This is a genomic window from Bacillus cereus group sp. BcHK124 (assembly GCF_027712065.1).
Classification (GTDB): Bacteria; Bacillota; Bacilli; order Bacillales; family Bacillaceae_G; genus Bacillus_A; species Bacillus_A pacificus.
The window spans coordinates 115343-173013 of record NZ_JAQFPJ010000003.1 but is presented as its reverse complement, the minus strand read 5'-3'; the positions used below and the strand labels follow the sequence as shown (position 1 = coordinate 173013).

Genomic DNA, 57671 nt, shown 5'->3' with positions numbered 1-57671 from the left:
GCACCTGTTACGATTACATTAAATGCTTCACCGTTTTTAACTACAGATGCAACATCAGCTTTTGGTAATGTAACTGTATTACCTTTAGGGTTAACTACGAATTTTGTACCGTTAATAACAACAGTAACTTTTTCGTTTTCATTTAGTTTTTCACTAAATACTACTTTAACATCTCCATCTGGAGTAGAAACTGTGGATACAGTTGGAGCTACTTCGTCGTTAAAGAAGATAACTTCTAATGCTTTTGGAATTTCTTTACCGTCAGCAGTTTTTAAGCCTTCAGCAGTTACAACATAAGCATTGTTCTTTTTAAGCTTGTTAGCATCTTCTAAAGTTAAGATTACAGATTTTTTGTCTTCACCAATTTTTGCTGCAACTTTTACTGGATTTTCGCCTTGAGAAATTGTGAATGTCGCTTTCTCCACATCTCCTTCTTTCACTGTAGCGCCAAGTTTAACTTCGATTTCTTTAGCATTGATTGCTTTAATAGACTCAACTTTAGCTTCTTCTTTTTGCCCACCGAACTGCTTGTCAGTTTTAGCAATAAATTGAGCTGCTTCTGCTTTCGTTACAGATTTATTTGGTTCCCATTTGTCGCCAGTACCAACAGAGATTCCTAATTTAACTAGGATGTTAGCTTTATCTTTACCCCAGCTATCTTTTAAATCATCGAATTTAGTTTCTAAAGGACCGTTTACTTTAGTATCTAATTTGTAAGCTTCTACAAGAAGAGATGCCATAGAAACGCGGTCGATTTTTCCGTCTGGATCGAATGTGCCGTCGCCTTTACCTTTAACAACGCCAGCTTTTTCAACTGCTGCGATGATTGCAGAAGCCCAGTGGTTTTGAGAATCAGCGTAAGATGGTTTAGCACCTTTTTCGATTGGTAAGTTTAAAATTTTAGCCATCATTGTAGCTGCTTCTGCACGAGTGATTTCACGATCAGGAGCGAATGTACCATCGTCGTTACCTGCGATAGCGCCTTTTTCTACTAGGTAGTAAACTGATTCTTTAGACCAGTGACCATCTACGTCTGGGAATGTTTTACCTGCTGCTGCTACTGGAGATACAACACCTGCTACCATTGCTGCTGTCATTGTACCTGCGATTACTTTTTTGTAAGAGTTAGTCTTTGCCATTTTATATATTTCCTCCTTAGGAATGTAATACTAGTTCCATACTGTTTTAAATAGATATTCTACTTATTTTTGAAACTAGTAGATATAAATGTGGTTAAAGTATTCATTATACAGAATAATAGGATATCCAGTATTACAGAATCACAAAGAAATCGTACACCCTTTCCATCCAATTTAAAACCTTAAATTCGACAAAAAAGTTAATTTTCACAATTCTAAACGATTATTTTTCGACTTTCATTTTAAAGGATCTAGATCAAAAAATCAAAATATTTCAAATGAATAGAAAAACGCGTCAGAATTACATTTATAACAAACTTCTTATAACCATTTACAACTATAACAGAAAAAGCTTTCTGATTACAATATCTAACTATAGAGATATTACGACATTAATCGACAGCTTACTTTTCTATGATTCGACATTTTTATTACCATCAGATTTTTCAAAATTACCATACCTATTTTCTTATCATTTACTAAATAAAACGTTAAATCCTAACATTCATTATATATTAATGTTAGGATTTTTAAACATACATCTTATCTCTCAAACTTCTTTTTTTATGAGTATAAATTTGCAATCACTTACGTAATTCGACATTTTTCTACAAATTTATTTTTTCTTTCGACATTTTATTTTTTTCAAAAAATAAAAAAGAGGATGTCCTCTTAAATTAAGATCCCATTCCTCTTTTTTTGCACTCTTTGGAATTCAAGTCACTTATGATGTATCGAGACGCTGTTGAAATTTGCTCTCGTAATTCTACTACTCTTTGTTCCAATGTTTCTTGTACATATTCTTTTTGTTCTAGTTGCTTCGTTGCGACATTATACAAAGTTTCAGACGTCCAATCACCATCTACGTTTCCGATAATCGGCTGATTTATTTGTTGTAAAAATGAATCGATCTTTGGATCATATGAAATACCGACCATAGGAATATTAGCAACCGCAGATAGTATGAGCGCATGAAGTCTCATACCGATTAGAAGCGAACATTCCGACAAAATTGAAATTTTCTCATGAATATCGAGCTTATACGGAAGCATATGAGCTTCTTCTCCCATTAAATTAATAATATCGCGTGATGCATTTTGATCAAATGGTCCATGCATTGGTACGAATAAAATATGGTATCCATCACGCTTAAATTTTTTCAGCGTATCTGCTAGCTTCTTCATATAATCTTCTTTCGCGTCCCAATACCTCACACTAACTGCAATTACTTTCCCTTGAATCGCATGTTTTTGCAACCACTCCGACTTCATTCCTTCTGGTTGACATGCCAATACTGGATCTGGAACTAGTTCGATATCCTTCTTAATACCAATTTCTTTTAAATACAAAAATGAATCTTCATCACGAACTGATATATATTCCGCTTTTGATACTTGCCATTTCACTAATAAACGATTTTGTCTTTTCGTAATTGGACCAATTCCTTGCGCATAAATATAATACGGCTTCTTCAAAAAACGAGCAATTCGCATAATACCCGTATAGTACAAAATACTTTTAATACTCGTTTTATCTTGAAGGAGGCTTCCTCCTCCGCTAATTAAGCCATTACTTCTCTTTATTTCCTTATAAATTGCTCTTATATCCCAGCGATTTACTGCCTCTACACCGTACATTTTTCTTGTATAGTCGGGGTCATTCGAAAGTACAACAAGCTCAAGAGTAGGATCCTCTTCATATAGCGCTTTAATAATTGATTGCAAAATTGCTTCGTCCCCAACATTATAAAAACCATAATATCCTGATAAAACTAACCGCACTCTTAATCTCCTCCAACATTTCGCAATCAACTTTTTGTCATTCAACAAATCGCTATCAACTCTTTAATAAGAAAAGTTGGATAACTTCAAATTGATTTCTTTCACAAACATATAAATAGCCATACTCATTTATGGACTCATTTACTTACGTAAAAATGGGATTTGCTTTTTGGATATCCAGTTCAGCTTTAATGCGCATATGCCATATATGAACAAGGCCACACAAAACGCTACACCACTATATATTATTGCAATAAGTCTAGAATCTACCACATTTATGAAAGTAGATGTGAAATATAATCCTATACCTACTATACTAGATACCCCAATTACAGCAAAAAATCTCCCCATGTGAATCGAATAAGCCAATTCTTTTCGAATGTATATATAGTTTACGATACAAATCATGATATATATGATAAGTGTGCTATAAGCCGCACCAGTTATGCCAAATTGACTTACAAGTACTATATTTAATATGACTTTTACAAAACTCGCTCCAACAACTATCCACGCCGCTTGCTTAGAACGGTTAATTCCTTGCAAAATTCCTATTGATAATACCATAAGTGACGTAAAATACGAACTACCAATTAAAATAGCTAACATTCCGCTCCCTTTCGCATCTGTAAACAATCCAACATTTAACGGGATTGTAAGTGCCATGAGCCAGATTGTTATCGGCGTTGTTAAAACATGAGCAAGCTCATTTGTCCGTTCAATTGTTTGTTTTGCTAACGCTCTATCTTTCTTTGTTAATGCAGCAGTTAACAACGGGATTAACGGAAATACCATCGCACTTGCAAACACGACAATTAATTGTGTAAACGCGAATCCACGACTATATATACCAAATTGTTCTTGAATCGTTGTAGTGGATTCATGCAACATATGTGGAATCGTTACAGAATCAACTAAATTTAACACCGGCATCGATAATGCTCCAACTGCAATTGGAATCGAAACCTGAAGTATCTTTTTTGCATTATCTTTAAAATCTTGTAGTGAATATGTATTACTTTTATAACGATATATACTTTTTACATACTTCATTCTCAAATAGATAAGTGACGTAATTACTCCAAGGCAAGAACCAATCATTGCGCCGCCTGTTACAACATCACTCTCTTTATTCCAATATACAAATAAAAATGCAATTGCTAACATAAAGAAAACACGAATGAACTGCTCAATTACTTGTGACACCCCGGTAGGAATCATATCTCCAAAACCTTGGAAATATCCTCGATATACCGCCATATATGGTGCGATTAATAACGCAAACGAAGTTACGATTAATGGAAGTCTTGTATCTTGTCCACCAAGCATATTTGCAAACATACTTGATCCAATCATAATAACTGAAAATCCAAGCACTCCAAATATTACTCCAATAATAGATGCTGAAGTAAATAGTTTGGCAATTCCGTTCTGGTCATTCTTCTCATGAAGTTCAGCGATTAATTTTGATATAGCTAGCGGTACTCCCGCTACTGATAAAGTTAAAGCTATCATATACACAGGAAAAACAAGGCGAAAAATCCCCAGTACTTCATCTCCTGCTATATTTTGTAATGGGATTTGAAAAAAACTTCCCAACACTTTCGATAGAAACGTTGTAATCGTTAAAATCGCAGCGCCTTTCACAAACTTATTATTCATCTTCTAGCTCTTTTCTTTCAATATATAATTTCCATACATATTACAACATAAAACGAGATAGCTATATTCTTCTCTTTTTTGAAAAATTTCACTTTATCTCATTTAGCTATCATACCAAATTTCTTATACATTGAATACTCTCTTTCTTTCTATGTTTTAAATATAGTATGTACAATAACACCTTATTTATATCCAGTTATTTCTTCAATTTACTACTTCTACTTATTCGGGATAAACATGTGCTATAATGTAGCTATTGTCAGTAAGAGGAGTGTTTACAACATGCTGAATTCGGTAAAAAAGCTGTTAGGAGATTCTCAAAAGAGAAAACTAAAAAAATATGAACAACTTGTTCAAGAAATTAATAATCTGGAAGAAAAAATATCTGATTTATCTGATGAAGAATTGCGTCATAAAACGATCACATTTAAAAACATGCTTCGTGACGGAAAAACAGTGGATGATATTAAAGTTGAAGCGTTCGCTGTTGTACGTGAAGCAGCAAAACGTGTACTTGGATTACGTCACTACGATGTGCAGTTAATTGGTGGCCTTGTACTATTAGAAGGTAATATTGCAGAGATGCCAACTGGTGAAGGAAAAACATTAGTTTCTTCTCTTCCAACATACGTACGTGCTCTTGAAGGAAAAGGCGTTCACGTTATTACTGTAAACGACTATTTAGCAAAACGAGATAAAGAATTAATTGGCCAAGTTCATGAATTTCTAGGTTTAAAGGTTGGATTAAATATTCCTCAAATCGATCCTGCCGAAAAGAAACTTGCTTACGAAGCTGATATTACATACGGTATTGGAACAGAATTTGGCTTTGACTATCTACGTGATAATATGGCCTCTTCAAAAAATGAACAGGTACAACGTCCTTATCATTTTGCTATTATCGATGAGATTGATAGCGTTTTAATTGACGAAGCAAAGACACCTCTTATTATCGCTGGTAAGAAATCAAGCAGCTCCGATTTACACTATTTATGTGCAAAAGTTATTAAATCATTCCAGGATACTCTTCATTACACATACGATGCAGAATCGAAATCTGCTAGTTTTACAGAAGACGGTATTACAAAAATAGAAGATTTATTTGATATCGATAACCTATATGATTTAGAACATCAAACTTTATATCATTATATGATTCAAGCATTACGAGCTCATGTCGCTTTCCAATGTGATGTTGACTATATTGTACACGATGAAAAAATTCTACTTGTAGATATTTTCACGGGTCGTGTTATGGATGGTCGCTCTTTAAGTGACGGTTTACACCAAGCTCTTGAAGCAAAAGAAGGCTTAGAAATCACTGAAGAAAATCAAACACAAGCGTCCATTACAATTCAAAACTTCTTCCGTATGTATCCAGCACTATCTGGTATGACAGGTACAGCAAAAACGGAAGAAAAAGAATTTAACCGTGTATATAACATGGAAGTTATGCCGATTCCGACAAACCGTCCGATCATTCGTGAAGACAAAAAGGACGTCGTATACGCAACAGCCGATGCTAAATATAAAGCTGTACGTGAAGATGTTCTAAAACACAATAAACAAGGACGCCCGATTTTAATTGGGACAATGTCTATTTTACAATCAGAAACCGTTGCTCGTTACTTAGATGAAGCAAATATTACATATCAATTATTAAATGCAAAAAGCGCAGAACAAGAAGCTGATTTAATCGCAACTGCTGGACAAAAAGGACAAATTACAATTGCGACGAATATGGCCGGACGAGGTACTGATATTTTACTAGGTGAGGGTGTTCACGAACTTGGTGGATTACATGTAATCGGGACAGAACGCCATGAATCGCGACGCGTTGACAATCAGCTAAAAGGTCGTGCTGGTCGCCAAGGTGACCCAGGTAGCTCTCAATTCTTCCTTTCTTTAGAAGATGAAATGCTAAAACGTTTCGCACAAGAAGAAGTCGAGAAATTAATGAAATCACTGAAAACAGATGAAACGGGACTTATTCTAACTTCTAAAGTCCATGATTTTGTGAACCGTACACAATTAATTTGTGAAGGTAGCCATTTCTCAATGCGTGAGTACAATTTAAAGTTAGACGATGTAATAAATGACCAACGTAACGTTATTTATAAATTACGTAATAACTTATTACAAGAAGATACAAATATGATTGAAATTATTATTCCAATGATTGATCATGCTGTAGAAGCCATTTCTAAGCAATATCTTGTAGAAGGTATGCTTCCAGAAGAATGGGATTTTGCTAGTTTAACAGCAAGTCTAAACGAAATTTTATCAGTAGAAAACATGCCATCACTATCAGCGAATAATGTACATTCACCGGAAGATTTACAATCCGTTTTAAAAGAAACATTATCTCTTTATAAAGAGCGCGTAAATGAGCTAGATAGCCATACTGATTTACAACAGTCGCTACGATATGTTGCCCTTCATTTCCTAGATCAGAACTGGGTCAATCACTTAGATGCAATGACCCACTTAAAAGAAGGCATCGGGCTAAGACAATATCAACAAGAAGACCCTACTCGTCTTTATCAAAAAGAAGCTTTAGATATCTTTTTATACACATATGGTAATTTCGAAAAAGAAATGTGCCGCTATGTTGCAAGACATTTAGGTGTTCCTGAAAACGTACAATAACGAGGTGAAAGATTATGTTATCATTCCTAAAAAAAGCTAAGAAAAACGGAAAAGATACGACTGTCTCTAGTAATCAACTATTCGGACAAGAAAGCACAAATACTGAAAATAAAACTGTAAAACCAACGCTTTACTTCCACCCTAGCTGGGGTGCAGTAGGACAAGAACAAAAATACATTTATCAATTTTTACATAAAGAACTACCACGTTTAGAAGAATATCAAATTTCTTTATCTGGAATTGAGATTGAAAAGCGTGATAGCGGTTATGACGTAGCTGTATTTATTCGCAGCACTGTTCCGAAACCAATTTCTTTCGAAGAAGTTACATTAATTCTTCTAAATAAAGAGAAAAAATTATGCGCGCGAAAAACATTTAACCTTTCTGCATTAGGAGATATTCCTGCAAATGTAAATATGCCGTTTATCTTTACATTTGAGCAAGAAACAATTACAGATGCTGAATTATCGCAAACGGATTGGGAATTAGCGTTCGAACTTGAAAGTAAGCATGTATTAGATTTAGATCCATCTTGGGAAGCTCAGTTACCTGAAGCAAGCAAAGAAGCTTTACGTAATTTCGTAGACAATTTAACACCTCCAAATGATGGTGAAATTAACTTCCTAGGTCTGCAAGCTGCACGAAAAGAAAACGGCGATTTACATACAACGCTTCTTATTCGTAACGGTTGTAAAGACAACATTCAACTAGAGCAACTTCCTCTTCATATTGAAGATGCCACAGGTGCAGTTGTTGTTAAAGGTGCTTTCACATTACCGAACCTTGAAATTAAAGCGAACACTACAAAACCGTGGTCATTTGTCTTCCCTGCTTCATCTATATTAAAAGAAGATATGGACCTATCTTCTTGGAAAGCACTTGTACCACAAGACTAATCATAGAGAGGCTCGCCTCTCTTACTTTTTTTCATACAAAAAGCCTGCTCAAAAAAGATGGTCATCACACCTCTTTGGACAGGCTTTTTCTTTATGTAAAATTTATTTCGTTACGAATAAACGTTCAATATGATATTCAGCTTCTAGTTTGCACATTTCATCTGCATGCTTTACTTTATTTCTTTTTAATTGCTCCACTTGTTCTTCGCTCGGTTTTTCATTAATAAGCTCGTTAATTTTTTCATTTACTTTCATTGCTAACGCTTGATGGAAATCTGGATGTCCTTTCAACTCGTCATCTACTTTATTGATCCAAGTTGATTTTGTGTATAAATACTGTTTCCACTGTTCAACAAATTGTTGCATATCAAACTTTTCTTCGTTCCATTCAATTTCTTTCATATACTTCTCAAAAGAAACAACAATTGAGCGTGTAATACCAATCTTCACTCCGTGTGGTAACTGTTTGTACATCAATTATTCCCTCCAGCTTAAAGCTCTTCCTTCTGACAAAAAAGGAATCTCAAAATTCATATACATTACTATAATATCACATACCTAATCTAGAATGTTACTATACTGCTAAGATGAATAAATGTCAACAGACGTATAACATCTTGATATTCAGATGTTAAAAACAAAAAAACACCCTTATATAAGGGTGTCTCTTCATATAGTTTCCGTTTTTACAAATAGTAATTTATCTTTCTGCTCATTACTCGCCATCGCTACTAATGTCTTTTTAATATGAGCAGGCACTTGCTCTAGCGTTACACTCAATCCTGACTTATCCGACTGCTCAATGAAATTCAATAACGCCATAGCTCCTGATACATCCATATAGCGTGCATCTTTCATACGTAAAACAACCGGAGATTTTACGTCTTGTAAAGCATAAAAAACACGATCCACTGTTAAAAACGAAAGTGGGCCTTTAATTTTATATGTCGCTTCTTTTTCTTTTACAATAGAAGATTTACGTTCTTTACATTTCACCATGTATATAATAAACGAAAGAATAATACCGAACGCAACAGCGATCATTAAATCAAACTTCACTGTGACAATCATCGTTACGAGCATAACAACGACATCACCTTTTGGCGCTACATGCATTTTCTTCATGCTCTCCCAATCAAACATGCCAATACCAGTTAAAATTAAAATACCTGATAATACAGCAAGTGGAATGTATTGTACGACTGATCCAAGTCCCATAATGAAAATAAATAATATAACACTATGCATACTTGCTGAAAGCGCCGTTTTACCGCCACTTCTTATATTAACGATAGATCGTACAGTCGCACCTGCCCCTGCTAATCCGCCAAACAATCCGCTCATCACATTACCTATACCTTGTCCGACCAGTTCTTTATTACTTTTATGACGTGTCCCCGTCACGTTATCCATTACAACCGATGTTAACAACGAGTCAATCGATCCTAATAAAGCAATACTAAGCGCTGGTAAAATAAGTTCTGCTATACCTGTTCCACTTAAAGATGGAATATGAAGCGTTGGCATCGCTTCTGGAATCGTCCCAATCTTTTCAATTACCTTATTTAATGACAAATTTCCGATAACCGGTAACTTCACTGTAAGCCCTTCTAACGCAGAAGAAAATAAAGGAAGCATAGCTGTCACACCTACTAATGCGACTAAACTAGATGGAATAGCCTTAATCCACTTTCCAGAAACAATCATGACAATAATCGTTAATACGACGAGTAGAAAACTATTTTGCACATGCTTCATTTCACCTAAAATAATAATTAATGCGATACCGTTCATAAATCCTGATACGACAGGATAGGGAATGTACCGCACGTAAGATCCAAGCTTACATACACCGAATAAAATTTGAAACAGTCCCGCCATCATAAATGCTATAAAACTCGCCTCTAATCCGTGCGTCGCAATAATCCCTGTTGCAATAACCGTAATCGGTCCAGTTGGTCCCGTAACCTGCCCAGGTGTACCACCAAATAACGCCGCAAATAAGCCTGCAAAAATTGCACCATACAATCCGACTAGTGCTCCCTCAGACGTTCCCGTTGCAGCAATACCAAATGCAATGGCAAGTGGCAATGCAACAATCGCAACAGTAAAACCTGCTAAACATTCCTTTGCTATTTTTTGAAACATATAATAACCACCTTTGTATAAAGTCCATTTTCCATTGTACACCTAAAAGGATACATTCGTTAGTCCACTTTTTACAGTATCGTGACGTAAACGCATTCAATTGTAAGCTCCTATCGCATCTTTGGAAACTATTATAACTATGATATAATGGATAAATTAAATCTTTTATTATATATTTGGAGGCACTATGCTAACTTTTGAAGAAAAATTATCGATCATTGAATCTTTCCCAGAATTAGAAAGAAAAAACGTATCATTAAAACGTGTGAACTTTCACTTTGAAGAAAGTCGTTTAGATAAAAAGAACGTTGTATATCATTTACATCCAAATGGAAACGGATTTGTATATGCAAGTGGGATTAAAGGTTACAAAACGGATGATAAAGGTATGGTTAACATCCGTGAGTTTTCAGCAGATGAGTTACGCTCAGTAATTGAGCAATCAATTGAACTATTATCACAAGAAGAAATCGTAGTTCCTGCAGAACCTGCAAAAGAAGAAGAATGGCAGAACGAAGACGGTCATATCCTTACTCTTATCTCAGAGGACGATATGTGGAACGTGTACGCTGGTGTAAATTTAGACGGTACATTCAACTCTTATCCAGAAGCTGCGGAATACCTTGATGAAGAAGGATTTTCACGTAAATAAAAATAGAAAGTGGGTATCCCAACATGAGCATCAAACAATGTTGCGAACCCCATTTCATTCAACGATTTTTTATAACAATAAAAACCCTCAAGCATTCATATACTTGAGGGTTTTTCAATTAAAAAGTAGAACTGCTGAAAGTTCTTACATTAAGAACAAAGTGGAATTATTCCTAAACCAATTAATAGAGCTGCAGCTGCTGCTGGAATTGGTACAGGAATTTGAATACCTTCTACAAATAAGAAGTATTGACCACTTACTATTTTAAAACAAACTAATTGCATGGCTATTCCTCCCTTCTGTTAGGTTAATACATTAAATTAATCTTATTATCGATATAATTAAATGATTTTTTCAAAAAATTTACTATTTTACAATCTCTTCACCTTTCTTTTTGACTATATAAACTCCTTCCTCACACTATCTCTATTAATTTTCATAAAATGATTTAGAGGAGGATTAAAAATGAATACAACTGCTAGATTAGTAAATTGGAAAGAACATGGAGATATGATTATTTTGGAATGTGAATCAAATGGAAAACGCTTCGAGATATCAACGTATAAACAAAGAATATATAATGCCCACCTTTTGTCAGATGACGTGTATGTTCGTTTAGATTCATCTGATAATATAATTGGAATAAATATTTATAAAAAATAAGAAAAGCCCCCTATTTTTAGGCGGGCTTTACCTTTATTACAAAATAACAAAGTATACTCCCTTTTTCTTATGAAGTTTATGTAATTATACATATTCACAAAAAATAAACTAAATGAATATTACATGTAGTAAAATACAACTTGTGGACACGTTCTATAAAGCAGATTCTTTTAAAAGGCGTAACATATCAATCATTATAGGGGATGTGGCGTTACTCCAATACTAAGTTTAAATCTCTTGTATTTTTTAAACTAACAATTAGTGTATATAGACGATTCTGTTTTATAGTATGTGTTTACACTTATAACAAAGGGGTAATACGGATAGATTCGTATGAAATGAAAATGGTTCAAGTCGGAAAGAGGCACCTTAGGGTGTCTTTTTTTGTACATTACATCACTTTAGTTCTTTCACATTGTTTCAAATGCACGAATTACTCTTCTTTACAAAGAAACGAGAATTAAGTGAAGACCAATTGATCTTCACTTAATTCTCTACCTCTACAAAAGAACAAAGATATTGCTTCGTCTATTTAAAAATAGGCGAAAATCACATAGGTATAGTGCATCCGACACTTTCTATTTTTTTGCGCCTTTCAAAGACTCCCTAAGCACAAACTTCTGTAATTTTCCACTTGCATTACGAGGAAGTTCATCCACAAATAAATAATGACGTGGACGTTTATAATCTGCTAATTCATCACTTTCTTTACAATACGTTTCTAAATCAGCCTCTGTAATATGTTCATCTTTCTTTACAACGACTGCCACAACACGTTCTCCCCATAATTCATCGGGCTCACCAAGCACGGCAACATCTAATATACCAGGATGACTATGGAGGAAATCTTCAATTTCACGTGGATAAATATTAACGCCGCCACTAATTACCATATCATCTACTCGATCTGCAACGAATAAATAGCCATCTTTATCGAAATAACCTAAATCACCCGAGTGATACCACCCTTTATACATCGATTTTGCATTTGCCTCTTCTCGGTTATGATAACCAGCCATCATAGTTGGACCGCGCAAAATAATCTCCCCTACTTCATAAGGAGGCAATACATCATTTGGTTCTGCCGGTGCATCTTCACTTGGTTTCACAATTCGAATTTCATGACTAAAGCACGGTGTTCCTGCTGAACCTGCTTTCGTAATTTGGTCCTCTTCTACGAGAAACGCAACAACAGGTCCCATTTCTGTCATTCCATAAATTTGTACAAGATCAATATAAAGACGTTCTTTACATTCCTTCACTAACGCTGGAGCCATCGCTGCTCCGCCGTATATACCAATCTTCATCGAAGTTAAATCGTACTTCGTTAAATCTTTTTGCAACAGCATATTCCACATCGTCGGCGCTGCAAAAAACGTCGTAATCTTCTCTTCTTGAATTGTATGTAATACTGTTTCTGTGTCAAAATGATGTAAAATAACATTCTTTCCACCAACTTGAATGCGCGGTATAATTCCAGCATTCAACTCACCGCAATGATATAACGGCGCTACAACAAGCCCAATACTATCTCGATTATATTTTAGGAAATACGTACAAATCATACTATGCTCAGCCATTTCGCGATGACGATGTAATACACCTTTCGGATGACCTGTCGTACCGCTCGTATACAGCATAGAACAATAATCCATTTCACCTATTTCAATATCTATTTTTTCAGAAGATGCCGCATTTACTTTTTCATGGTAGGAACTAGCATAAGAAGGTGTATCGTCTTCTACATACCAAAAAGACGAATTCGGAAAATCTCGTTCAACGATAGCCACGGTTGGCTCAACTGCTTTTTCAAAAACAACTACTTTCGAGGATGCGTCCTGGAGAATATAAGATACTTCTTTTGCTTTTAAGCGGAAATTGATCGGGTTAAAGATTGCACCAATTTTCGCACAGGCTAAGTAAACGTTTACAAATTCACGGCAATTATATAAGTAAACAGATACAGTATCTCCCTTTCTTACCCCTTCTTCTAATAGAGCATGCGCCGTTTTATTTATTTGCTCATCCCACTCTTTATACGTCCAACGAATATTTTTTTCTGGTTCCACTAATGCCTCTTTAGTCGGATACTTACCAACAGATAAATCAAATATTCTCCCTATCGTCATGTACATGCCAACAATTTCCCCCTTTTCTCTTTCATAAATCTATCATTTCGTCCATAAGTAGACATTGTCCTTTAATGATTTGACTAATTTTTCTGATTATTATCGACATAGTTTTACAAATGAAATTGTTTTTGATCCACTTCTCGGTAAATGAAATTATATCGGCGATTTTCCAGATATATCGACCGTAACTTGAAATATATCGGCGATTTTTCAAATATATCGACCGCAACTCAATTTATATCAGCGATTTTTCGAATATATCGACTTACCGACAAAAACTGACAATATAAAAAAGAAGCTGTCCCGATTTGGAACAGCCCCTTCTTCTTATGCAAATAGCTCTTCTAAAATTTTCAGTTTATCTTCTGTATATTTTACGAAGCCATCGTTATATGATTTTGGATCTTTCGGATTCGCAAAGTGCGTAATTGCTCCCGTTTTCGGATGAACAAATTTACTTGATGCACCACAACCAAGTCCGATAATTGATTGTACTTCTTCCATAATGACAATGTTGTAAATACTTTCTTGCGTCGGCATTGCATAACCAACGTTCTCTAAATTACCTAAAATATTCTTTTGACGATATAGGTAATATGGTACGTAATTATGCTTTTGCGTCCACTCTTCTGCTTCGTGCATCATCGCTGTAATTTCTTCGCGACCTGCTACTTTATATTTACGTTTGTTTTGCGTCATTTCAGAAGCACGTTTAAATGATAACGTATGAACTGTTAATGATTCTGGCATTAACTTTTCTGTTTCATCTAACGTGTGCTTGAAGATATCTAACCCTTCACCAGGAAGACCAATAATTAAATCCATATTAATATTATTCATTCCCATTTCACGAGCTAAATGATACTTCTCAATTGTTTCTTCTACAGTATGATGACGTCCAATTGCTTTTAATGTTTCTTGATGGTATGACTGCGGATTGATACTAATACGGTCAATATTCCATTTATTTAACACTTCTAGCTTCGCTGGCGTAATTGTATCTGGGCGACCTGCCTCAACTGTTACTTCACGCACATTTTTCACATCTGGGAACGCTTCATACATTTCTTCATACAGCATATCCATCTCTTCTGCTGTAATACTTGTCGGTGTACCGCCGCCGTAATAAATCGTCGTAACTTTTACACCTTTTTCTTTTAAAAACTTACCAATTTCACGAACTTCATAATGTAAACCACCTAAGAATGAATCAACAGAACCTTGACGTCCGTTAATTGCATACGCCGGGAATGTACAATATGCACATTTTGTTGGGCAGAATGGAATACCGATATAAATACTTACTTCCTCTTTCAAACGATATAAATCCGGAACTACCGCTAATTGGCAGTCAACAATACGTTGAAGAAGTTCAATTTTCTCTTCATGAATTAAATAACTTTCACGAAGTTCTTGGTGTGCTTCTTCTTTTGACATACCGTTTTGAAGCATTTTATGAAGAAGTTTCGTTGGACGAACTCCAGTTAAAATACCCCAGCTTTGTTCAATGCCAGTTAACTGCTGAAGAACAGAAAGATATACATAAGAAACAACGTGCTTCACTTGCTTCATACGCTCTTTTTCATCTGTAAAAGCAGATAAATCTTTTGCGAATGTTTCTTCATACACATTTCCAGTCGCAACATCTGTTAAACGAGCTGATGCTTTCACATTCTCTTCAATGTGTATATCAACGATAAGATTTGCTTCCTCTTGTTCAAATCCAATCGTACTATCTTCAAAAAATAAGCCGCTAATATTTTGCAGCGGACGTAAAAAACGATCATCTTGTAACGTTTTAATTGAAATTAACAACATTATCACCTTTTCATTTGCAAACTCTCTTTAGTTTACTTGAAGGGCGTTTGCAGGTCAATACAGAAGGTTTTACCTTATTTTCATATCCTATTTAAAACAAACTGAATATTAATTTTTAACGAACTTTCCCTAGTTGTATAGACATTAGAATATACTCTTGTTACAATCTAGAACGTATTAGTACTTGCTACTAATTTAAATACATATAAAGGAGGACTCTTAACACGACATAAAGACTATCACGTGTTAAAACAACTATGAAAAAAAAGTTTTACAATATTTTAGCACTATCTTTAGCATTACAAACATTTGTAGCACCTATCCATTCATTCGCGGAAAGCATAGAGAAAACTGCGGAATTGTCTACGGATGAGCAAGCTTTAAAAAGCATTGAAGAACATGCAAAACAGCATAGACATGACGAAGAAAACGACCTTGAAATCTCAGGTGAATATCTTCTCCACTTATCAACAAAACTTCCACTATACGATTCAAATGACTTAAAAACGAAAACAAATATTGAAATTACTGAACCAGTAGTAAAGGCAACAAAGAAAAAAAACAATGCCTATTACGTACAAACTACATCTGGTGCTGGCTGGGTTAATAAGGGAAATAATAGTTTAGAAGTACAAGAGATTCATAAACTCTCAAATCAAAAACTAATTGTAACAGAAGAAGCATCATTATATTCCTTCCCTTTCCAATCGTTTAAAGAAGAAACGAAATTACAGCCACAAACAGTAACTCCTACTGAACAAGCTGGGAATTGGTTTAACATTCAAATGAACGGAACTGAGAAATGGATTTATGCTCCTTCAGCTACATTCGACGGTACGAAAGCATCATTATTTGAAAAAACAAGTGCTGTCGAAAAGAGAAGCGCAACTTTCTTCAAAACACCATCTCATTTACCTACAAATAACGTTTATGGTGTTACATTTAAAGAAATGATTGTTCCAAAAGGGAATGAAAATATTCGTCCTGGCTACGCAATGGAACCGAAATACATTACAATTCATGAAACTGCTAATACAAGTAAAGGTGCGAACGCTTTAAACCATGCGAAGTACTTAGATAATCAAGCTCGCGGAAATACTGATCGTTCAGCGTCTTGGCATTTTACAGTAGATGACAAAGAAATTTATCAACATCTTCCGCTAAATGAAGTTGGGTGGCATGCCGGAAATAAAACTGGAAACTATGAATCTATCGGAATTGAAATTGCTGTGAATAGTGATGGAAATTATACGAAAGCGGTAGAAAATGCGCGCAAGTTAGCTGCTTTTTTAATGAATGAATTAAACATATCTCTAGATCACGTTCAAAAGCATCAATTTTGGAGCGGAAAAAACTGCCCTGCATTTATGATTCAGCGCGGACAATGGGATGCTTTCTTAAAGGGCACGAACGCTTACTATAATGAACATCGTAAAGATGTTATGCCGCCGCCAGAAGTCCCTCATGAAAAAGACGACATTACAGGTGGTTGGTATGAACAAGACATTCGTCAATTAGCTGCTAGAAAAATCATGTTCGGTGACGGCAATGGTTCTTACTGGCCAAACCGCCTCGTGACACGAGCTGAGTTTGCAAATTTAATGTCGCGAGCTTTAAATTTACCTGCTGGAAACGCTAAATTTACAGACTTAAACGAAGCCCACCCATCTTTAGTAGACGGAATTAACCGTGCTGCTAGCGCAGGTATCATTAGTGGCCGTGGGAATAATAAATTTGATCCAACCGCTACAATAAAGCGTGATGAAGCTGTTATTATGATTGACCGTGCATTAGAATATAACTGGATTTATAGAAAAGAAGTGAAATTACCATTCACTGACCAAGATTTAGCATACGATAAAAAGGCATTACAAAATGTTTACGCATACGGAATCGTAAAAGGTAACGAACGAAATGAATTCGTACCAAAAGGCACAGCAACACGTGCTGAAGCAGCCGCATTTTTAAATCGAATGCTTAAGGTTATTGAAGCTTAAACAACAAAACTAAAAGGCATAAGAGAAATGTTATCTCTTATGCCTTTTATAAAACTATTAACTATTTTTAATCATAAATCTAAGACGTATTCCTAATAAAACAAGAGCAAAACCAATGAATGGTAGATAATTCATATCATGTCCTGTAGCTGGAAGTTGTGCATGAGACGCACCTTGTCCTTTTTCTGGTAAGGTAGGTTTTTCTTTATCTACGTTTTCCATTCCTTCACTTGGTGTTCCTGTCTCTCCACCTGGCTTCTCTGTTTCTTCACCTGATGTTCCTGTCTCTTCACCTGGCTTCTCTGTTTCTTCACCTGATGTTCCTGTCTCTTCACCTGGTTTCTCTATTTCTTCACCCGGTTTTCCTGTCTCTTCACCTGGTTTCTCTGTTTCTTCACCCGGTTTTCCTGTCTCTTCGCCTGGCTTTTCTGTTTCCTCACCTGGCTTTTCTGTTTCTTCACCTGGTTTCTCTATTTCTTCGCCTGGTGTTTCTGTTTCTCCACCTGGTGTTTCTGTTTCTCCACCTGGTGTTTCTGTTTCTCCACCTGGATTCTCTGGACCTTTGCTTGTTTCTTTTTCATTTGTAATTTGAAGTTTTACTACTTCAATTTTTTGATTAGAAATCGTAAATTCAATTTCCTTATCAGATAACTCATAACCTTCTGGCGCTTGAACTTCTTTTAAAATATAATCTCCTGGCTCTAGTTCTTTCGAAGTTGCTTTACCATTTTTATCTGTTGTTAATGTGTCTATTTTTGTTCCATCTTTCAAAATTTCAAACACTGCGCCTGCTAATTTTTTATTTGTATCAGTAGCATCTACCTTTGTAATTTCTACTTGACCTTTAATTTTTTCTTTCACTTTTTCATTTAATACTTCTTGCTTTATTACTGTATTTGCAACAACATTTACTTCTACCGTCACTTCTAACGCTTTATAACCTTCCGGTGCTTTCGTTTCTTCTAACGTATACTTTCCTGGCACTAAGTTTTCGAATTTCACAACACCGTCTTTATTCGTTGTTTTCGTTTCTCCAACTACTTGACCAGTTTCATTTTTCAGCTTAAATTCTGCACCCTCTAGAACTTTTCCGCTCTCTGCATCCTTTTTGATTACTTGTAAGCTTCCTAGTTCTTTTGCATTTTCTACTTGTACTTGCACTACTTTGTTTGCTTCCACAACGACTTCAATTTCTTCTTTCAGCAATTTATACCCTTGTGGTGCTTTCGTTTCTTTTAATGTGTATGTTCCTGGTTCTAATTTCTGAGAGATTACTTTACCTGTTTTATCTGTTCGTAATGTCTCTACTTTTTTACCATCTTTATACACTTCGAATTCTGCGTCTGATAATACTTTCGCTTTATCTTCTGCATCTACTTTTACGATTTCGAATTGACCAAGACTCTTACTATTCGTTACTTTTACATCAACAATTTTTTCACCGTCAACTGTTACATGAATTACTTGTTTTGTTAACTCATAACCTTCTGGCGCTTTTGTTTCTTCTAACGTATATTCACCAGGCACTAGTCCATCTACTTTAACAATTCCAGACTTATCTGTTGTAATTCCTTCTTTTACAACATTCCCTTGCGCATCTTTCAATGTGAATTCTGCGCCCGATAAACGTTTCGCTTGATCTTTATCATCCGTCTTAATAATTTGTAGAGAACCTAAGATTCTTTCGTTTTCCGCCTCTACTTTTACTACTTCTTTCTCGTTTTGTATTGTTACTTTCCATTCTTTATTTGAAAGCTTGTAACCTTCTGGTGCTTTCGTTTCTTTCACTGTATATTCACCTAATGGTAATTTTGGTGACATCACTTTTCCACTCTCATCTGTTTTCAGTTCCGCTACCTTTTTACCATCTTTATATACTGTAAATTCTGCATCTGATAATACTTTCGCTTTATCATTCGCATCTACTTTTATAATCTCAAATTGACCTGTTACTTTTTCATTCATAACTTCTTGTTTTACTACTTCATTTGCTACTACGTTTACTTCGACTGTTACTTCTACTGCTTTATAACCTTCTGGCGCTTTCGTTTCTTCTAACGTATACTTTCCTGGCACTAAGTTTTCGAATTTCACAACACCGTCTTTATTCGTTGTTTTCGTTTCTCCAACTACTTGACCAGTTTCATTTTTTAGCTTAAATTCTGCACCTTCTAGAACCTTTCCACTCTCTGCATCCTTTTTGATTACTTGTAAGCTTCCTAGTTCTTTTGCGTTTTCTACTTGTACTTCTACTACTTTGTTTGCTTCCACAACGACTTCAATTTCTTCTTTTAACAACTTATATCCTTGCGGTGCTTTCGTTTCTTTTAATGTGTATGTTCCTGGTTCTAATTTCTGAGAGATTACTTTACCAGTTTTATCTGTTCGTAACGTCTCTACTTTTTTACCATCTTTGTACACTTCAAATTCTGCATCTGATAATACTTTCGCTTTATCTTCTGCATCTACTTTTACGATTTCAAATTGACCTGTTAACTTTTCGTTCATAACTTCTTGTTTTACTACTTCATTCGCTACTACGTTTACTTCGACTGTTACTTCGACTGCTTTGTAGCCTTCTGGCGCTTTCGTTTCTTCTAACGTATATTTTCCTGGCACTAAGTTTTCGAATTTCACAACGCCGTCTTTATTCGTTGTTTTCGTTTCCCCAACTACTTGACCATTTTCGTTCTTTAGTCTAAATTCTGCGTCTGATAGAACTTTTCCACTCTCTGCATCCTTTTTGATTACTTGTAAGCTTCCTAGTTCTTTTGCATTTTCTACTTGTACTTGCACTACTTTGTTTGCTTCCACAACGACTTCAATTTCTTCTTTTAACAACTTATATCCTTGTGGTGCTTTCGTTTCTTTTAATGTGTACTTTCCTGGCTCTAATTTCTGAGAGATTACTTTACCTGTTTTATCTGTTCGTAATGTCTCTACTTTTTTGCCATCTTTGTACACTTCAAATTCTGCATCTGATAATACTTTCGCTTTATCTTCTGCATCCACTTTTACGATTTCAAATTGACCTGTAGCTTTTTCAACAATCTTTTTATTCAACACATCTACAGTCACTGTTTTATTTGCATCTACATCAACATGAACTAAGCTAGATGATAGTTCGTAACCTTTTGGTGCTTCAACTTCTTTTAATGTATATGTTCCAACTGGAAGTTGTTTTGATAAAGCTTCACCTTTACCATCTGTAATAATTGTTTCGACAACGTTCCCATCTTTATCTATAACATCAAATTTTGCACCTGGTAAAAGTTGACCAGATTCACTATCTTTTTTCAATAATTTAAATTGACCATTTTCTACTTTTTTCGTATTCTTCATAACAAATTCAATTATGTTTGTATTATCAATTGTTACTTTTTTTGGTGTATCAACTTTTATATATCCTTCTGGTGCACTAATTTCTTTTACAAAATAATCACCAAATGGTAAATCTTTAACTTCCGCAATACCCTTTTCGTTTGTTGTAACAGTAGCCACAACATTATTATCTTTGTCTATAACATCAAATTTTGCGTCTTTTAAAACAATGTTTTCATCGTTTTCATCAACTTTTTTAATCTGTAAATTTCCTTTTTCAGCTGCCGGCTTTTTCCACTTTGGCCAGTTAAATTTAAAATTATGAACCTCAAATCCATCTCTTTGGTGTAATCCACCAACAAAGGCTTGTCCGTTAATAGATCCACCCTTTGTCTCTACAACTGCATTAGGCGCAAATACACTTCCTACTACACCATATCCTTTAGTTGTTATCTTTTTAGCATTAGGGAACACCCAAATGACTTTACTAGCTAACTCAGTAAAAAAGGAATTAGGGTCATATGCTTGAGATGTATTAACTAATGTGAACCCGCCCTTATCTGTTGTATCATACAAGATTGCGCCGCCACCAAAATTCACTTCTTCTGCATCTGAATAAATAACAATAAAATCTTTGTTACTTACATTTGGAAGATAAACATCCTTTACATTGAATGGTTCTTGTTCTTCTAATCCTGAAGAAACGTAAATATTAGGATTATTTACATCTTCACCGATTCCAAAGGTCATACCCGACTTTGGTTTATCAGTATGTAATTGGCCCGCATCCTCAATTACACCATCAACGTCTTTTCTAAATTCTTTAAACTTAGCATCAATCTCTGCTTGCTCTTTATAAGAGATACGGTCATATGATGATTTCATTGCACCTTCTGGGTCACCATCTTTTGTCATAGCCACTGTTCCATCTTGGATAATTACTTGTCCTGTCCCCGCCTTCGTAAATTGACCACCTAGTAATAATGACGGATATCCTTCATCTACCCATGTCGCTCCAGCTAAATTATTCGCTCCCGTTGCAGCCGCTACGACTGTATAACTTGATGCATTCATATTTTTTTGAACAGCCATCGCACCCTCAATATCCGCACTCGTTGCACTATGATCTCCAAAAATGATTGCATTGTAATAAGATACATCACCTAAACCGTTTAATTCTGTTGTAGCTGCCTCTGCTTTATATGGTAAATGGATTAAAAAATTCATACATACTAGTAACACAACTATAAAACTACTACTTAATTTTTTTATTTTTTGATTAAATGATTTCCTCAAGAAATTCATTCCCCCTTTTAAACTTCCTAAAACCAAACAAAAAGCATCTTTCATATGTACCAAGGCTTACTCACAATAACTTAAAATCATCCATTTAAATAAAAACAAGAAACTCTACAACTGATCAATAAAATTACTACAATTCATTTTTGAGATAATACGTGAACGAAACTATCATGCGGAAGTATTTTTGCATATGGAGCTCAACAAAATTAACCTGGAGAATATTTCACATGGTGTAACTATTTTGGCAACATCATTCACTCTACAATAGTTTTACAGAGTATTCAAGTGAATTGTATAGATTTCATACACAATTCACAATCTAAAACGTTTTCATTCCTTTTAATACGTTCAACAAAAAAACGTAGCCAAAAGCTACGTTTTTCCTTTATCGTTTCGGCGTATTTTTATGATTCTTCAAAAACGGAAGCGGGAATTGCTTACGGAAATGCTCTTTAATCATATACTCTACGCCGTTCTCACTATTTGAACGTGTAATCCAGTCGGCCGCTTGTTTTACCTCTACAGGCGCGTTCCCCATCGCTACCCCGAGACCCACATTTTCAATAACCTCTAAATCTTCCATGCTATCTCCAATGGCAACCATTTCGTTTAGCGAAATATTTAAATGCTCTCCAAGCAATTGTAATCCACGTAATTTTGATACATTTTGTGGCAAAATTTCTATTCGTTTTGAATCACACTCAACATACTCTACATCTTGAAACGCTTTTCTTAATGTATTCAGTCCTCTTTCTTTTTCACCTTTCGTTTGGAAAAGAACATCAATTTTTGGCGCCGCGACTGGATGATCACGAAGCGCATCACCTAACGAATCTACAAATTGAACTGGATAAAATAACGGATCAGCACTTGATAACACAGTACGCGCAATTAAGTTTGGTGTATTTCTCTCACGATTTCCGATTGAAAACCGTTCATGAGAAATGCGGACGTTACAATCAAAGTGCTCTAACACTTGCACAATGTTAAACGTCTTCTCTTCTGATAATCTTCTTTGAACGTACGGTTTATCTAACGTTGCTGAAACGAAAGCACCGCCATGTGTCACTAATATAGAATCTAATTTTAACGCCTTTGCTACTTTATGAGCGGACTGAAAATTCCGGCTCGTAAATAATGTAACGTATACGTCTTTTCTTTTCACAAAGTCAATTGTTTCTCGTAGCCCTTTTGCAATTTTTCCGTTGTTGTATAGTAGTGTCCCATCTATGTTAAGAGCTAGTAAGCGATAAATCATGTCGCACTCCCCCTCTTCGCTGTTGTACTCTATCCATAATTTATGAAATAAATGTAGCAAATAGAACGAGTTAGAATTTCTACTGAAAATTTGGTTTACTATATACATATACACTCAGTAAAGGAGATAGTACAATGCAGGCACCTCCTTCCTTTTATGAAGGCGATACGTTAGAAGTCGCAAAAAAATTACTCGGACAGAAACTTGTTCATATTGTAGACGGAATAAAGCGAAGTGGAATCATTGTTGAAGTAGAAGCATACAAAGGTCCCGATGATAAAGCAGCACATAGTTACGGAGGTAGACGAACGGACCGTACAGAAGTCATGTTTGGTGCACCGGGACATGCTTACGTATATTTGATTTATGGTATGTATCATTGTTTTAACGTCATTACAGCGCCAGTTGGTACCCCACAAGGAGTGCTCATTCGAGCCCTGGAACCGGTAGACGGGATTGAAGAAATAAAACTAGCGCGCTACAACAAAACCGACATTACAAAGGCGCAGTATAAAAATTTAACGAACGGACCTGGCAAACTATGCCGTGCACTCGGAATTACTTTAGAAGAACGAGGCGTCTCATTACAAAGTGACACATTACATATTGAACTCGTCCGAGAAGAAGAACACATATCATCACAATATAAAATAACAGCAGGTCCTCGTATTAATATCGACTATGCAGAAGAAGCTGTACATTATCCGTGGCGTTTTTATTATGAGGGACATCGGTTTGTTTCAAAGAAATAAACATATGTAAAGGGAGAGACTATGAGGGGTAAACCTGAACTAAAAATAGAATTAGAAAAAGTATATAAAACGAAGAAAAATCCAAATGGAATGTTTGTAGCAAGAATACTACAAATTCCAAAAGAAGAAGATAAACTAGACTTTGTTCTTATTTTGCAAAATAGAAAAACGAAAAATATTATTTATAACAAAATTTTAGTAACAACAGACAACGATTATTATTCTTTCCGACTAGCTCGTGGGAATATTAAATGGCCCTCCTTATATACTGTTACCGTATGGGATGGACTTGGGCATCAATTAGTAGAAGTATCAGCCTTAACTGGTAAAGAGAACTATTCTATTTCTGATGAGCATTGTTCCACATATCGGGAGTAACCCAAAATAAAAGAGAAGCCGAATCGGCTTCTCTTTTTACTCCGCACCTTCCGCAGTCGCAATATTATCCTCTAAGTTTTCTCTTGATAATTCAGCCGCCATAAAGTCAGCTGTTTCTGGAAGTGCTAAATGCATATGAGCTTTTTGACAAATTTGGATTGTACAGTTTTCAACAACATAGTCGAAAACATGTCCGCCTCCGCTTCTTTCATCATCAATGTAATGTAAATGGAATCCAGCTACACCAATACCTTGCGCATAATCTGGCGTCCAAAATCCAGCTAGCGTACCTTCTGTATTTTTAAATGAGAAGATTGGTTGTGATTTCGTCACTTCAACGAGCGGTGTATACGGTTTTTCTTGTTTTGGAACAGTTCTCGTTCTTACTTCGCGGAACGTACCGTCCATTCGAATACCATAAAATAAGTTTTTACTCGGCATTAATTCATGTAATAATGCTTCCACTTCTTCACGATTCATCGGATGCTCTATCGTATAACTCATTTCTTTTTCAAAAAACGTTACAGTCGCAAATGGTGTTGTTTCTTCTGGCTCTACTTTTTCCGCTGAACCGTCTGAACGTAAATGATAAAATTCATTATCAAATGCAATCATTTCACCATCTAATTGATCAAATGTGCCGATGCCGAAATCACCGCGTTCTTTTAGTTCCTCAAAGCTAATCACACCATCATATATACCATCTAATAGCGCAAGCATTGTAGATGTTTGATATACTTCATTACTCATTTTCGTTTTTTTTGCATCAATATCGATTAATTGCGCAACAGTCATCTCAAATCTGCCTCCATTAGTTTAATTGGTTTGGTAATAATTTTTCGCTTAATTTAATGTTATCACGGTAATCGATTGGAATATCAATAATGACAGGGCCGTCTGCTGCTAGTGCTTCTTTTAATACACCTTCTAATTCATCAGGCGTGTTAACACGAAGACCTAACGCCCCGAAACTTTCCGCATATTTCACAAGATCAACATCGCCAAACTCTGTAGCGGATGTTCTGCCGTATTTCATCATTTGTTGGAATGCAACCATATCATATGTGCCGTCTCTCCAAACGAGATGGACGATTGGAGAATTTAAACGTACCGCCGTTTCTAACTCCATCGCTGAGAATAAGAAACCACCGTCACCTGATACGGAAACTACTTTTTTACCTGGTTCTACTAAAGTAGCAGCAATTGCCCAAGGAAGTGCAACACCTAACGTCTGCATACCGTTACTAAATAATAATCTACGTGGTTCATAAGAACGGAAACATCTCGCCATCCAAATAGAATGGGAACCGATGTCACATGTAACGGTTGTGTCGTCACTAATTAAAGAACGAAGTGTACGAATGACTTGAAGTGGATGCGTAACACCTTCTGAAGGACGATTTGGAATTTCTGCTTGTTCTGATAATTTCTCGCGTAATTGTTCTAACACCGCTTCTGATTTCGTACTTAATACAAGTCTCGGTAATTTCTCCGCGATGCTATTTACAGTTAAAGCGATATCACCAATTAATTCACGCTCTGGTTGGTAATCATGGTCGATATCTGCTTGATGGTCATCAAGATGAATAATCGTTCTGTCTCCAAGTTTATTCCAGAATTTCGGATCATACTCAATTGGGTCATAACCGATAGAAATAACAAGGTCTGCTTCTTCTAGTAAAATATCACCTGGTTGGTTACGGAATAGTCCAACGCGGCCGAAGAAATGATCTTCTAACTCACGTGAAATCGCACCAGCTGCTTGATATGTTTCAACGACAGGAAGTTCTGTATCCGCAATTAATTCACGAACGGCTTTCGTCACTTCATTTGTGCTTGCTCTCATACCGAGTAAAATAACCGGTAATTTCGCTGCTTTTATTTTTTCTACTACGTATGTAATATCATGTGTGGGAGCGATTCCAAGCTGTGGCTTAGAAAGCGCACCGATAGACTCTACAGTCGTTTCCGCAGTCATAACGTCTTGCGGCAGACTGACTAAAGTAGCACCTGGATTTGTAGAAGTCGCACTTCGGAATGCATTTGATAATGCTTCTGGCACATTATCAGGATGCTCTACTTCTACGCTATATTTTGTGATTGGTTCGAATAGTGCAGCATTATCCATAGATTGGTGCGTACGTTTTAATCGATCTGTACGCGGAACTGCACCAGCTAAAGCAACAACGGGATCACTCTCCGCATTCGCAGTAACAAGACCTGTCGCTAAATTTGATGTCCCTGGTCCTGAAGTTACAAGACATACGCCCGGTTTTCCTGTTAATCTACCAATCGCAGCTGCCATAAATGCTGCATTTTGTTCATGACGACAAACAATTAACTCTGGTCCTCTTTCTTGCAGTACATCAAATACAGAGTCAATCTTTGCTCCTGGAATACCGAAAACATGTGTAACACCTTGTTTAATTAAACAATCAACAACAAGATCTGCTCCTTTTGTTTTTGTCTTCACGTCGTTTGCTTTTACACCTGTACTCAAACTAATCATTCCTTTGTTTCATAATTTGTGTAATAAAGATTTTGAATTTCACCTAGTTAATTAATGTGGTGAAGTATTATTTATCATTATATTACAAATGCATTATTTTTCCAACAATATGAATTTGACATTATTTTGACAAACAATAAGGAATACGCTTACAACCCTTTGTTTATCTTAAAATAATATTTTTATATCTCCTCGAAAAAAGCTAAAAAAACCTCCACCTCATCACAGTATTAAAAAAATATCAGTACCTTGCAAAGAATAATACTAAATGATATATTTGTAAATAATGGAATACCCATTAATTGTAATTCGCAACCCCCTTTTCAAAAGATACGATTCTCAGCTTTCATTCATCATTCTATAAAGGAAAGTGATTATTATGAACAAAAGTGAATTTTTAGAACAACTTAGTTCTTCCCTGCGGAATATGCCTAATGAAGAAAAGAAAGATATTATTTTAGAGTACGAAACTCATTTTATTAGTGGTAAACAAGACGGAAAATGTGAAGAAGAAATTGCTAGAAAACTAGGAAACCCTAAAACGATCGCGAAAGAACTGAATGTTTCCTATGCAATAAGCAATGCTGACAAGAAACGCAGCTTCAAAAATATGATAACTGCACTATTTTCTGTTATGAGCTTAAGTGTTTTAAACTTTGCCTTTATCTTTATCGCCTTTTTCGTACTACTCTTTTTATTACCGATTATTCTAGCGCTTATCATTGCTACTCCAGTATTAATTATTTCACCTATTTTATTAATAGGGTTAGGATTTTTTAAAGGGTTTCATCAAATTAGTTACTCCGATGTTTATAATGTGTTTATCGCTTTTTGCGTCGGTTTACTCATATCCGTCATAAGTTATCAAATGATCAAACATCTATATGCACTTTTAGTAAAGTATTTGAAATGGAATATAGCTATTTTACAAAGACACTAATGCAAAAGGAGATTAAGATGAAAAAGTATATGTTATACCCACTCATGTCACTTACAATTTTATTGCTACCAGCTTGTTCACATGATACACAATCTAATGAAGCAAATGATACACAATATAATAAATTAGACGATGTACAATCTATTAAAGATGTTACAGTTAAAATTCCAGAAACGATATTCACTTCCTCAAAGAAAAATGAAATGATTAATGAAGACGAGATGAAACAAAATATAAAAACTTATTTAGATTACAGCGGGGAGTTATACGAAAACATCGTTCCACTTTCGTCAGCCATGTCTGACGAGAAGGTTACTGAATCCGACCGAGAGAAATTACAAAAACTAATAGATTTAGCGCAACAAAACGATGCGAACTTCCATCATTTTATTAGTAACAATACGATTCCTGCTGATTACAAACAGCCTTCGAAGGAAATTCATGATTACATTTCATCGTCTACGGCACTTTCAGTAGAACTAGAGCAAGAATTAGACAAACTCGCTGAAGATGGCAACTTGTTCAAGACTGATTTTTCTTTTACAAAACGCTTTGAGAAAGTTAATGGTAGGAAGCAAAAAGAAATTGAAAAGTTTTTGAAGGAGAAGGAGATTGAGACGGAGTATTTCCACAAATAACAAACAAAAAAGACGCCCATCCAAGGGGCGTCTTCTCTCATTACGCTTGTTGTTGCGCGCTATATAACTCTTCAAGTGGCTTCATGATAATTTTGTTAACGTCGCCGATTACAACGTTTAGGCGTTGCTCAGTTTCCATTAACTTTGTGATTTTAGCATCTTGTTGAATGCGAGCTACAACTTCTTGTGCTTGTTGGTTGTCTTCTTCAGTGATTTCTTGGCCTTGCATCATTTTTTGTTGTAGGCTAAGTTGCATTGTACGGAACTCATCGAATAAGTTCTTTGAAGCAGCATCAGCTTGAACTGCTGCGTAGCTCTCTTTTAACGTTTTGAAGTCATCGTTTTCAGCGATTGCTTTTTGTAATTCATATGCTACATCATGAATGTTTTTTGTCATTTTATTTTTCCTCCTTTAGAAGGCTAGCGCTTATCATACGCACTGCCTTTTACGTGCATTTACATACGCACCTCTTCTTACCATATCAAACTATGCAAGAGATGTGAAGAAATTTCACTTTTATTTGTATGTACATATCTTATTATTTAAGAAACAACAGTAATAATCCTTGCACAATTCCAATCATACCGCCTAATAAGGCACCTAAATACGTAATCATTTTTAGTTCATTTTTTGTAATGGACAGCACTAAATCTTCTAGTCTCTCCGTTGAAAATGTAGATACCTCTTGCTGGACAATTTCCGCCAAGTGGAGATTATTTAGTATACTTTCTACGTTTTTTGCTCCCCACTTCAAGCCTTTCGTTACTGCACTCGGGACTACCTTTTCTATCATTGTTTCTCGAACCGGTTCACATACTTGCTGCACAGATTGATTTAAAAACTTACTCACTGTTTCCTCCACTTTAACTGCAGACAATATGGAGCTTACAATCATTTCTTTTTCTACAAACGTTTCTACTTCTTTTACATCTCTTCCTTTTAACTTTTCCCACTCTTTTTGCAGTACTTCAGTTAAAAGCTTCTTTGTGCCATCTTGCCCTAAAAACTTAATAACCTCAGGCTGCACACGATCCGCTACACTTACATTCCCTAAAAACATTCCGACTAAGTTAAGTAGCGTTCCCCTAGAAGCAAAGAAATCATCAATCATTTTTGAAAGACGTGCTTTACCTTCTTCACTCTCAAAAAACTGAGTTGCTCGCCCTAAAATAAATGCCGAAACATTTGGAATCGCACTCTCTATTTTCTCGTGAACATAATGAGGTAAAGCTTGTTCCCATGTATATGTATAGTACTCTTCTAAAAATGCCTGAATCTTTTCTGTAATTACCTGTTCGATTTTCTCAGTTACTTCTTTTTCTACATGCGCTACGTTCCATTTTTCTAACATATTTCGCAGTGATTGTTCATTCGTCATTACTTTATCCACTTCTACTTGTGCCCAGTGGATTAAACCTTTTTGAAACTCTTCATTCGTTAACTTCTTTCCGATTCCTTCCGGCGTTAACAAATGCTCTACAACCATTTTCCCTAATTGAACAGCAAGCTCATCACGGCGCTTCGGAATTAATCCTGGTGTAAATGGCACTTGAAACTTCCCAATATACATAGGGCGATGAGGACGAAATAACATTTTTATTGCTAAATGATTTGTGAACCCTCCAATAATTGCTCCGAGCCCTGTCGTCGTTAACATACTTAACCATATATTCATTACAATCAACCTTTCGCTTCTCCAAAACTATAGCATATCATCATACGGACAAAAGTATAATGGTATAAAAACGTATTTGCAATATATAGCTTCGCCTATTATGTCAACATTTTGTTAGTAAAGGAGTGATTTCGTTGGTTCTCGGTATTTTAACTTCTCAGCCTCATTATGAGCAAACGTATTACACCGAAATCGCTAAACGCGCTCGGCTTTATCATAATGTCGTTGCACAGTTTACGCCATTTTGTATTGATCCTAAAACAGATCTTATTTCTGGTCTGATTTATGATACAGATACAGGAAAATGGAAAGAGCAAACATTCCCTATTCCTTCTTATATATATGACCGTTCTTCTTTTAACGAGGAAACGGACTTCGACAAGGCAAAATCAATTATTCACTCACTACACAACCGTCCTTCCACTACCTTTTTAAATAACACACTCATTGACTTAAGCGAACTACATGATGTATTTCTCACGAATAAAAAATTATCACCTTATATACCAAAATTTGAAATAGCAACGATACACAACGTTTTCAAACTGTTATTAAAAACAAAAGATATTATTATACGTCCTACTAACGCACATTCCAATGAAAGTCTGTACCGGATCGTTTATAAAAATAAAACATTTCATATTGATACGATAAATGATGCCTATCATATTTCTACTCCCATTAAACGGACCGATGAATTTATTTCTTGGTACAAATCTAATATACGATCAGCACGTTACATCACCCATATAATGCTGCAACCACCAAATCAATTAACATACCCGCTCCATATTCGGACCATTTTGCAAAAAAATAAAGAACAGAAGTGGAACGTTATCGGTCAGTTTATACAAAAAAGTTCATTTCCGAATCAACTTTTACTTTCGGTAACCGATGATTCCTCTCTGCATGCATTTTCAAAAATTAAATACGTACTCTCTAGTACCGGTGTACAATTATTACAGGACGCTTTACAAGACATTATAAATGAAGTATTTCAAACACTAGATCAATCTTATTCTTCGTTATTCGAGCTAGAGCTTTCCACTATTATGGATCAAAAAGGGGCAATTTGGCTTATGTATGTCAACACGATTCCCCCTTACGAACATTACATTCGCCATAGTGATTCATTAGCTGAAAAAATATATCACGGACCATTACAATTTAGTCGCTTTACACCATAAAGAAAGGGGGTAAGTCTATTTTGAAAGAGCACATATATACATTAAATATTTCAGATGAGCATCCAAATAGTATTACTTTACCTTATATTTTTTCCATCACACCACCAATTACATCCCTTTCCTTCGGCCTACGCCATGTTGCAAGTGAAGAGGTAAAAATTCATTATTCCTTTACTCGCGAAATCATTATTGGAAAACAAATTGCAGAGAAACTTTTACTTCCTCATTCCACTACTATCCATGCATTCACACAAAACCAAACGATTATTTTCGGACCATTAATCGGGATTTTCACAACTGGTTTTAACGATGGCGCTTCTAATCCTTTAGGGAACCGTTCAATTTCTCTTGGCGAGTTACTAACGCCACCATTCACCTTACGACCATTTGTATTCGTTTTTGGTGTGCAACATATAGACTGGGAAGACGAAACAATTGAAGGGTATTTCTTTCAAGAGGAAAAGTGGATAAAGAAAAAAGTCCCTTTACCGAATGTCATTTACGATCGATTACCAAATCGGAAAGCCGAAAGTTATAAACCGATTGTAAGAGCAAAAAGAAAGTTAGAGCATGACTATGCGATTCCATGGTTTAATCCAGGTTTTTTTAATAAATGGGAAGTGCATCAACTTCTTATGAAAGATGAATCCATTATGCCGTTATTACCAAACACAGAAACATTTCAGCACTTCGAACAAGTGGAACGGTTTCTCGGAACGTATAAATCCATTTACATGAAACCGATTCATGGTAGCTTCGGTAGAAACATTCATCAAATATTTTATTCCCAAACAGAGAATTGCTACTACTGTCGTTATCGCGAAAATGAAGAAAATAAACTAAGAAAGTACCAATCATTAGAAACACTTCTGAACCATGTGTTAAAAGGACATGATTTAAAAAAGTTTATCGTACAACAAGGTATCTCCTTGCTACGCTTCGATGGGCAACCTGTTGATTTCCGCATTCATACAAATAAAAATCATTTCGGCCAATGGATGGTCAGTGCAATCGTCGCAAAAATTGCTGGCAAAGGTAGCTTAACAACGCATGTAAATAGCGGTGGCGATACGAAATTGCTACAAGAACTTTTTCCAGATTCAACGAAACAAATTCAAATTGAAAATAAGTTAAAACATACCGCCTTACAAATTAGTTACGCGCTCGATGAACAAGTAACTGGAAATATTGGAGAAATCGGTTTTGATATCGGTTTAGACACGCAGGAAAACCCGTGGCTCTTTGAAGCAAACTCTAAACCAGGGCGAACTGTATTCCAAGATGCCAAGTTAAAAGAACAGAGTGAACTAACGCGCCAATTATTTTACGAATATGCCATCTACTTAACTGAACATTCTTTGCGCGATACAAAAGAAAAAATGTCTCAAATAAAATCAGAGGCTTCCTCAAACAACGAGCATATCCCATCCCCTATGATTCACTCACAAATACAAAAACAAAAACTTCCACCTCATTCATAAGGTGGAAGTTTTCTATTTACACAAGTTTTACGACAACCTCTGTTTCCACGTTACATACTCCGCAATAAAAAATATGATTGCAATATTTATTTGAATTATTATGTGTTAATCCATCTACTGCACTCAACAATTCTTGGTCCATATACGCACTATAATCGTCTATGTAATCTACAGCCTTCCCATAATCTTGGAGTATACTTTGGCAATTTTGACAAGAATATGTTTGTGATTCTAATGCGTTACAAAGCGGACAAATTCCCATCACGATTCCTCCATATAATTGTATCTAGCTACGTATAGGAGCAGCTTGCCCCATTCTTACTTACATTCTCCTCAAAATAGCAGGATACAAAAAGAAAAATATATTTCATATCGCTCTTAGTTTTACCTTCTTTCTAAAAAATAAAACGATTACTCTTATTTCATAATTTACGAAATCACTAAGATTTTTTTACAAAATTTACAAATTATTATTTCGTATATCTTTCTAGGTAACATCCATACTATGAGTACAAACTTAATTACCGATGGATTAGCGCCAAACGGGGCGATAATCTGGTTCAACTCCAGCTAGTCCAACCAAAAAATTTTTATAACTCTAAGGAGGATATATTCCTATGGCAAACCAAAATTCTTCAAATCAATTAGTAGTACCAGGAGCAACAGCTGCAATCGACCAAATGAAGTACGAAATCGCTCAAGAATTTGGTGTACAATTAGGAGCAGATTCTACAGCTCGTGCTAACGGTTCTGTTGGTGGCGAAATCACAAAACGTCTAGTTGCAATGGCTGAGCAAAGCCTTGGCGGATTCCACAAATAAATATATATGGCAAAAAGGTCTCAAGGCATATGCCTTGAGACCTTCCTTCATTTATTGCAACATTTGTAAAAACTTCTTCGTACGTTCTTCTTTTGGATTTGTAAATACTTCTTCTGGTGTACCTTGTTCGACAACGACACCGCCATCCATGAAAATAACGCGGTTTGCAATTTGATGTGCAAAGCGCATTTCGTGCGTTACAATGACCATCGTCATGCCTTCTTTAGCAAGTTCTTTCATTACTTTCAGAACTTCTTGAACGAGTTCAGGATCAAGTGCTGACGTCGGCTCATCAAATAGTAACACTTCCGGCTCCATCGCAAGCGCGCGAGCAATTCCAACGCGCTGTTGTTGTCCGCCTGATAGTTGGAACGGATATAAGTCTACTTTATCCGCAAGACCAACTTTTTCAAGGAAATAGTTTGCTTTTTTCTTCGCTTCTTCTTTCCCCATCTTTTTCACTGTAACGAGCCCTTCCATTACATTTTGAAGTGCTGTTAAATGCGGGAATAGATTATGGTGCTGGAATACCATACCTGTTTGCGTACGAAGATTGACAATATCTTTCTTCGTTACTTTTTGAGAGAAGTTAAGCTCTTTATTACCGATACGAATATGACCAGCGTTTGGCGTTTCTAACACGTTAAGACAACGTAAGAATGTCGTTTTACCAGATCCAGACGGCCCGATAATAACAACAACTTCGCCCTTCTCAACTGTTAAATCTATATGCTTTAGTACGGTATTATCTCCGAAACTTTTTTGTAAGTTCTGAATTGAAATCATAAAAACAAAAACTCCTTTTGTAAAAGGATTATTTTAATGTGTAGCGTTCTGAACGCTTTTCTAACATCTGTTGTACGATTGATAATAAGAAACAAATAACCCAATAAATAAGACCTGCTTCGAAATAAACAATTAAAAATTCGTAGTTCATTGCCGCAATTTCCTGCGCCTTTCGGAACATTTCTGTTACTAAAATTAACGATGCTAATGAAGTATCTTTCACTAAGCTAATAAATGTATTCGAAAGCGGCGGGATTGATACGCGCGTTGCTTGCGGTAAAATAACACGTTTTAACGCTTGTGGGTATGTCATCCCAATTGTATAAGCAGCTTCCCACTGCCCTTTCGGAATGGAAAGGATGGAAGCTCGAATAATTTCAGATGCATAGGCACCGACATTTAATGAAAATCCAACAACTGCTGCTGTATATGGCTCAACTTCAACATTAAGAGTTGGAAGACCATAGAAAATAATAAATAACTGTACAAGAAGTGGCGTTCCGCGAATGATAGATACATAGATACGAGCAATCCATTGTAAAATACGACTACCTGAAATACGTGCAAGCGCCGTTAACGTCGCAAGTATAAGGCCGATAATAAATGTAATTAGCGTTAATGGAATTGTCGTAAAAACAGCTTCCTTCAGCATAGGCATGAAGGAAGACTGCATAATATCCATCCAAGTAGACAATCGATCTGAAACTAATGCACTACTTAGATACATTTTCACCGAACCATTTTTTCGCTATTTTGTCATACGTACCATCTTTTTTCATATCTTCTAACGCTTTATCTACTTCTTGTACAAGCTTAGTGCTACCTTTACGGAATAAAAATCCACTTTCTGAAGCTTCTTTTTCTGTATCTACAATTTTAATTTTTGCATCTTTTTTCGTTTCTAAATAGTTTAACACTGATAATTTATCATTAATTGTAAAATCCACGCGTCCTGAAGCTAATAATTCTGCCGCTTGGCTAAATCCTTCTACACCAACGATTTCCGCACCATTTTTCTTAGCAATATCTGCATAGTTACTTGTTAAAGATTGTGCTCCTTTTAATCCTTTTACATCAGCAAATGTAGCAGGTTTATCTTTATCTTTTGCAATAACTAATGCCGCTGAAGATGAAACATACGGTTTAGAGAAGTCATATTTCTTTTGACGGTCTTCACGAATACCAACTTCGTTTGCAACCATATCGAAACGTTTTGCATCTAAACCAGCAAGTAAGCTATCCCATTGTGTTTCTTTAAATACAGGTTTTACTCCTAAACGTTTTGCAACTTCTTTTGCTAATTCAACGTCAAATCCAGTTAATTTATTACTTGAATCGTGGAACGTAAATGGTGGATATGTACCTTCTGTACCAATTACAAGTTCACCGCTTTGTTTAATCTTTTGTAACGCGTCTTGACTAGCTGTATCTTTTTTCTCTTCTTTACCGCAGCCCGCTACAATCCCGATTGCTAATGTAGTTACTGCAAGTACTGAAAATAATTTTTTCATGATGATAATCCTCCAAGTATTCTGATAGGAATTTAAAAACTATATTGATTGTATGCAATCTTGAACAATTTTTCAATGAAAATGTTCTTATTTAGTTTATCCTTTTTCTTCATAATCAAACAAAAGGGAAAAATAACGCTACATACAAAAAATAAGTAACATTTTTTAATATAGCATTTATTGTAGGAAAGGTAAAATAATACTTCTTATTTAACTGCCGCGATTCACTAAAAAAAGAACTTGCGAAAATCGCAAGTTCTCCCCCGTACCTATTAAGCGCTCTGGTTTCCTTCCATTTGCGTTTTGTACATATCGTAATAACGCCCGCGCTTTTTCATTAGTTCATCATGAGAGCCTTTTTCTAAAATCGTCCCTCTATCAAGCACGATAATTTGATCTGCGCTTTTAATCGTTGAAAGTCGGTGAGCGATAATAAATGTCGTTCTTCCTTTTTTCACAACTTCTAACGCTTGTTGAATCATCGCTTCCGTCTCTGTATCAATACTAGACGTCGCTTCATCTAAAATTAAAATGGCTGGATCAAATGCAAGTGCTCTAGCAAACGATATAAGCTGACGTTCTCCGGTTGAAAGTGTACTTCCTTTCTCCGTAATTCCTTCATTTATATTGTTCGCAAATCTTTCAGCACCAACATCACGCAACGCTTTTACAATGCGCTCTTTTGAAATGTTTTCATTTTCTAAACTTACATTAGATGCTACTGTTCCGCTAAATAAAAACGGATCTTGCAGTACAATTCCCATATGTTCACGAGTTGCTTGTTTCGGCATCTCTTTTACATCATGACCATCAATCGTAAGCTTTCCTTTTTCAAACTCGTAAAACTGAAAAAGTACATTCATAATGGAACTTTTTCCTGATCCAGTATGACCGACAAGTGCTACCGTCTCGCCTTGTTTCGCTTCAAAAGAAATATTTTTTAACACTTCATCTTTTCCATTATAAGAAAACGATACATTATCAAACTTTACATTTCCTTGTAAGCGAGGCATACGTTCTTCTTCTACTGTTTCTCCTTTTTCCTCTAACAATTCAAAAACACGCTCTGATGCAACACGCGATTGTTCCAAGTTAGCAAGCTGATTCACCATATTTGTAATCGGTGAGAACAATCGTGTTAAATAATCAACGAACGCATACAGTATCCCTAGAGAAATGACGCCTGTAGCACTTAATGAAGCTCCACCGAAATACCAAATCACACCTGTGAAAGCGATATTTCTTAATACGGATACTAAATTATGAGAAGTTGCTGCATTTAAATTCAAAATTTTATTTTGATACTTAAAATAATCGCCATTTAATTCTTCAAACTCTTTTTTCGTTTCACGCTCTTGACGAAACGCTTGAATAATTGGCATTCCTTGAATGGATTCATTCACTGTTCCGTTAATATCAGATAAACGCGAACGCATTTTATGATTGTATACAGACGCATACTTTCTATAAAGAATGGCCCAAACGATTAAAATCGGGATAATGAGTAAACATAACGTCGCCAATTTTACATCAAGTAAAAATAGCGCGGCAAATATCCCAATAATATAGATGATACTTGAAACGAATGTCGCAAGTACCGTTACGTATAGATCACGAATGGCTTCTGTATCATTCGTTACACGCGATACAATTTTCCCTGCTGGTAAATGATCAAAATAACGAATCGGCAACGTTTGAATATGAGAAAAGACATCTTCCCTCATAATTTGAATAATTTTGTTCGCCGCCTTCTGTAAGAAAAACTGCTTTCCGTATGCAAACAAGGATACGACTACTAATAAAGCGAAGTATCCACCACCAAGTAATAATAGACGGTTTATTTCTGGTTTATAAAACGCAAACACTTCTTCTTTCGTCAATGCTTTCGCTTTATACACTTGCACCGCCTTACCGTTTTGAACGGTAATCATATCACCTTTTACAGTCCGTGACCCTTCCAGATTTACTTTATTCGGTACAAAGTAATATTGAAAACCGACCTGCATCACGCGTACTTCTTTTCCTTTTTTCTCACCTTCCTGGAAGCGATCGCTTCGCTTATAAAAGGCGCCATTATACGAAACAGCCTCTTCACTCTTTTCTGTTTCATACCAAGGCTTCTCTATTCCAACGATATGATCGTCAATCATCGTTTTCGCGACGAAAGGACCCGCAAGCTCTGCGATGACGAAAATAAATAACATTAGCATCGCTGCAAAAATCGTCCCTTTCACCTTCATCGCATATTGAAACAATCGTTTTGAAACGCTCATATTTTCACCCCACTATCCGCACTTTCACTTTCCCCTTGTTGTCTTTCAAACTGCTCAGCATACCAGCCTCCACTCTTAACAAGCTGATCATGTGTACCTTCTTCTATTACTTGCCCGTCATCCATAACGAGAATCCAATCCGCATGTTGAACTGCAGATAAACGATGCGTCGTAATAATCGTCGTCTTTCCGCTTCTTTCTGTTCTTATATTGTCAATGATCGCAGCTTCCGTACGAGCATCAACAGCTGATAAAGAATCGTCCAAGATTAAAATTTCTGGATTTTGAATAACAGCTCGCGCAATCGAGATCCTTTGTTTTTGTCCTCCTGATAAAGAAACACCTTTCTCTCCAACGAGCGTTTCTAACCCTTCTGGTAAAAACTCTAAATCCTTTTTAAACGCCGCGATTTCAATCGCTTTCTCGAGTTCTTCTTCCGTCGCTTCCCTATTTCCGAATAAAATATTTTCTCTCGCTGTTTTTGAGAACAAAATATGTTCCTGCGGTACATATCCAATCCAGCCGAGTACATTTTCATTCGTCATTTTATCTAACCTCACATCAGAGACTGCAATATCCCCATCTCCAAGCGGATATTGACGAAGAAGCTGACGGACAAGCGTCGTCTTTCCGCTTCCTGTTTTCCCGACAACACCAAGCGTTTCTCCTTGTTTTAATGTAAACGAAACCTTCTTTAAATTTGTTTCAGTTGATGAAGGATATGAAAAGGTAACATCATCAAACTGAATATAATCCGGCTCTTGTACAACCTTTGGATGTTTCGGATCCTTTACATCTGGTTCATACGCTAACGTTTCATTTACACGGTCTAATGAAGCATTTCCTCTTTGCATAACATTGATTAATTCGCCAATTGCGAACATCGGCCAAATCATCATCCCTAAATACACGTTAAATGAAACGAGTTCCCCAAGCGTCACCTTTGATTGAAATACAAGATATGCACCGTACACTAAACCAATTAAATAACTAAGGCCAACAAGCATTTTCACAGTTGGTTGGAATAGTGCATCGATTCTTGCTACCTTCATATTCTTTTCGTAGACGTCATCTCCTAAATGATGAAATCTTTCCTGATCTGCGTTCTCTTGTACATACGCGCGAATAACGCGCACACCAGCGATCGATTCTAATACTTTATCGTTCATATCACCGAACGCATCTTGCGCAACTGTAAATCTTTCATGCAATTTCTTTCCATATATATTCATCGCATATGCCATAATCGGAAGCGGTATAAGTGCCGCAAATGTAAGCTCCCAACTAATTGTAAATCCCATCATAAAGACAATAGTAAGCATATATAAACTCGAATCCACGAGCGTTAATATACCGAAACCAGCTGTCATAGCGATTGCTTTTAAATCATTTGTCGCTCTCGCCATTAAATCGCCAGTACGATTTTTTTGATAAAAAGTCGGCGTCATCTTAAGTAAATGCCCCATGAATTTAGAGCGCATCGTTTTCTCAAGTACGAATGCACCGCCAAACAATTGATGCTGCCATACGAAAGTGAGGCCATATCCAACGATCGTAACCCCAATTAAAATAAGAATAGACTGTATAATAGCTTCGTTTGATAACGTTCCTGTTTTTATATTATCAATCGTAACCCCGAGTACTTTCGGAGGAATAACTTCAACTATATTTACAATTAAAAGTGCACCAATGGCGATACTATATCTCTTCCAATGTTCTTTAAAAAACCATCTTAACTTTAGTAATACTGAAAACAATATAACCTCTCCCTTCTCATTCTCGTTTACCTCTCGTTTCTTTATCCACTATCCAGACCCATCACATTTACATTTCGTAACCCATACAATCTCATCACATTTTTCCACCTTCCAAAATTTTATTTAGTAACATGGAAAATAAACAAAAAAAGCATACCGCCGCTTGACGATATGCACAAAAATGCATAAAAAGCGTACGTTACGATATACGCAACGTACGCTTTTTATAAGACAAAGATGCCCTATATATCCGTACGGGTTGCGTAATGATATGAATGTTTTCTGCCGTTTAACAGAGCTAAGCCCATTACATTTACGATTACAATCATTACGCACACCCCCTTCATTTATTTTCCATTTATAATCTTACAACTTTATTGAGTATTCTGTCAATTACTTTTTTACAGACTGAATGAAAATATACGCTACATCATTTTGAAATAAGGGAATATTCTGCAAGAAAGGGCATACAAAATAAAAAAGAAATAAGAAATCGTTTTCACAAACATTTCATTTGAAAAATGTTATCAAACCCCCTACAATCACCTTATACTCACTCTTACAAGTTGCTATTTTAGGAGGACTAATCATGACAACTAGCAATACGTACAAATTTTATTTAAACGGAGAATGGAGAGAAAGCTCTTCAGGAGAAACAATCGAAATTCCATCTCCATACTTACACGAAGTAATTGGACAAGTACAAGCCATTACTCGCGGAGAAGTAGATGAAGCAATTGCATCTGCAAAAGAAGCTCAAAAATCATGGGCGGAAGCTTCTCTACAAGATCGCGCAAAATACTTATATAAATGGGCTGATGAGCTCGTAAATATGCAAGATGAAATTGCTGATATCATTATGAAAGAAGTCGGTAAAGGATATAAAGATGCTAAGAAAGAAGTTGTTCGTACAGCTGACTTCATTCGTTACACAATCGAAGAAGCTTTACATATGCACGGAGAAAGCATGATGGGCGATAGCTTCCCGGGCGGTACAAAATCTAAACTTGCGATTATCCAACGTGCACCACTTGGTGTTGTATTAGCAATCGCACCGTTTAACTACCCAGTAAACTTATCTGCTGCAAAACTTGCGCCAGCATTAATTATGGGTAACGCTGTTATTTTCAAACCAGCAACTCAAGGTGCAATTAGCGGTATTAAAATGGTGGAAGCACTTCATAAAGCTGGCCTTCCAAAAGGTCTTGTGAATGTAGCGACAGGACGCGGTTCTGTAATTGGTGACTACTTAGTAGAACACGAAGGCATCAATATGGTATCGTTCACAGGTGGTACAAACACAGGTAAACATTTAGCGAAAAAAGCTTCCATGATTCCACTTGTATTAGAACTTGGTGGTAAAGATCCTGGTATCGTTCGTGAAGATGCTGACTTACAAGATGCTGCAAACCATATCGTAAGCGGTGCATTTTCTTACTCTGGTCAACGTTGTACAGCTATTAAACGCGTACTTGTACACGAAAACGTAGCGGACGAGCTTGTTGACTTATTACAAGAGCAAGTAGCTAAACTATCAGTTGGATCTCCAGAACAAGACAGCACAATCGTTCCATTAATCGACGACAAATCTGCTGATTTCGTTCAAGGTTTAGTTGACGACGCTGTAGAAAAGGGTGCAACGATCGTTATCGGTAACAAACGTGAGCGTAACTTAATTTACCCAACATTAATCGACCACGTAACAGAAGACATGAAAGTTGCTTGGGAAGAGCCATTCGGCCCAATCCTTCCAATCATCCGTGTTTCTTCAGATGAGCAAGCAATTGAAATTGCTAACAAATCAGAGTTCGGTCTGCAAGCAAGTGTCTTCACTAAAGACATTAACAAAGCATTTGCAATTGCTAACAAAATCGAAACTGGTTCTGTTCAAATTAACGGACGCACAGAGCGCGGCCCTGACCACTTCCCATTCATCGGTGTAAAAGGTTCAGGTATGGGCGCACAAGGTATTCGTAAGAGCCTTGAGTCTATGACACGTGAAAAAGTAACTGTATTAAACTTAGTTTAATCTTATATGTAGAAGCTGATCTTAAATTAGATCAGCTTCTTTTTATACAAATTAGTTCACTAGTTGTTTTTCCATAGGTAAATTCACACATTTTACAGAAATTTGATATCCTAGCCATCTCTCCGCAATATGTTCAAATGATGAAACAGAGCCTGTTGTAAAAAATTGATGCTCCGGATTCAAATTGTCAGACAGAATTCCTTTGTGCTGCAAAATTGTGCTTAACTCTATCGCTGTTTCTTCCGCAGAACTAATAATCGTTACATCTTCTCCTAGTTCCTTTTTAATATAGGACTCTAAAAGTGGATAATGCGTACATCCGAGAATTAGCGTATCTATATCTTCTTTCGTTAATGGCAGTAAAGCTTGTTTCACTTGCTCGGTTACATATGCTGTATCTTCTAATTGATTTTCTACAACTGTAGCTAAAGTCGGGCACGCATGACTATGCACTTTCAAATATGTATCAAGCTCATGCAATGCTTTTTCGTACATATTAGATTTTATCGTACCTACAGTTCCAATTACTCCGATTTCCCCTTTCTTTGTCACTTTAATTGCCGCTCTTGCTCCTGGATGTATAACGCCAATAACCGGAATAGAAAGTGCTTCTTGCAGCGCGGTCAATGCAGCCGCTGCAGCAGTATTACATGCTACAACTAGAGCTTTTAATGGAAACTGTTTGAGGAACTCAACCATTTCAAATACGAAAGATTGTACCTCTTCTACACTTCTTGGCCCATACGGACAACGCTCATTATCACCAATATAATAAATGCTCTCTTTAGGCAATTGTCTTATAATTTCTCTCGCAACTGTTAATCCCCCAACTCCCGAATCTAACACACCTATTACTGAATGTTTATGACATACAGACATATACTTCATCCCCTTTTCAATCATCTAGCGCTAATAACATTTATTATATTATGAAAATTCAATATTACATAATAATCCCTCTTACTTTTAATCACAAACTCTTCTCTATAATCTGATTATTACTATATCCATTGACGTATAAAAATTCATTTGTTACTCTTAAATACGTTAAATTAATATTTAAATCCTCATTCGTATCTCGGTGAGGTAGAGGTTGCAGTCATTAAGAGTATCATTTCAGGAGATGTAGTGGCATTGATGAACGAATGAGAAAGGAATGATTGCCGAAGTAAGCCCGTGTCCACCATGCACGCTTGCTGGGTCTGCATTGAATAAGTGCAGAACTGTCACAAACGTTTCGTTTGTGGAGAGCTATCGAGAGGTATGTCGTGGGTTTCTTATAAGATAGAAAGCATGTAGCGGCAAATTACGTGCTTTTTTTGTTTTGTTTGGGACTTCTCTTCCTGACTCAGGAAGACATACATATCTCCTCGCTTGACTTGGTTATACTAACTTTGGAGGTATTTTCTATGCAACAAAAAAAATGGGGCTTTTGGGTACTAACAGCTTTCGTTGTCGGTAACATGGTTGGCGCTGGTATTTTCATGGTGCCAAGTACGTTGGCACAAACAGCAAGCCCTCTCGGTGTCACTTTAGCTTGGTTAACAACAGGGTTTGGTGTTTTAATGCTAGCTCTTGTTTTCGGTAATTTAGCAATTCGTCGTCCTGATTTAACGACAGGACCACAAAGTCATGCATATGCTTTATTCTCAACACCAAAAAAGAAAAAAATGGCTGGTTTCAGTATGGTATGGGGATATTGGGTTGCAAACTGGGCAAGTAACGTTGCCATCATTACATCATTTGCGGGATATTTATCTCTCTTCTTCCCGATTATGAAAGATACACGACTACTATTTTCAATCGGTTCTTTTAATGTAGAAATCGGAAAACTAATTACATTTACGATTTGTTCCATCTTACTTTGGGGAACTCATATTATATTAACAAACGGTGTAAGCGGAGCTGGAAAGCTAAACTTCTTAGCAACAACAACGAAAGTAACTGGATTCCTATTATTCATCGTCGTTACGTTATTTGCATTCGAAGCTTCTAAGTTTGGACAATGGTACACACCGATGATCGATAAATCAGGTGTATCACATGGCCTTCTTTCACAAGTAAACTTAGCTGCTCTTACGACGCTTTGGGCATTTATCGGAATTGAATCAGCGGTTCTTTTATCAAACCGTGCCGTTTCTCCAAAAACGGTAAAACGCGCAACAGTTGCGGGATTACTTATTACAGTTGCGATTTACTTAGGAATTACAATTTTAACAATGGGTGTACTTCACATTGATAAATTACAAACTTCTGAACGTCCTTTAGCAGACGCACTAAACGCTGCAATGGGTCATGGCGGAGGGAAACTGATGGCATTACTTGCTCTTACTTCCCTATTCGGTTCCATCTTAGGCTGGATTTTATTAAGCTCAGAAGTACCGTATCAAGCAGCAAAAGAAGGTTTCTTCCCTTCCTTCTTCACAAAAACAAACAAAAAAGGAAGTCCAATTTATTCATTACGATTAACAAACATTATGTCGCAAGTGTTCTTATTCTCAACATTATCAGGAACAATTGCGGAAGCTTATACATTCGTTATTACCGTATCAACACTGGCCTACCTCATTCCATATCTCGTTTCACCAATCTTCCAGTTAAAACTAGTCGCAACTGGTGAAACGTATAAAAATGAAATGCGGGCAAGAATTACAGATGGCATAGTCGCAGTGATTGCACTTTGCTACGCATTATGGGTTATTAAAACAGGAGCAGCCGATATAAAAACATTCCTTCTCGGAATTGGTTTATTCGTAATCGGCTTTGCTTTCTATCCATTAATGAATCGTGATCAGAAAAAAAATAACGAAAAGAAAAACGGGCAAGTTGCATAACGCAATTTGCTCGTTTTTTCTTTTGTAAAACATATATAATAGAACAAAGAGGTGAAAAACATGTCAATTGAATCACTATGGAGCAGCCGCTTCCAACAACATATGCAAAATATCATTACATACTTTGCACGTATGATTAACGGTTTACTATATAGCTTTATCTTTATTTCATGCGTTGGTGCATACTACTATGCTCAGTTTCTAAAAGCATCTCCTTCTAAAGGAATATCTTTACTACTCATCACGATTGTACTTACATTCATTATAACGAGATGCCCGATCCGTACATTTATTCAAAAACCTGATGCTGTCTATTTACTAGCACTAGAAGAGAAATTAACATCTTATTTCAAAAAATCTCTTCTATACAATTATATCATTCAGCTTTTCCCATTATTATTTACGTTCCTTATTCTCGTTCCACTTGCGCTACAATCATTGCAAGTAACTGTACCTTTCTTATGTACAATCTTTATCGTTTTAATGATTACGAAAGCTTGGAACATGTACATACATTGGATGTGGCGTGATAGTCATGAAAACGGCATATGGTTCATTATTCGTATTACTTGTAACGCACTCATCATTTACATGCTGTTTTACTCAGCAAACATTCTCATATTAGGCGGATTACTTTTACTACTTGCTTTCCTGCTTCTATATACGCAAAAACAGCCTACAAAACGAATACCGTGGGATTACATAATCGAGCAAGAAGAAAAAATGAACGTTCGTTTTTATCAATTTGCTAGCATATTCACCGATGTTCCGCAACTGAATAAGCAAGTAAGTAAAAGAAAATGGCTTACAAATTGGATTGAACCTTTATTACATAAAAAGCAAGCAACTTTCTTCTATTTACATACACTCGCATTTTTACGCGGGAATGATTATTTCGGTATATATATTCGTTTAGGATTGATCGGTGCCTTCGCCTTATATTTTATACCAAACATTTACGTAAAAGGCGCTATCGCATATATCGTCCTATATATGATTTCTATGCAGCTCCGTTCCCTATGGAAATATTTTTCGGGAAATATTATTGCAGCATTATATCCAATTCATACTGAGAAACGAATGAATCAATTTCTTCACTTAATCTTTATATTGCTAAGCATTCAACTCATTGTATTTTCAATTGTTATACTCATTGCTACAGGTCAATTTTTACATAGCCTTATCATTATGATTATCGGGTTACTTTGGATCAAATTTATTATTGTACCAAAAACGAAGCAACGCGTTTCCTCGTTTTAACGAAAAGAATTATCTTAGAAGCTAAGGAGAGAATAAATTCTCTCCTTAGCTTTTTATTTTTCCTTCTCAAACAAGAATCACCGGCACAATCGATATTTTTATGATTTTCACATAAAAAAATGATAATACATGTTTACGTCCTAATAAAAAGGGTATGTATTAAATTAACAAGGGAAACGAACTGGGGGGATTAAATAAATAGACAATACGACGAATTGCTCAAAGACGATTCTGGAACCGATAATATAATATAAGGAGCGGATGAGAATGAGTAAAAAAATTGCTACTTTAATAACGGATTATTTCGAGGACACAGAATACACAGAGCCAGCAGAAGCTTTTAAACAAAAGGGATATGAATTAACAACTATTGAAGCAGAAAAAGGTAAAACGGTACACGGTAAACAAGGAAAAAGTGAAGTTGTAATTGATAAAGGTATCGATGATGTTTCTCCAGAGAACTTTGATGCCCTCTTCATACCAGGCGGATTTTCCCCAGATATACTTCGTGCAGATGAACGGTTTGTTCGCTTTAGCAAATCATTTATGGATGCGAAAAAACCTGTTTTCGCTATTTGTCATGGACCTCAGCTACTCATCACTGCACAAACACTTGAAGGACGTGATGTAACTGGATATAAATCCATTGAGGTCGACTTGAAAAATGCCGGCGGAAATTTTCATGACAAAGAGGTTGTCGTATGCCAAAATCAGCTAGTAACAAGTAGACAACCGGAGGACATCCCAGCGTTTATTGAAGAATCGTTGCGTATACTAGGATAGTTACTATAGGTTAGCCAAAATAGCTGTTTAGCTACTTTGGTTAACCTTTTTATTTGTATGAAAAATAAAAAGGAATGTCATTTTTAATGACCTACGGATTCCCCCCTTCTTCGTCCCCAAATTTCTAATCACTTTTCATAGGCAGTTCTCATATAGTGAAAATGACTATATCATTCCTATCCATAAGTTAAATCATGCTTTTACACATATATAAATACAAAAGATGGGAGCCTTATTTATGAATAACAATCCACCTTCAACGCCCCCAAATCCAACGGAAACGAATACTAATGAAGTAACCTTACAAACGTTACGTGTCATCGGACTTATTGTACTGATTAGTGGCTACATATTAGTCACTCTTTCTGAAGTAGGAACGTTAAAAAATCTTTTACTACAACCGAGCACCACTCCAAATTTAGCTGAAGTTGATCCGTTTTAAAAGCCATATGAAAAGCGATTTCTAGCATCGCTTTTCATATCGTTTTATCCAATTTGAGAAACCTCCTCCTCATACTTCTCTCTCCCAATCGCCTTCATAAATAATAAAATACTGCTCATACCAACGATAAAGTACAGAGCACTCATGCCCCAAGATGCAAGAAATGAACCTAGCATAACACCTAATGCCCCGTTCATTTTTGCCATTTGAAAGACCATTCCGTTAATCGCCATATATGAACCTCTCGCCTCATTTGGCACCATATCTGCCATAATAGATTGACGCACTGGCACATACATCATCTCGCCTACCGTTTGGAAAAGTCCTGCAATTAATAAAATCCATAAACTATTGCTCGTTCCGAGTATTGTAAATCCAATTGTATAAATGAATAAACCTACATATAAGATTTTCAAATCGTTGAAGCTTTTCAGCATTTTAATAAGAAGTGCTGAACATAACACAACTAAAATGGTGTTCTCTGCAGAAATCCAGCTCAGCATGCGAATACCTGTTAAATCAAACGTAACACCATTCCCGAATAAAAAGTGCACCGTTTCAAATTCCTTCTGCAAACGTACTCCTAAATAATTATTAATCTGAAACTCTAAAGATAACGTACATATACTTGCTGCACAAAAAATTAAAAACGCTCTATCTTTCATTACGACTTTATAACTATCTGCCATATCTTTTAATACATTTTTCTTTTCTACTGTTTTTCTAGCTACATACACCTCTTCCATATATACAGCCATCACATATAAAGTAATAATTGCAACTACTGTTAATACGATAAACAATTGTAATCTATAGTTTTCAAATAGTAGCCCTCCAAATATCGCTCCAATCGCAATGGATAAATTAATAGCCCAATAATTAATACTGTACATCACTTTTCGATTTTCAGGTGTACTCACATCAATTAACATCGCCTCTGTCGCAGGATTCATAAGTCCAGATCCTAAACTATTCACTAGCATAAATACAAATGTTAACCACGGTGAATCTACATAATCCGAATTCGCAACTCCCATACAAGCAATGGAAATGACTTGTATACTTTGACCGATAATCATCACCTTTTTACGCCCAAGCCGGTCTCCAACATATCCACCGTATAAACCAATTACTAATGAAGCTATGACATTAATGAGTAGTAAAGCACCAGCAATCGCACTACCTAACTTTATTGAAAAATAAATCGCCATAAATGGAAAAATCATCGTGGACACAGTACGTGTTAAAAACGAAGTTATAATTCTAATTTTTATATTTCGATGCATACTCCAAAATCCCATTGTTTCCCCCTCCTTATGCTTACTTATTTTACTTTGAAAAAAAGGAAGAAAAAGGTTAGAATATTCTAAAGAGTTTCCCCTTTTATAATAGAAGGAAGTGTATATATGAAAATTATGGACTATTACATTAGACTAAGACTACATGCACAAGATCAACAACATATGCGAAATAGCTTACAAGAATTAGCGGATGTTTTATATTGCAGTACGAAAAACGTAAAGATTTTATTAAAGAAAATGAGCGAGGAGCAATTAATTCACTGGACTCCAGGGCGAGGCCGCGGGAATAAAACGGAAATTCTATTTATACATAATTTCGTAGAAGCGATTGAGTCCTATACAGATGAACTGTTAGCGCAAGAAAAATTAAAAGATATCTTTCTTCTTTTAAAAGAACCCCTACCCCTTGCACTTCAAAAAAAGATAGAAAATAAACTACATCATCATTTTGGATACGAACCTTCAAATGATATGTACGACATATTAAAGATTCCTATATCGAGAAAGCTATTCCCATTAGATCCGGCTTTTGTAGCTGTAACTACAGAGAGCCATCTTACGGGTCAAATTTTTGACACGTTAGTCGTTTATAACGATGTTACGGAAAAAATGGAACCACACATTGCGCATACGTGGGAATTAAGTGAAGACGGGCTGACGTGGACTTTTTATTTACGAAAGGACATTCATTTTCATAACGAAACAGTTTTAACTTCTAAAGATGTACAATTTTCATTTGAAAGACTAAAAGAAGTTCACTCTCCTTTTGAATGGTTAACAGAAGAAATTGTTCAAATTGAAACGCCATCACCACTGCAAATTCGATTTCATTTAGCAAAACCAAATTTATTTTTCTTACACTATGTAAGTTCCATACAACTAGCAATTTTACCGCGTGATGTGAGTATCCAAAATCATCATTACATAGGTACTGGACCTTTCAAACTTGCTCATTACTCTGAAGATAATATCGTGCTCGAAGCGTTCACTCATTATTTTAAAGAGCGCGCTTTATTAGACCGTATTGAATTTTGGGGTATTCCTGATCATGTACAAATCGATGCTGATTATGAACTACCAAATGAAGAGAAAAATGAAAGGCATAATATACAAATAGAAGAAATAGGTTGTATTTATGCTAGCTTCAACTTTACAAAATCTGGTCCTCATCACGACATTTACTTTCGAAAGGCTTGGAGAGAACTATATGACGTTGAAACGATACTTCGTAGCATAGAAGGAAGACGGACAATTGCTGCATCAAGCTTTTTCCCTGAAAGAAGCCGCAAAAGTCCTACAAGGTCCTACTCTTTAAAAAAAGCGAAAGAGTATTTAAAGAAGAGCACCTATAATGGAGAAGCGATACACATTTATTTCTTCGCATTTAAAGATAGTGCAAATGATGCATATTTCCTAAAAGAACGATGTGAAAGTTTAGGTATACAAGTAGAGCTTCACCCCTTTCTCGTTTCAGATTATATGAACCGTTCTATCGATCAACATGCCGATATTATTTTCATGGGAGAAGTGTTTGCTGCTGATCATGAACTTGCATTCTTAAATGTATTTAAAAATAAAAGTTGCTTCGTAAACCGGTTCATGGACCCGCACTATGAAAAACAAATTAACTGTTTACTTGATACATTTTTATTAGAAGAAAATAAAGAGAAGCGCTATGAGCTCATGTATGAGATCGAAGAATTTTTACAAACAGAACACATCATTTTATTTAACTATCACGTTTTAAAAAGAAAAACATATCCTTCTGCTTTAAAAAATGTAACAATTGATTCATTCGGCTGGGCAAATTTTGCGAAGTTATGGATACAGCCATCTACGTATTAAAGTGTGAGTTTTTATAAAAGGAGAAGGTACTACATCCTTAGTAGTACCTTCTTCACATACAAGTATAAACTATTATTTAATTACTCCATCTAAATGATCTTTCAAGTTCAATAAATACTGCTCAATATCCGGATTCTGCACCACATCATAACAAGCAAAGCTCTTTAACGGGCTCATACCAAGAAACTTCTGCACGCGGTGTAAATGACTAAGCGTTGATTCTAGACTTTCCCCTTCAAAGAACTTCGTCTTATCTCCAAAAGAATTTTCAGGTGCATTCCAAGTTGTAGAGAACATATACTCTTTCTCTGTTAATAAACCACCTGTTCCATATTCATCTGCACCTTTAAAGAACAAACCGTATTCATACACTTCATCCATATACGTTTTAAATAAGCCCGGTACACTAAACCAATAAATCGGCGTTTGATAAATCACAACATCAGCCCATAAAAACTTCTCTTGTTCTTCTTTAATACTATAGCCATCTTGAATCGTTGTTGTTTTCACATGATGCTTCTCACTTAATACCGTTACCATATAATCAACTAACGTTTTATTTAATCGTCCTTCTTTCGTACCGTATTTTTCATGTCCATTTATAATAAATATATTTTTCATCACTTTTCTCTCCCCTATATAATTTACTCCTCAGCTATTAACCCAAGTTGTTGTTTCAGCGTAAGATTATCTTCTAAATGCCAGTCTTCTGTAATCTTTCCGTCTTTTACATGTAAAATATCAATTGCAAAAAAATCGATTTTTTTATCGTTATGCGTTCCTGTAAAAGAAAGACGAGCTGTTACTTTATCACCAACGACTAATAAATCTTCAATCTCACAATGTATATTAGGAACGATTTTACGAAAATTTCGCGCCGCAAATTTTAATCCTTCCGTGCCTTGTGGTCGCCCTTTCGGCAATGTATGATCGAAAAAATTTTCAGTAACAGTTTGCGGAATAAGCTCCTCTTTACCTGTATCCCAAAATGCATAAAAACGCTGCGCTGCATGAACCATTTCGGTCGCTTCCTTTTGACTTAGTGAGGGATCAATTGTCATCGCTTTTGGCTTTGGCATTTCTTTTAATAACTGGACTTCCGTTTTTTCTTCGACGCCGCATGCTACAAGTACAATACAAACAACAAACAAACTAAGAAATCCAAATAACTTTTTTATCCCCATGGAAATCACCACCTCCTTATATAAATCCTTTTTGTTTCGTATTGCTATTGTATATGCACTAACTTTCTTTATGGAAGTAGTGATATTTTTTTCATATAGTTACTAAAAGTATAGTTTTGTGATACTATAAAGCAAATTCATCAAAAAAATTTTATGGAGGCTAGTTCCATGAACAATATAGATCCAGTTGAATTAACGAAAGGTTTACCTGGCATACCTTGTCCTATCGCTAAAACGCTTGATGTAATTAGTACGAAATGGACATTTTTAATCATTCGTGATCTTCTTATCGAAGGAACATTACGCTTTAGTGATTTACAAAAATCAATGGATGGTATTAGTCCAAAAACATTATCGCTTCGACTAAAAGAATTAGAGTCTCAAGGCATTATAACGAGAAAAGTATATCCAGAAGTTCCGCCTCGTGTAGAGTACACATTAACGGATAAAGGAAAGCAATTAGAGGGGATATTTATTGAATTAAAACGGTTTGGATTAAGCTTATAAAACAAAAACCCCTTACCGTCGTAAGGGGTTTTATTACTTCGCAAAACTTTCAGCTAACTGTTTCTCTCTCCACATAAATGTAATAGCAAGACCAACTATTAAAACAACTCCTGAAAAGGCATATGGATAATGAATATTCATATCAAATAATATTCCGCCCATCGCTGGTCCTGCGATATTTCCTAAACTCGTATAAGTCGAGTTCATACCAGCAACGAATCCTTGCTCTTTTCCAGCTGCTTTTGATAAAAACGTCGTTAAAGCAGGACGAAGTAAATCAAATGCTAGGAAAATGAAGCACGTAACGAGAAGTACAATCCAATAATTAAAGACTACCGTTGAAACGAACGCTAATACTGCACCTACAATTAAACATATTTGAATTAACACTTTTTCACCGAATATATCAACCAATTTACCAAACATAAATACTTGCACAACTACCCCAAAGATTGAACTAATTGTAATAATTGCCGCAATATCTTTCGGTGTAAATCCAAACTTATGATCAGAAAACAGACTAAACACAGTTTCATACGCTGATAAACCAAACGCAAGTACAAATACGATTATAAATGCGATTGCATACATTGGATGTAATGATTTCTTTAAATCACCAATAAAGCTTGATTCTTTCGTATTAGAAGAAATCTCTGCAAGCTCCTCTTTCGTTAACGGTTCTTTTAAAATAAAAATCGAAATTACACATGCTATAAAAGCAATTGCTGCTGCAACGAAAAACGGCACACGTATACCGTATTCTGCAATAAATCCGCCGATTCCAGGTCCTATAATAAAGCCGGTACTAATAGCAGCAGATAAATATCCCATCGCCTTTGGACGTTCCTGTATAGATGTAATATCCGCAACATATGCCGTAACACCAGGCATAATAAACGCAGCACTAATTCCGCCTAACACCCTCGCTGCATAAAGCATCCACACATCTGTTCCTAATCCAAAGAGAAGCTCTGAAACACCAAAAATAAATAATCCAATGATGATCATTTTCTTCCTACCATAAAGGTCGACCCACCGGCCTGTAATAGGTGAAGCAATAAGCTGAGCCATTGCAAACACTGCAACGAGATATCCCATTGTCTTACCTGTTAAACCCATATCATTCATAAAGGACGGCATAACCGGAATGATTAATCCAATCCCTAAAAAAGCGATAAATATATTACTCAAAAGAATGACCAATACCATCTTTTGTTCTTTTATCGGTTTCTTCACTTTCAACACCTCTTCCCGTAAGCTCCCCTCAAAAAAATAATGCCCAAGAAGCTTTTTCTTTATCCTGCTATTTGTGGGCTAATCATGAGTAGAGATGCCCCTACTCGTTAGAATTTCACTGTACCCTTCCACACATACATACGCATTAGGTGAATGACTATCATTCATTTTCCCTCAAAAATGAACCTACCTTTCCAGACAGGTTCATCTCACTATTTCTTTATATGTAATGCATGTGTTAAAAAATCTAGTACTTCTGCCTTTTGTAGCTCCACTTGCTCATCATCTTTATGATCATATAAATACACTTGTTCCGCTGCTGATTCAACTAGAGCGATAAATAACTTCGCTGTTCGCTCTGCGTGAACCGAATCACGAATTTCACCAGCTTCTTTCGCCCCACTTAAAAATTCACTTAACCACATATAAAGAGGCTCATACACAGCTTCCCATTCTTTTATATGTTCCGTAGATGCAAGACCTGCATACATTAAAGCTTGTATTTCACGATATTCCGCTATGAAGTGAAACACCGCATCTATTACTTGCGTAACTTTATTTGAAAAAGGCGCATCATTTTGCACTTTTTCTTTCACTGCAAGGATCATCTTCTCAACCATCACTTCTGCTATTGCAGGCATAACAGATAACTTAGAAGGAAAATATAAATAGAAAGTTCCTTGTGCAATGCCAGCCAATTTCACGATATCAGAAATCTTCGTTTTTTCAACGCCCTTTTCCTGAAACACTTCAATAGCTGCATAGACAATTTTCTCTTTTTTATTCATCATCTAAACCCTTTCACACGCGTATTGAATGACTGTCACTCATTTTATAGAATAACTAGCTATACTGTCAATTATCGTGTACTTTTTACGATAAAAATCTCCTAACGACTTGTTAGGAGATACAGTATATCTTTACGAAAGAGCCTTTAACCCTGTCACGCCGCATACAATAAGAGCTACACTAATGATACGTGCTTTACTTTTCGACTCACCAAACAGGAACATGTTTAATAAAACGGCACCTGCTGTTCCAATACCAATCCAAACCGCATACGCGACACTTACTTGTAAAAATAAGAAAGATGTATACAAGAATGCAAAGGATGTAGCAAACCCACCTATATAAAGTGCACCATTTGCTAACGTTTTATCTTTACTATACATTTTAAGACCGATCACACCGACTATTTCACTAATTGCAGCACAAAATACGAAAAACCAACCCATCTTTAAGCAGCTCCTTCCACAGTTTCTTCTTTATTATCAGCTAGTTTTAAACCGATAACGCCGGCTACAACCATCACGATAAAGAATAATTTCCCTACACTGAAACTCCCGCCGAAAAGGAATACATCCATTAAGAAAGTACCTACCGTACCAGCTCCGGCGAAAACAGCATATACAGTCCCTGTTGCAAGATGCTCACACGCTTTAGAAAGGAAGTGAAAATCAACAGCGATAACGCCTAAAATAATAATCCAATGCCACCAAGTATCGGCTGTATTAAAACCAAACACCCAAAAAATTTCAAAGATACATGTTAATATGACATATAACCAAGCTCTATTCTTCATACCTCTCACCTCTTATGACTGACTATCAGTCATTTTTGTTTTAAAAAAATATACTCTTTCATCACTACTATATAAACAACTATCATCCTCATTTACCATTTATATTTGTTCCGTTTTCAAACTAACTACACGCTTCCACAGAAAATGACTGAATGTCATTCATGTATATTGTACATGAATATTTTAAAAACTGTCAATGCCGAAAGTTTATTTAAAATTTATTCCCTCCAGTTTGTATATTTCCTAATAATCTGTCAATACTGCTAGTAACATAATATTTTCTCCACTCCCCCTTGGAGAGATCCCTTGAATAGAGCAGTTAGCTTTTGCTAGCTGCTCTTCTTTACATTTATTTCACCCAACATACCGAATCATCGCTACTTCATCACAATAATCTACCTTTGGACAATGCCTACAATCAATCCATACTTTCTCTGGCAATGCATCTCTATTCACAAAATCAAACCCGCACTTTTGAAAAAATTCCGTTTCATATGTTAAAGAAATAACTCTACTCACTTTTATTTTCGCTGCCTCATTTATTACATGGTTTACTAACATACGTCCAATCCCTTTCCCTGCATATGTATGCGAAACGACTAACGACCGGACTTCTGCAAGGTCCTCCCCTAACACATGTAAACCAGCAACTCCGACGATTTCCCCCTCTTCTTTCACAACATACAAACACTGTAAATATTGGTAGAGAGATAAAAGAGAACGCGGTAAAACCACTCCCTCTTTTGCGTAAATCTCAATGAGACCATAAATTTCTTTCACATCACTCGTAACCGCATTAAAGATTTTCATATTCTATCCCCTTGCCCCTAATATTAATATTTATAATTTAAAATGAATTTTAATACATAATTTTATATAATAATACATCTCTCTTTTCTCCTCGTCAATCACTTTATACAAACAAAAAACCAAGCGATCTAATCGATGCTCGGTCCCTCATTTCGTATCGGTAATACGGTCGAATATTTAATTTCACGAAGTGCTAAACTCGTCTGTATCTTTGTAATACCAAGCTTATTTAGCTTTCTAATAAACTGCTCTAATTCTTTACGATCACGATTTGCAACCTTTAATAAATAATCATACTCTCCTGTTAAGCAGTGACATTCTAACACTTCAGGCATCGCTTCTAATTCTTTTTCCAGCACTTCCAACTTGTCAAATTGATGAATATTCGTACTCATAAAAATAAAGCATAACAAATCAAAACCAAGCTTTTCTTGATTTAAAATGGCTACTTGCTTATCAATGAATCCTTCTCCATCTAATCTTTTTATTCTCGCATGCATCGCAGCTGGTGATAAATTAACACGTCGCGCAAGCTCTGCATTACTTACTTGTGACTCCTTCTGCAATATATCTAAAATTTGTACGTCCAAATCATCCAACACTTTAATAACTGACGACTCCATTACAATTCCCCCTTTTTCTTACCGATGATTATTCGAAAAAACACCTTACAACTTATATAAAACTGAATATCATTTCCAAAACACTATCTAAAACAAAACATTTTATCAACTTTTATCCATTATACAAAATAATATATTACACAATAAAGAAAAATGCTAAAATTATTTACAATTCACATTGATTACAACAAAGGGGATTTTAATATGCCTTATTTTTATGTCTTTTTACTATTACTAACGAGCTTATTATGGGGAGGAAATTTCGTCGTTGGAAAATCACTCGTTGATCACGCATCTCCAATGACACTTACAAGTTTAAGATGGATGATTGCGATCGTTTGTTTATTACCAATGGTATGGTTTAAAGAAAAGAAAATCATTCCACCTCGTGCTGCCATACTTCCTTTAATACTAATGGGGATTTCAGGGGTCGCTCTTTTTAACATCTTTCAATTTCTAGCACTAGAGAAAACATCCGCAACGAATGTAGGGCTTATTTCTACATTAAATGCGATTTCAATCGCACTATTTTCTGTCTTATTTCTAAAAGAAAAAGTAAATACACTTCAAATTTTATCTATGATTCTTTCATTCTTCGGGGTTATCCTCGTCCTATTAAAAGGTAACTTTGCACTTTTATTTTCACTACATTTTAATAGCGGTGATTTATGGATGATTGCGGCAGTTTGTATTTGGGGAATGTATTCTGTTTGTAGTAAATGGGCAACAAAAACAACGACACCACTCATGGCCACATTATACTCTGGTATTTTCGGCGTTATTTTATTACTGCCATTTAACATTGGAAGCTTCACTGTTACAAATATCAACACTTCTTTTATAACATCACTTTTATATACAGGACTCATTTCCACAGTTCTTTGTATGGTATTTTGGAATGTTGGCGTACAAAAATTAGGAGCAACTACATCTGGTATTTTTCTAAACTTTAATCCCATTTTTACCGCTATTTTAGCATTCCTGTTCCTCGGTGAAGAACTAACATGGATACAAATTGTAGGGACAATAATCGTTGTGACAGGATGTTATTTATTTTCTCATTTCAAAACAGTTGCTGTTCAGCCAACTAGAGCTTTAATACGAAAAC

50 protein-coding genes and 1 riboswitch (2 of these 51 running past the window's edge) are annotated in these 57671 nt (G+C 35.9%); of the genes, 20 read left to right on the top strand and 30 right to left on the bottom strand.

Annotated elements, in window-relative coordinates; translation table 11 throughout:
• The 3 genes from PDK19_RS07730 to PDK19_RS07720 form a co-directional block, all read right to left on the bottom strand.
• Window positions 1-1139, bottom strand: the 5' portion of a protein-coding gene (locus tag PDK19_RS07730; protein WP_270706877.1) for an S-layer homology domain-containing protein. The gene continues 1354 nt to the left of window position 1, outside the view; 1139 of the gene's 2493 nt are visible here — the first part of the coding sequence; it begins with the start codon at window positions 1137-1139; its stop codon lies off the left edge, out of view.
• Between the two features lie 677 nt (window positions 1140-1816).
• Window positions 1817-2920 carry a polysaccharide pyruvyl transferase CsaB gene (gene csaB / locus PDK19_RS07725; protein WP_001241614.1) on the bottom strand — a complete coding sequence of 368 codons (1104 nt, stop codon included), beginning with the start codon at window positions 2918-2920 and terminating at the stop codon, window positions 1817-1819.
• 141 nt (window positions 2921-3061) lie between these two features.
• Window positions 3062-4582, bottom strand: coding sequence for a putative polysaccharide biosynthesis protein (locus tag PDK19_RS07720; RefSeq protein ID WP_001060200.1), 1521 nt, complete (start codon window positions 4580-4582; stop codon window positions 3062-3064).
• A gap of 282 nt (window positions 4583-4864) precedes the next feature.
• On the opposite strand from PDK19_RS07720, the gene secA2 reads away from it, so the two are divergent.
• Both secA2 and PDK19_RS07710 read left to right on the top strand, forming a co-directional pair.
• A complete protein-coding gene (gene secA2, locus PDK19_RS07715) occupies window positions 4865-7231 on the top strand; it encodes an accessory Sec system translocase SecA2 (protein WP_000935169.1) in 2367 nt (788 codons plus the stop codon).
• Window positions 7232-7245: 14 nt separating this feature from the next.
• Window positions 7246-8127 carry an accessory Sec system S-layer assembly protein gene (locus PDK19_RS07710; protein WP_000948200.1) on the top strand — a complete coding sequence of 294 codons (882 nt, stop codon included), beginning with the start codon at window positions 7246-7248 and terminating at the stop codon, window positions 8125-8127.
• Between the two features lie 102 nt (window positions 8128-8229).
• Here PDK19_RS07710 and PDK19_RS07705 read toward each other — a convergent pair whose 3' ends face one another.
• Window positions 8230-8601 carry a hypothetical protein gene (locus tag PDK19_RS07705; RefSeq protein ID WP_000278023.1) on the bottom strand — a complete coding sequence of 124 codons (372 nt, stop codon included), beginning with the start codon at window positions 8599-8601 and terminating at the stop codon, window positions 8230-8232.
• Window positions 8602-8796: 195 nt separating this feature from the next.
• Entirely contained in the window at window positions 8797-10275 is a 1479-nt protein-coding gene (locus PDK19_RS07700) for a SulP family inorganic anion transporter (RefSeq protein ID WP_000486644.1), read from the bottom strand.
• Window positions 10276-10462: 187 nt separating this feature from the next.
• Here PDK19_RS07700 and PDK19_RS07695 point away from each other — a divergent pair, with 187 nt between their 5' ends.
• Window positions 10463-10927: a hypothetical protein gene (locus PDK19_RS07695; RefSeq protein WP_000955012.1), complete on the top strand. Its 465-nt coding sequence runs from the start codon at window positions 10463-10465 to the stop codon at window positions 10925-10927.
• 149 nt (window positions 10928-11076) lie between these two features.
• Here PDK19_RS07695 and PDK19_RS07690 read toward each other — a convergent pair whose 3' ends face one another.
• A complete protein-coding gene (locus PDK19_RS07690) occupies window positions 11077-11211 on the bottom strand; it encodes a hypothetical protein (protein WP_001177692.1) in 135 nt (44 codons plus the stop codon).
• Window positions 11212-11392: 181 nt separating this feature from the next.
• Here PDK19_RS07690 and PDK19_RS07685 point away from each other — a divergent pair, with 181 nt between their 5' ends.
• Window positions 11393-11590, top strand: coding sequence for a hypothetical protein (locus tag PDK19_RS07685; protein ID WP_001098287.1), 198 nt, complete (start codon window positions 11393-11395; stop codon window positions 11588-11590).
• Between the two features lie 578 nt (window positions 11591-12168).
• On the opposite strand, the gene PDK19_RS07680 is transcribed toward PDK19_RS07685, so the two are convergent.
• Window positions 12169-13725 carry a fatty acid--CoA ligase gene (locus tag PDK19_RS07680; RefSeq protein WP_270706875.1) on the bottom strand — a complete coding sequence of 519 codons (1557 nt, stop codon included), beginning with the start codon at window positions 13723-13725 and terminating at the stop codon, window positions 12169-12171.
• Between the two features lie 324 nt (window positions 13726-14049).
• Complete coding sequence (locus PDK19_RS07675) at window positions 14050-15540, bottom strand: coproporphyrinogen III oxidase (RefSeq protein ID WP_070805334.1); 1491 nt, start codon at window positions 15538-15540, stop codon at window positions 14050-14052.
• 257 nt (window positions 15541-15797) lie between these two features.
• Here PDK19_RS07675 and PDK19_RS07670 point away from each other — a divergent pair, with 257 nt between their 5' ends.
• Window positions 15798-17537, top strand: coding sequence for an S-layer homology domain-containing protein (locus PDK19_RS07670; RefSeq protein WP_139303017.1), 1740 nt, complete (start codon window positions 15798-15800; stop codon window positions 17535-17537).
• Window positions 17538-17594: 57 nt separating this feature from the next.
• Here PDK19_RS07670 and PDK19_RS07665 read toward each other — a convergent pair whose 3' ends face one another.
• Together PDK19_RS07665 and PDK19_RS07660 are read right to left on the bottom strand one after the other, a co-directional pair.
• Complete coding sequence (locus PDK19_RS07665) at window positions 17595-22163, bottom strand: MSCRAMM family protein (protein ID WP_088306477.1); 4569 nt, start codon at window positions 22161-22163, stop codon at window positions 17595-17597.
• A 382-nt stretch (window positions 22164-22545) separates the two neighbouring features.
• Entirely contained in the window at window positions 22546-23418 is an 873-nt protein-coding gene (locus PDK19_RS07660) for a Cof-type HAD-IIB family hydrolase (protein ID WP_000640395.1), read from the bottom strand.
• A gap of 134 nt (window positions 23419-23552) precedes the next feature.
• Between PDK19_RS07660 and PDK19_RS07655 the strand changes: the two genes are divergently transcribed.
• Both PDK19_RS07655 and PDK19_RS07650 read left to right on the top strand, forming a co-directional pair.
• The gene (locus PDK19_RS07655; protein WP_001148790.1) at window positions 23553-24170 is read left to right on the top strand and encodes a DNA-3-methyladenine glycosylase; all 618 of its coding nucleotides are present in this window, start codon (window positions 23553-23555) and stop codon (window positions 24168-24170) included.
• 21 nt (window positions 24171-24191) lie between these two features.
• Entirely contained in the window at window positions 24192-24548 is a 357-nt protein-coding gene (locus PDK19_RS07650; protein WP_242269278.1) for a hypothetical protein, read from the top strand.
• 36 nt (window positions 24549-24584) lie between these two features.
• Here the strand turns inward: PDK19_RS07650 and alsD are convergent, their stop codons facing one another.
• Both alsD and alsS read right to left on the bottom strand, forming a co-directional pair.
• Entirely contained in the window at window positions 24585-25343 is a 759-nt protein-coding gene (gene alsD, locus PDK19_RS07645) for an alpha-acetolactate decarboxylase (RefSeq protein WP_087994725.1), read from the bottom strand.
• A gap of 16 nt (window positions 25344-25359) precedes the next feature.
• Window positions 25360-27048, bottom strand: a complete 1689-nt coding sequence (gene alsS, locus PDK19_RS07640; protein ID WP_000103516.1) for an acetolactate synthase AlsS — start codon at window positions 27046-27048, stop codon at window positions 25360-25362.
• A 388-nt stretch (window positions 27049-27436) separates the two neighbouring features.
• Here alsS and PDK19_RS07635 point away from each other — a divergent pair, with 388 nt between their 5' ends.
• Both PDK19_RS07635 and PDK19_RS07630 read left to right on the top strand, forming a co-directional pair.
• A complete protein-coding gene (locus PDK19_RS07635; RefSeq protein ID WP_001042962.1) occupies window positions 27437-27997 on the top strand; it encodes a DUF1700 domain-containing protein in 561 nt (186 codons plus the stop codon).
• A gap of 17 nt (window positions 27998-28014) precedes the next feature.
• Window positions 28015-28635 (top strand): NDxxF motif lipoprotein, encoded by a 621-nt coding sequence (locus PDK19_RS07630; RefSeq protein WP_049114222.1) that lies wholly within the window; start codon window positions 28015-28017, stop codon window positions 28633-28635.
• Between the two features lie 40 nt (window positions 28636-28675).
• Here PDK19_RS07630 and PDK19_RS07625 read toward each other — a convergent pair whose 3' ends face one another.
• Both PDK19_RS07625 and PDK19_RS07620 read right to left on the bottom strand, forming a co-directional pair.
• Entirely contained in the window at window positions 28676-29032 is a 357-nt protein-coding gene (locus tag PDK19_RS07625; protein ID WP_000164605.1) for a YlbF/YmcA family competence regulator, read from the bottom strand.
• Between the two features lie 142 nt (window positions 29033-29174).
• Window positions 29175-30311, bottom strand: coding sequence for a DUF445 domain-containing protein (locus tag PDK19_RS07620; protein ID WP_139303016.1), 1137 nt, complete (start codon window positions 30309-30311; stop codon window positions 29175-29177).
• Between the two features lie 134 nt (window positions 30312-30445).
• Here PDK19_RS07620 and PDK19_RS07615 point away from each other — a divergent pair, with 134 nt between their 5' ends.
• Both PDK19_RS07615 and PDK19_RS07610 read left to right on the top strand, forming a co-directional pair.
• Entirely contained in the window at window positions 30446-31498 is a 1053-nt protein-coding gene (locus PDK19_RS07615; protein ID WP_000242721.1) for a YheC/YheD family protein, read from the top strand.
• A 20-nt stretch (window positions 31499-31518) separates the two neighbouring features.
• On the top strand, window positions 31519-32979 hold the full coding sequence (locus PDK19_RS07610) for a YheC/YheD family endospore coat-associated protein (RefSeq protein WP_049114223.1): 1461 nt from the start codon (window positions 31519-31521) through the stop codon (window positions 32977-32979).
• Window positions 32980-32995: 16 nt separating this feature from the next.
• On the opposite strand, the gene PDK19_RS07605 is transcribed toward PDK19_RS07610, so the two are convergent.
• Window positions 32996-33241 carry a hypothetical protein gene (locus PDK19_RS07605; RefSeq protein WP_014893276.1) on the bottom strand — a complete coding sequence of 82 codons (246 nt, stop codon included), beginning with the start codon at window positions 33239-33241 and terminating at the stop codon, window positions 32996-32998.
• Between the two features lie 355 nt (window positions 33242-33596).
• Between PDK19_RS07605 and sasP the strand changes: the two genes are divergently transcribed.
• A complete protein-coding gene (sasP, locus tag PDK19_RS07600) occupies window positions 33597-33800 on the top strand; it encodes a small acid-soluble spore protein, SasP family (RefSeq protein WP_000013338.1) in 204 nt (67 codons plus the stop codon).
• A gap of 51 nt (window positions 33801-33851) precedes the next feature.
• Here sasP and PDK19_RS07595 read toward each other — a convergent pair whose 3' ends face one another.
• The 5 genes from PDK19_RS07595 to PDK19_RS07575 form a co-directional block, all read right to left on the bottom strand.
• Window positions 33852-34586 carry an amino acid ABC transporter ATP-binding protein gene (locus PDK19_RS07595; protein ID WP_000623621.1) on the bottom strand — a complete coding sequence of 245 codons (735 nt, stop codon included), beginning with the start codon at window positions 34584-34586 and terminating at the stop codon, window positions 33852-33854.
• A gap of 28 nt (window positions 34587-34614) precedes the next feature.
• Window positions 34615-35313 carry an amino acid ABC transporter permease gene (locus PDK19_RS07590; RefSeq protein WP_270706865.1) on the bottom strand — a complete coding sequence of 233 codons (699 nt, stop codon included), beginning with the start codon at window positions 35311-35313 and terminating at the stop codon, window positions 34615-34617.
• The gene (locus tag PDK19_RS07585; RefSeq protein ID WP_270706864.1) at window positions 35300-36097 is read right to left on the bottom strand and encodes an amino acid ABC transporter substrate-binding protein; all 798 of its coding nucleotides are present in this window, start codon (window positions 36095-36097) and stop codon (window positions 35300-35302) included. The genes PDK19_RS07590 and PDK19_RS07585 overlap by 14 nt, the downstream gene beginning before the upstream one ends.
• Window positions 36098-36369: 272 nt before the next feature.
• Complete coding sequence (locus PDK19_RS07580; protein ID WP_088106514.1) at window positions 36370-38370, bottom strand: ABC transporter ATP-binding protein; 2001 nt, start codon at window positions 38368-38370, stop codon at window positions 36370-36372.
• Complete coding sequence (locus tag PDK19_RS07575) at window positions 38367-40127, bottom strand: ABC transporter ATP-binding protein (protein ID WP_000493207.1); 1761 nt, start codon at window positions 40125-40127, stop codon at window positions 38367-38369. The genes PDK19_RS07580 and PDK19_RS07575 overlap by 4 nt, the downstream gene beginning before the upstream one ends.
• 589 nt (window positions 40128-40716) lie before the next feature.
• Here PDK19_RS07575 and gapN point away from each other — a divergent pair.
• Window positions 40717-42156, top strand: a complete 1440-nt coding sequence (gene gapN / locus PDK19_RS07570; RefSeq protein WP_074615306.1) for an NADP-dependent glyceraldehyde-3-phosphate dehydrogenase — start codon at window positions 40717-40719, stop codon at window positions 42154-42156.
• 51 nt (window positions 42157-42207) lie between these two features.
• Here gapN and racE read toward each other — a convergent pair whose 3' ends face one another.
• Window positions 42208-43035, bottom strand: coding sequence for a glutamate racemase (gene racE, locus PDK19_RS07565; RefSeq protein WP_074567639.1), 828 nt, complete (start codon window positions 43033-43035; stop codon window positions 42208-42210).
• Between the two features lie 200 nt (window positions 43036-43235).
• A riboswitch (Lysine riboswitch) is annotated at window positions 43236-43418 on the top strand.
• A gap of 147 nt (window positions 43419-43565) precedes the next feature.
• On the opposite strand from racE, the gene PDK19_RS07560 reads away from it, so the two are divergent.
• From PDK19_RS07560 to PDK19_RS07545, 4 genes are all read left to right on the top strand, one after another.
• Window positions 43566-44990: an amino acid permease gene (locus PDK19_RS07560; protein ID WP_074615305.1), complete on the top strand. Its 1425-nt coding sequence runs from the start codon at window positions 43566-43568 to the stop codon at window positions 44988-44990.
• A 60-nt stretch (window positions 44991-45050) separates the two neighbouring features.
• Window positions 45051-46250, top strand: a complete 1200-nt coding sequence (locus tag PDK19_RS07555) for an ABC transporter permease (RefSeq protein WP_000021412.1) — start codon at window positions 45051-45053, stop codon at window positions 46248-46250.
• Between the two features lie 267 nt (window positions 46251-46517).
• Entirely contained in the window at window positions 46518-47033 is a 516-nt protein-coding gene (locus PDK19_RS07550) for a type 1 glutamine amidotransferase domain-containing protein (protein WP_000037554.1), read from the top strand.
• 238 nt (window positions 47034-47271) lie between these two features.
• Window positions 47272-47475, top strand: a complete 204-nt coding sequence (locus tag PDK19_RS07545; RefSeq protein WP_001063869.1) for a hypothetical protein — start codon at window positions 47272-47274, stop codon at window positions 47473-47475.
• Between the two features lie 44 nt (window positions 47476-47519).
• On the opposite strand, the gene PDK19_RS07540 is transcribed toward PDK19_RS07545, so the two are convergent.
• The gene (locus PDK19_RS07540) at window positions 47520-48776 is read right to left on the bottom strand and encodes an MDR family MFS transporter (RefSeq protein WP_000508216.1); all 1257 of its coding nucleotides are present in this window, start codon (window positions 48774-48776) and stop codon (window positions 47520-47522) included.
• 105 nt (window positions 48777-48881) lie between these two features.
• Here PDK19_RS07540 and PDK19_RS07535 point away from each other — a divergent pair, with 105 nt between their 5' ends.
• Window positions 48882-50621 (top strand): SgrR family transcriptional regulator, encoded by a 1740-nt coding sequence (locus PDK19_RS07535; RefSeq protein WP_000699846.1) that lies wholly within the window; start codon window positions 48882-48884, stop codon window positions 50619-50621.
• A gap of 72 nt (window positions 50622-50693) precedes the next feature.
• Here the strand turns inward: PDK19_RS07535 and PDK19_RS07530 are convergent, their stop codons facing one another.
• A complete protein-coding gene (locus tag PDK19_RS07530) occupies window positions 50694-51242 on the bottom strand; it encodes an NAD(P)H-dependent oxidoreductase (RefSeq protein WP_074615314.1) in 549 nt (182 codons plus the stop codon).
• A 23-nt stretch (window positions 51243-51265) separates the two neighbouring features.
• Complete coding sequence (locus tag PDK19_RS07525; protein ID WP_014893278.1) at window positions 51266-51805, bottom strand: ester cyclase; 540 nt, start codon at window positions 51803-51805, stop codon at window positions 51266-51268.
• 168 nt (window positions 51806-51973) lie between these two features.
• Here PDK19_RS07525 and PDK19_RS07520 point away from each other — a divergent pair, with 168 nt between their 5' ends.
• Entirely contained in the window at window positions 51974-52312 is a 339-nt protein-coding gene (locus tag PDK19_RS07520; protein ID WP_001059470.1) for a winged helix-turn-helix transcriptional regulator, read from the top strand.
• A gap of 33 nt (window positions 52313-52345) precedes the next feature.
• On the opposite strand, the gene PDK19_RS07515 is transcribed toward PDK19_RS07520, so the two are convergent.
• The 6 genes from PDK19_RS07515 to PDK19_RS07490 form a co-directional block, all read right to left on the bottom strand.
• Window positions 52346-53548, bottom strand: a complete 1203-nt coding sequence (locus PDK19_RS07515) for an MFS transporter (RefSeq protein ID WP_000742937.1) — start codon at window positions 53546-53548, stop codon at window positions 52346-52348.
• Window positions 53549-53760: 212 nt separating this feature from the next.
• The gene (locus tag PDK19_RS07510) at window positions 53761-54339 is read right to left on the bottom strand and encodes a TetR family transcriptional regulator (protein WP_041184468.1); all 579 of its coding nucleotides are present in this window, start codon (window positions 54337-54339) and stop codon (window positions 53761-53763) included.
• Window positions 54340-54468: 129 nt separating this feature from the next.
• A complete protein-coding gene (locus PDK19_RS07505) occupies window positions 54469-54783 on the bottom strand; it encodes a DMT family transporter (RefSeq protein ID WP_000539674.1) in 315 nt (104 codons plus the stop codon).
• Between the two features lie 2 nt (window positions 54784-54785).
• Window positions 54786-55130: a DMT family transporter gene (locus tag PDK19_RS07500; RefSeq protein WP_000796016.1), complete on the bottom strand. Its 345-nt coding sequence runs from the start codon at window positions 55128-55130 to the stop codon at window positions 54786-54788.
• A gap of 354 nt (window positions 55131-55484) precedes the next feature.
• Window positions 55485-55940 carry an N-acetyltransferase gene (locus PDK19_RS07495; protein ID WP_074567637.1) on the bottom strand — a complete coding sequence of 152 codons (456 nt, stop codon included), beginning with the start codon at window positions 55938-55940 and terminating at the stop codon, window positions 55485-55487.
• Between the two features lie 128 nt (window positions 55941-56068).
• Window positions 56069-56563: an Lrp/AsnC family transcriptional regulator gene (locus tag PDK19_RS07490; protein WP_000446093.1), complete on the bottom strand. Its 495-nt coding sequence runs from the start codon at window positions 56561-56563 to the stop codon at window positions 56069-56071.
• Between the two features lie 204 nt (window positions 56564-56767).
• Between PDK19_RS07490 and PDK19_RS07485 the strand changes: the two genes are divergently transcribed.
• Window positions 56768-57671: the 5' portion of a DMT family transporter gene (locus PDK19_RS07485; RefSeq protein WP_001146279.1), read on the top strand. The gene runs 8 nt beyond the window's last position; the window shows 904 of its 912 coding nt (coding positions 1-904); the start codon lies at window positions 56768-56770; its stop codon lies beyond the right edge, outside the window.

What these genes read in the sequence shown, in the direction of transcription:
- PDK19_RS07720 (WP_001060200.1), bottom strand. Translation starts at nt 4,582, where the DNA reads ATGAATAATAAGTTTGTGAAAGGCGCTGCGATTTTAACGATTACAACG.
- secA2 (WP_000935169.1), top strand. Translation starts at nt 4,865, where the DNA reads ATGCTGAATTCGGTAAAAAAGCTGTTAGGAGATTCTCAAAAGAGAAAA.
- PDK19_RS07710 (WP_000948200.1), top strand. Translation starts at nt 7,246, where the DNA reads ATGTTATCATTCCTAAAAAAAGCTAAGAAAAACGGAAAAGATACGACT.
- PDK19_RS07705 (WP_000278023.1), bottom strand. Translation starts at nt 8,601, where the DNA reads ATGTACAAACAGTTACCACACGGAGTGAAGATTGGTATTACACGCTCA.
- PDK19_RS07700 (WP_000486644.1), bottom strand. Translation starts at nt 10,275, where the DNA reads ATGTTTCAAAAAATAGCAAAGGAATGTTTAGCAGGTTTTACTGTTGCG.
- PDK19_RS07695 (WP_000955012.1), top strand. Translation starts at nt 10,463, where the DNA reads ATGCTAACTTTTGAAGAAAAATTATCGATCATTGAATCTTTCCCAGAA.
- PDK19_RS07690 (WP_001177692.1), bottom strand. Translation starts at nt 11,211, where the DNA reads ATGCAATTAGTTTGTTTTAAAATAGTAAGTGGTCAATACTTCTTATTT.
- PDK19_RS07685 (WP_001098287.1), top strand. Translation starts at nt 11,393, where the DNA reads ATGAATACAACTGCTAGATTAGTAAATTGGAAAGAACATGGAGATATG.
- PDK19_RS07680 (WP_270706875.1), bottom strand. Translation starts at nt 13,725, where the DNA reads ATGTACATGACGATAGGGAGAATATTTGATTTATCTGTTGGTAAGTAT.
- PDK19_RS07675 (WP_070805334.1), bottom strand. Translation starts at nt 15,540, where the DNA reads ATGTTGTTAATTTCAATTAAAACGTTACAAGATGATCGTTTTTTACGT.
- PDK19_RS07670 (WP_139303017.1), top strand. Translation starts at nt 15,798, where the DNA reads ATGAAAAAAAAGTTTTACAATATTTTAGCACTATCTTTAGCATTACAA.
- PDK19_RS07665 (WP_088306477.1), bottom strand. Translation starts at nt 22,163, where the DNA reads ATGAATTTCTTGAGGAAATCATTTAATCAAAAAATAAAAAAATTAAGT.
- PDK19_RS07660 (WP_000640395.1), bottom strand. Translation starts at nt 23,418, where the DNA reads ATGATTTATCGCTTACTAGCTCTTAACATAGATGGGACACTACTATAC.
- PDK19_RS07655 (WP_001148790.1), top strand. Translation starts at nt 23,553, where the DNA reads ATGCAGGCACCTCCTTCCTTTTATGAAGGCGATACGTTAGAAGTCGCA.
- PDK19_RS07650 (WP_242269278.1), top strand. Translation starts at nt 24,192, where the DNA reads ATGAGGGGTAAACCTGAACTAAAAATAGAATTAGAAAAAGTATATAAA.
- alsD (WP_087994725.1), bottom strand. Translation starts at nt 25,343, where the DNA reads ATGACTGTTGCGCAATTAATCGATATTGATGCAAAAAAAACGAAAATG.
- PDK19_RS07635 (WP_001042962.1), top strand. Translation starts at nt 27,437, where the DNA reads ATGAACAAAAGTGAATTTTTAGAACAACTTAGTTCTTCCCTGCGGAAT.
- PDK19_RS07630 (WP_049114222.1), top strand. Translation starts at nt 28,015, where the DNA reads ATGAAAAAGTATATGTTATACCCACTCATGTCACTTACAATTTTATTG.
- PDK19_RS07625 (WP_000164605.1), bottom strand. Translation starts at nt 29,032, where the DNA reads ATGACAAAAAACATTCATGATGTAGCATATGAATTACAAAAAGCAATC.
- PDK19_RS07620 (WP_139303016.1), bottom strand. Translation starts at nt 30,311, where the DNA reads ATGAATATATGGTTAAGTATGTTAACGACGACAGGGCTCGGAGCAATT.
- PDK19_RS07605 (WP_014893276.1), bottom strand. Translation starts at nt 33,241, where the DNA reads ATGGGAATTTGTCCGCTTTGTAACGCATTAGAATCACAAACATATTCT.
- sasP (WP_000013338.1), top strand. Translation starts at nt 33,597, where the DNA reads ATGGCAAACCAAAATTCTTCAAATCAATTAGTAGTACCAGGAGCAACA.
- PDK19_RS07595 (WP_000623621.1), bottom strand. Translation starts at nt 34,586, where the DNA reads ATGATTTCAATTCAGAACTTACAAAAAAGTTTCGGAGATAATACCGTA.
- PDK19_RS07590 (WP_270706865.1), bottom strand. Translation starts at nt 35,313, where the DNA reads ATGTATCTAAGTAGTGCATTAGTTTCAGATCGATTGTCTACTTGGATG.
- PDK19_RS07585 (WP_270706864.1), bottom strand. Translation starts at nt 36,097, where the DNA reads ATGAAAAAATTATTTTCAGTACTTGCAGTAACTACATTAGCAATCGGG.
- PDK19_RS07580 (WP_088106514.1), bottom strand. Translation starts at nt 38,370, where the DNA reads ATGAGCGTTTCAAAACGATTGTTTCAATATGCGATGAAGGTGAAAGGG.
- gapN (WP_074615306.1), top strand. Translation starts at nt 40,717, where the DNA reads ATGACAACTAGCAATACGTACAAATTTTATTTAAACGGAGAATGGAGA.
- racE (WP_074567639.1), bottom strand. Translation starts at nt 43,035, where the DNA reads ATGTCTGTATGTCATAAACATTCAGTAATAGGTGTGTTAGATTCGGGA.
- PDK19_RS07560 (WP_074615305.1), top strand. Translation starts at nt 43,566, where the DNA reads ATGCAACAAAAAAAATGGGGCTTTTGGGTACTAACAGCTTTCGTTGTC.
- PDK19_RS07555 (WP_000021412.1), top strand. Translation starts at nt 45,051, where the DNA reads ATGTCAATTGAATCACTATGGAGCAGCCGCTTCCAACAACATATGCAA.
- PDK19_RS07550 (WP_000037554.1), top strand. Translation starts at nt 46,518, where the DNA reads ATGAGTAAAAAAATTGCTACTTTAATAACGGATTATTTCGAGGACACA.
- PDK19_RS07545 (WP_001063869.1), top strand. Translation starts at nt 47,272, where the DNA reads ATGAATAACAATCCACCTTCAACGCCCCCAAATCCAACGGAAACGAAT.
- PDK19_RS07540 (WP_000508216.1), bottom strand. Translation starts at nt 48,776, where the DNA reads ATGGGATTTTGGAGTATGCATCGAAATATAAAAATTAGAATTATAACT.
- PDK19_RS07535 (WP_000699846.1), top strand. Translation starts at nt 48,882, where the DNA reads ATGAAAATTATGGACTATTACATTAGACTAAGACTACATGCACAAGAT.
- PDK19_RS07530 (WP_074615314.1), bottom strand. Translation starts at nt 51,242, where the DNA reads ATGAAAAATATATTTATTATAAATGGACATGAAAAATACGGTACGAAA.
- PDK19_RS07525 (WP_014893278.1), bottom strand. Translation starts at nt 51,805, where the DNA reads ATGGGGATAAAAAAGTTATTTGGATTTCTTAGTTTGTTTGTTGTTTGT.
- PDK19_RS07520 (WP_001059470.1), top strand. Translation starts at nt 51,974, where the DNA reads ATGAACAATATAGATCCAGTTGAATTAACGAAAGGTTTACCTGGCATA.
- PDK19_RS07510 (WP_041184468.1), bottom strand. Translation starts at nt 54,339, where the DNA reads ATGATGAATAAAAAAGAGAAAATTGTCTATGCAGCTATTGAAGTGTTT.
- PDK19_RS07505 (WP_000539674.1), bottom strand. Translation starts at nt 54,783, where the DNA reads ATGGGTTGGTTTTTCGTATTTTGTGCTGCAATTAGTGAAATAGTCGGT.
- PDK19_RS07500 (WP_000796016.1), bottom strand. Translation starts at nt 55,130, where the DNA reads ATGAAGAATAGAGCTTGGTTATATGTCATATTAACATGTATCTTTGAA.
- PDK19_RS07495 (WP_074567637.1), bottom strand. Translation starts at nt 55,940, where the DNA reads ATGAAAATCTTTAATGCGGTTACGAGTGATGTGAAAGAAATTTATGGT.
- PDK19_RS07490 (WP_000446093.1), bottom strand. Translation starts at nt 56,563, where the DNA reads ATGGAGTCGTCAGTTATTAAAGTGTTGGATGATTTGGACGTACAAATT.